49 protein-coding genes and 3 pseudogenes (1 of these 52 only partly in view) are annotated in these 57,495 nt (G+C 64.1%); 17 read left to right on the forward strand and 35 right to left on the reverse strand.

What is annotated here, in order from left to right; all coding sequences use genetic code 11:
• Window positions 1–221 precede the first annotated feature (221 nt).
• Window positions 222–1,652 carry an aldehyde dehydrogenase family protein gene (locus tag QCM77_RS29105; protein WP_279685903.1) on the reverse strand — a complete coding sequence of 477 codons (1,431 nt, stop codon included), beginning with the start codon at window positions 1,650–1,652 and terminating at the stop codon, window positions 222–224.
• A 289-nt stretch (window positions 1,653–1,941) separates the two neighbouring features.
• On the reverse strand, window positions 1,942–4,305 hold the full coding sequence (locus tag QCM77_RS29110) for a thiamine pyrophosphate-binding protein (protein ID WP_279685904.1): 2,364 nt from the start codon (window positions 4,303–4,305) through the stop codon (window positions 1,942–1,944).
• Window positions 4,306–4,438: 133 nt separating this feature from the next.
• Between QCM77_RS29110 and QCM77_RS29115 the strand changes: the two genes are divergently transcribed.
• Complete coding sequence (locus QCM77_RS29115; RefSeq protein ID WP_074122330.1) at window positions 4,439–4,900, forward strand: Lrp/AsnC family transcriptional regulator; 462 nt, start codon at window positions 4,439–4,441, stop codon at window positions 4,898–4,900.
• 89 nt (window positions 4,901–4,989) lie between these two features.
• Window positions 4,990–5,910, forward strand: coding sequence for a polyphosphate kinase 2 (gene ppk2, locus QCM77_RS29120; protein WP_279685907.1), 921 nt, complete (start codon window positions 4,990–4,992; stop codon window positions 5,908–5,910).
• Between the two features lie 169 nt (window positions 5,911–6,079).
• Here ppk2 and QCM77_RS29125 read toward each other — a convergent pair whose 3' ends face one another.
• From QCM77_RS29125 to QCM77_RS29175, 11 genes are all read right to left on the reverse strand, one after another.
• Window positions 6,080–7,159, reverse strand: coding sequence for a zinc-binding dehydrogenase (locus QCM77_RS29125; protein ID WP_279685909.1), 1,080 nt, complete (start codon window positions 7,157–7,159; stop codon window positions 6,080–6,082).
• Between the two features lie 60 nt (window positions 7,160–7,219).
• The gene (locus QCM77_RS29130; protein WP_279667151.1) at window positions 7,220–8,161 is read right to left on the reverse strand and encodes a DMT family transporter; all 942 of its coding nucleotides are present in this window, start codon (window positions 8,159–8,161) and stop codon (window positions 7,220–7,222) included.
• 186 nt (window positions 8,162–8,347) lie between these two features.
• A complete protein-coding gene (locus tag QCM77_RS29135) occupies window positions 8,348–9,187 on the reverse strand; it encodes an aldo/keto reductase (protein WP_279667097.1) in 840 nt (279 codons plus the stop codon).
• Between the two features lie 46 nt (window positions 9,188–9,233).
• On the reverse strand, window positions 9,234–10,136 hold the full coding sequence (locus QCM77_RS29140; protein WP_279667152.1) for an SMP-30/gluconolactonase/LRE family protein: 903 nt from the start codon (window positions 10,134–10,136) through the stop codon (window positions 9,234–9,236).
• Window positions 10,137–10,399: 263 nt separating this feature from the next.
• On the reverse strand, window positions 10,400–13,105 hold the full coding sequence (locus QCM77_RS29145) for a nitrate reductase (protein ID WP_279667098.1): 2,706 nt from the start codon (window positions 13,103–13,105) through the stop codon (window positions 10,400–10,402).
• A gap of 1 nt (window position 13,106) precedes the next feature.
• Window positions 13,107–14,324 (reverse strand): NAD(P)/FAD-dependent oxidoreductase, encoded by a 1,218-nt coding sequence (locus QCM77_RS29150; RefSeq protein WP_279667099.1) that lies wholly within the window; start codon window positions 14,322–14,324, stop codon window positions 13,107–13,109.
• Window positions 14,325–14,334: 10 nt separating this feature from the next.
• On the reverse strand, window positions 14,335–14,763 hold the full coding sequence (locus QCM77_RS29155) for a globin family protein (RefSeq protein ID WP_279667100.1): 429 nt from the start codon (window positions 14,761–14,763) through the stop codon (window positions 14,335–14,337).
• 174 nt (window positions 14,764–14,937) lie between these two features.
• The gene (locus tag QCM77_RS29160) at window positions 14,938–16,329 is read right to left on the reverse strand and encodes an MFS transporter (protein WP_279685910.1); all 1,392 of its coding nucleotides are present in this window, start codon (window positions 16,327–16,329) and stop codon (window positions 14,938–14,940) included.
• A 335-nt stretch (window positions 16,330–16,664) separates the two neighbouring features.
• Window positions 16,665–17,459 (reverse strand): ABC transporter ATP-binding protein, encoded by a 795-nt coding sequence (locus QCM77_RS29165; protein WP_211397035.1) that lies wholly within the window; start codon window positions 17,457–17,459, stop codon window positions 16,665–16,667.
• A gap of 11 nt (window positions 17,460–17,470) precedes the next feature.
• Window positions 17,471–18,367, reverse strand: coding sequence for a nitrate ABC transporter permease (gene ntrB, locus QCM77_RS29170; RefSeq protein WP_279667105.1), 897 nt, complete (start codon window positions 18,365–18,367; stop codon window positions 17,471–17,473).
• A 60-nt stretch (window positions 18,368–18,427) separates the two neighbouring features.
• Window positions 18,428–19,750, reverse strand: a complete 1,323-nt coding sequence (locus tag QCM77_RS29175; protein ID WP_279685912.1) for a CmpA/NrtA family ABC transporter substrate-binding protein — start codon at window positions 19,748–19,750, stop codon at window positions 18,428–18,430.
• A gap of 672 nt (window positions 19,751–20,422) precedes the next feature.
• On the opposite strand from QCM77_RS29175, the gene QCM77_RS29180 reads away from it, so the two are divergent.
• Complete coding sequence (locus QCM77_RS29180) at window positions 20,423–21,262, forward strand: formate/nitrite transporter family protein (RefSeq protein WP_279667109.1); 840 nt, start codon at window positions 20,423–20,425, stop codon at window positions 21,260–21,262.
• 60 nt (window positions 21,263–21,322) lie between these two features.
• Window positions 21,323–23,059: a bifunctional protein-serine/threonine kinase/phosphatase gene (locus QCM77_RS29185; RefSeq protein WP_279667153.1), complete on the forward strand. Its 1,737-nt coding sequence runs from the start codon at window positions 21,323–21,325 to the stop codon at window positions 23,057–23,059.
• A 23-nt stretch (window positions 23,060–23,082) separates the two neighbouring features.
• On the opposite strand, the gene QCM77_RS29190 is transcribed toward QCM77_RS29185, so the two are convergent.
• The gene (locus tag QCM77_RS29190) at window positions 23,083–23,757 is read right to left on the reverse strand and encodes an NAD(P)-dependent oxidoreductase (RefSeq protein ID WP_279667110.1); all 675 of its coding nucleotides are present in this window, start codon (window positions 23,755–23,757) and stop codon (window positions 23,083–23,085) included.
• Window positions 23,758–23,799: 42 nt separating this feature from the next.
• The gene (locus QCM77_RS29195) at window positions 23,800–24,669 is read right to left on the reverse strand and encodes an SDR family oxidoreductase (protein ID WP_279667111.1); all 870 of its coding nucleotides are present in this window, start codon (window positions 24,667–24,669) and stop codon (window positions 23,800–23,802) included.
• A 103-nt stretch (window positions 24,670–24,772) separates the two neighbouring features.
• On the opposite strand from QCM77_RS29195, the pseudogene QCM77_RS29200 reads away from it, so the two are divergent.
• Window positions 24,773–25,664: pseudogene (locus QCM77_RS29200) on the forward strand (LysR family transcriptional regulator).
• Window positions 25,665–25,693: 29 nt separating this feature from the next.
• On the opposite strand, the gene QCM77_RS29205 reads toward QCM77_RS29200, so the two are convergent.
• Window positions 25,694–26,611, reverse strand: a complete 918-nt coding sequence (locus tag QCM77_RS29205) for an intradiol ring-cleavage dioxygenase (RefSeq protein WP_279667113.1) — start codon at window positions 26,609–26,611, stop codon at window positions 25,694–25,696.
• 161 nt (window positions 26,612–26,772) lie between these two features.
• On the opposite strand from QCM77_RS29205, the gene QCM77_RS29210 reads away from it, so the two are divergent.
• Window positions 26,773–28,047 (forward strand): serine hydrolase domain-containing protein, encoded by a 1,275-nt coding sequence (locus QCM77_RS29210; protein WP_279667114.1) that lies wholly within the window; start codon window positions 26,773–26,775, stop codon window positions 28,045–28,047.
• A gap of 49 nt (window positions 28,048–28,096) precedes the next feature.
• On the opposite strand, the gene QCM77_RS29215 is transcribed toward QCM77_RS29210, so the two are convergent.
• The 4 genes from QCM77_RS29215 to QCM77_RS29230 all read right to left on the reverse strand — a co-directional run bounded on the left by QCM77_RS29215 (window position 28,097) and on the right by QCM77_RS29230 (window position 31,624).
• Window positions 28,097–29,416 (reverse strand): TRAP transporter large permease, encoded by a 1,320-nt coding sequence (locus tag QCM77_RS29215; protein ID WP_279667115.1) that lies wholly within the window; start codon window positions 29,414–29,416, stop codon window positions 28,097–28,099.
• Complete coding sequence (locus QCM77_RS29220; protein WP_279667116.1) at window positions 29,413–29,928, reverse strand: TRAP transporter small permease; 516 nt, start codon at window positions 29,926–29,928, stop codon at window positions 29,413–29,415. Before QCM77_RS29220 ends, QCM77_RS29215 begins: the two co-directional genes overlap by 4 nt.
• Before the next feature lie 84 nt (window positions 29,929–30,012).
• Entirely contained in the window at window positions 30,013–31,011 is a 999-nt protein-coding gene (locus tag QCM77_RS29225; RefSeq protein ID WP_279667117.1) for a TRAP transporter substrate-binding protein, read from the reverse strand.
• A 379-nt stretch (window positions 31,012–31,390) separates the two neighbouring features.
• Window positions 31,391–31,624 (reverse strand): hypothetical protein, encoded by a 234-nt coding sequence (locus tag QCM77_RS29230; protein WP_279667118.1) that lies wholly within the window; start codon window positions 31,622–31,624, stop codon window positions 31,391–31,393.
• 139 nt (window positions 31,625–31,763) lie between these two features.
• Between QCM77_RS29230 and QCM77_RS29235 the strand changes: the two genes are divergently transcribed.
• Both QCM77_RS29235 and QCM77_RS29240 read left to right on the forward strand, forming a co-directional pair.
• Window positions 31,764–32,108 (forward strand): DUF1236 domain-containing protein, encoded by a 345-nt coding sequence (locus tag QCM77_RS29235; protein WP_279667119.1) that lies wholly within the window; start codon window positions 31,764–31,766, stop codon window positions 32,106–32,108.
• Between the two features lie 314 nt (window positions 32,109–32,422).
• Window positions 32,423–32,661: pseudogene (locus QCM77_RS29240) on the forward strand (sensor histidine kinase); the annotation flags it as partial.
• 677 nt (window positions 32,662–33,338) lie between these two features.
• Here the strand turns inward: QCM77_RS29240 and QCM77_RS29245 are convergent.
• Entirely contained in the window at window positions 33,339–34,070 is a 732-nt protein-coding gene (locus tag QCM77_RS29245; protein ID WP_279667120.1) for a cytochrome c biogenesis CcdA family protein, read from the reverse strand.
• A 206-nt stretch (window positions 34,071–34,276) separates the two neighbouring features.
• On the reverse strand, window positions 34,277–34,543 hold the full coding sequence (locus tag QCM77_RS29250; RefSeq protein ID WP_279667121.1) for a hypothetical protein: 267 nt from the start codon (window positions 34,541–34,543) through the stop codon (window positions 34,277–34,279).
• 472 nt (window positions 34,544–35,015) lie between these two features.
• Between QCM77_RS29250 and QCM77_RS29255 the strand changes: the two genes are divergently transcribed.
• From QCM77_RS29255 to QCM77_RS29275, 5 genes are all read left to right on the forward strand, one after another.
• The gene (locus QCM77_RS29255; RefSeq protein ID WP_279667122.1) at window positions 35,016–36,062 is read left to right on the forward strand and encodes a LysR family transcriptional regulator; all 1,047 of its coding nucleotides are present in this window, start codon (window positions 35,016–35,018) and stop codon (window positions 36,060–36,062) included.
• A 29-nt stretch (window positions 36,063–36,091) separates the two neighbouring features.
• Entirely contained in the window at window positions 36,092–36,463 is a 372-nt protein-coding gene (locus tag QCM77_RS29260) for a helix-turn-helix domain-containing protein (RefSeq protein WP_247317264.1), read from the forward strand.
• A gap of 378 nt (window positions 36,464–36,841) precedes the next feature.
• A complete protein-coding gene (locus QCM77_RS29265) occupies window positions 36,842–38,191 on the forward strand; it encodes a L,D-transpeptidase family protein (RefSeq protein WP_279685913.1) in 1,350 nt (449 codons plus the stop codon).
• Window positions 38,192–38,305: 114 nt separating this feature from the next.
• On the forward strand, window positions 38,306–39,127 hold the full coding sequence (locus tag QCM77_RS29270) for an enoyl-CoA hydratase (protein ID WP_279685914.1): 822 nt from the start codon (window positions 38,306–38,308) through the stop codon (window positions 39,125–39,127).
• Between the two features lie 118 nt (window positions 39,128–39,245).
• A complete protein-coding gene (locus QCM77_RS29275; protein WP_279667125.1) occupies window positions 39,246–39,533 on the forward strand; it encodes a hypothetical protein in 288 nt (95 codons plus the stop codon).
• Between the two features lie 45 nt (window positions 39,534–39,578).
• Here the strand turns inward: QCM77_RS29275 and QCM77_RS29280 are convergent, their stop codons facing one another.
• The 3 genes from QCM77_RS29280 to QCM77_RS29290 form a co-directional block, all read right to left on the reverse strand.
• Window positions 39,579–40,658: an isocitrate/isopropylmalate dehydrogenase family protein gene (locus QCM77_RS29280; RefSeq protein ID WP_279685915.1), complete on the reverse strand. Its 1,080-nt coding sequence runs from the start codon at window positions 40,656–40,658 to the stop codon at window positions 39,579–39,581.
• A gap of 130 nt (window positions 40,659–40,788) precedes the next feature.
• A complete protein-coding gene (locus QCM77_RS29285; protein ID WP_279685916.1) occupies window positions 40,789–41,856 on the reverse strand; it encodes an alcohol dehydrogenase in 1,068 nt (355 codons plus the stop codon).
• 172 nt (window positions 41,857–42,028) lie between these two features.
• The gene (locus QCM77_RS29290; protein ID WP_279667128.1) at window positions 42,029–43,225 is read right to left on the reverse strand and encodes a CaiB/BaiF CoA transferase family protein; all 1,197 of its coding nucleotides are present in this window, start codon (window positions 43,223–43,225) and stop codon (window positions 42,029–42,031) included.
• A 194-nt stretch (window positions 43,226–43,419) separates the two neighbouring features.
• Here QCM77_RS29290 and glgA point away from each other — a divergent pair, with 194 nt between their 5' ends.
• Window positions 43,420–44,835, forward strand: a complete 1,416-nt coding sequence (gene glgA / locus QCM77_RS29295; protein ID WP_279667129.1) for a glycogen synthase GlgA — start codon at window positions 43,420–43,422, stop codon at window positions 44,833–44,835.
• 162 nt (window positions 44,836–44,997) lie between these two features.
• On the opposite strand, the gene QCM77_RS29300 is transcribed toward glgA, so the two are convergent.
• Both QCM77_RS29300 and QCM77_RS29305 read right to left on the reverse strand, forming a co-directional pair.
• A complete protein-coding gene (locus tag QCM77_RS29300) occupies window positions 44,998–45,942 on the reverse strand; it encodes an oxygenase MpaB family protein (RefSeq protein WP_279667130.1) in 945 nt (314 codons plus the stop codon).
• Window positions 45,943–46,035: 93 nt separating this feature from the next.
• The gene (locus tag QCM77_RS29305) at window positions 46,036–47,184 is read right to left on the reverse strand and encodes a patatin-like phospholipase family protein (protein ID WP_279667131.1); all 1,149 of its coding nucleotides are present in this window, start codon (window positions 47,182–47,184) and stop codon (window positions 46,036–46,038) included.
• Window positions 47,185–47,381: 197 nt separating this feature from the next.
• Here QCM77_RS29305 and QCM77_RS29310 point away from each other — a divergent pair, with 197 nt between their 5' ends.
• Window positions 47,382–48,269, forward strand: a complete 888-nt coding sequence (locus QCM77_RS29310) for a LysR family transcriptional regulator (protein WP_279667132.1) — start codon at window positions 47,382–47,384, stop codon at window positions 48,267–48,269.
• 56 nt (window positions 48,270–48,325) lie between these two features.
• Here QCM77_RS29310 and QCM77_RS29315 read toward each other — a convergent pair whose 3' ends face one another.
• The gene (locus QCM77_RS29315; RefSeq protein ID WP_279667133.1) at window positions 48,326–49,042 is read right to left on the reverse strand and encodes a peroxiredoxin-like family protein; all 717 of its coding nucleotides are present in this window, start codon (window positions 49,040–49,042) and stop codon (window positions 48,326–48,328) included.
• 80 nt (window positions 49,043–49,122) lie between these two features.
• Window positions 49,123–49,407: a hypothetical protein gene (locus QCM77_RS29320; RefSeq protein WP_279667134.1), complete on the reverse strand. Its 285-nt coding sequence runs from the start codon at window positions 49,405–49,407 to the stop codon at window positions 49,123–49,125.
• Between the two features lie 236 nt (window positions 49,408–49,643).
• Here QCM77_RS29320 and QCM77_RS29325 point away from each other — a divergent pair, with 236 nt between their 5' ends.
• Both QCM77_RS29325 and QCM77_RS29330 read left to right on the forward strand, forming a co-directional pair.
• Window positions 49,644–50,123, forward strand: a complete 480-nt coding sequence (locus QCM77_RS29325; RefSeq protein WP_279685918.1) for a cupin domain-containing protein — start codon at window positions 49,644–49,646, stop codon at window positions 50,121–50,123.
• A 105-nt stretch (window positions 50,124–50,228) separates the two neighbouring features.
• Window positions 50,229–51,431, forward strand: a complete 1,203-nt coding sequence (locus QCM77_RS29330; protein ID WP_279685919.1) for an MFS transporter — start codon at window positions 50,229–50,231, stop codon at window positions 51,429–51,431.
• On the opposite strand, the gene ccoS is transcribed toward QCM77_RS29330, so the two are convergent.
• The 6 genes and pseudogenes from ccoS to QCM77_RS29360 form a co-directional block, all read right to left on the reverse strand.
• A complete protein-coding gene (ccoS, locus tag QCM77_RS29335) occupies window positions 51,428–51,610 on the reverse strand; it encodes a cbb3-type cytochrome oxidase assembly protein CcoS (protein WP_279685921.1) in 183 nt (60 codons plus the stop codon). The two genes, QCM77_RS29330 and ccoS, sit on opposite strands and share 4 nt — an antisense overlap.
• Window positions 51,610–51,975 (reverse strand): annotated as a pseudogene (locus QCM77_RS29340) (copper-translocating P-type ATPase); the annotation flags it as partial. The pseudogene QCM77_RS29340 and the gene ccoS, both read right to left, overlap by 1 nt.
• The gene (locus QCM77_RS29345) at window positions 51,957–53,270 is read right to left on the reverse strand and encodes an MFS transporter (RefSeq protein WP_279667137.1); all 1,314 of its coding nucleotides are present in this window, start codon (window positions 53,268–53,270) and stop codon (window positions 51,957–51,959) included. The gene QCM77_RS29345 and the pseudogene QCM77_RS29340, both read right to left, overlap by 19 nt.
• A gap of 23 nt (window positions 53,271–53,293) precedes the next feature.
• Window positions 53,294–53,815 (reverse strand): PRC-barrel domain-containing protein, encoded by a 522-nt coding sequence (locus QCM77_RS29350; protein ID WP_279685923.1) that lies wholly within the window; start codon window positions 53,813–53,815, stop codon window positions 53,294–53,296.
• Window positions 53,816–53,837: 22 nt separating this feature from the next.
• Window positions 53,838–56,042, reverse strand: coding sequence for an amylo-alpha-1,6-glucosidase (locus QCM77_RS29355; RefSeq protein ID WP_279685925.1), 2,205 nt, complete (start codon window positions 56,040–56,042; stop codon window positions 53,838–53,840).
• Between the two features lie 56 nt (window positions 56,043–56,098).
• A protein-coding gene (locus QCM77_RS29360) for an ABC transporter ATP-binding protein (protein WP_279685926.1) crosses the window boundary here: on the reverse strand, window positions 56,099–57,495 show its 3' portion. 367 nt of this gene lie beyond the right edge of the window; 1,397 of the gene's 1,764 nt are visible here — the last part of the coding sequence; its start codon lies beyond the right edge, outside the window; the stop codon is at window positions 56,099–56,101.

Raw genomic sequence — 57,495 nt, forward strand, 5'->3', positions numbered from 1 at the left:
TCCGTTACACCATCAATGTGAGGGACGACCGCCAACCTTCCAGCCAAGCCGCGCGACGCGCGCCATCACATAGCGCCGTAGCTAGCGCGGCTTGGCTGATGAGGCGGGCCCGTTACCCCATCTACGATTCTTCGCACCATTGCGAGCGTTGCAATGACGAAACAAAAAAACGCCGGAGCGGTTTCCCGCTCCGGCGTCATGTTCGTTTCAGGCGACGAGGCTTACGCCGCGTTGAAGCCGGCGACGGCCTTCACCTCGAGGAAGTCCTCGAGGCCGTACTTGCCCCACTCGCGGCCGTTGCCCGACTGCTTGTAGCCGCCGAACGGCGCGCTGCGGTCGTTGGGCACGCCCTGGAGGTTGACGTTGCCGGCGCGGATCTGGCGGCCGACCCGCTTGGCGTTCTCGACCGTGTCGGCCGTAACATAGCCGGCGAGCCCATAGGGCGTGTCGTTGGCGATGTGCACGGCCTCGGCTTCGTCTTTGGCACCGATGATGGTGAGCACCGGCCCAAAGATTTCTTCGCGGGCGATCGTCATGTCGGGGGTGACGTCGGCGAAGATGGTCGGGCGGACATAGAAGCCCTTGTTGACGCCCTCGGGCAGGCCGGGGCCGCCGGACACGAGCGTTGCGCCCTCGTCGATGCCCTTCTTGATCAGCCCCTGGATCTTGTCCCACTGGCCGCGGTTGACCACGGGGCCGATGGTGGTGCCTTCGGCGCGCGGATCGCCGGCCTTGGTCTTGTCGGCCACAGCCTTCGCGATCGCGGCGACTTCCTTCATCTTCGACAGCGGCACGATCATGCGCGAGGGCGCGTTGCAGGACTGGCCGGAGTTGTTGAACATGTGCATCACGCCACCGGTCACCGCCTTCTGCAGGTCGGCGCCTTCGAGGATGACGTTCGGCGACTTGCCGCCGAGCTCCTGGCTGACGCGCTTCACGGTCGGGGCTGCGCGCTTGGCAACGTCGATGCCGGCGCGGGTCGAGCCGGTGAACGAGATCATGTCGATATCGGGGTGCTCGCTCATGGCGGCGCCGACCTCGGGGCCGAGGCCGTTGACAAGGTTGAACACGCCCTTCGGCACGCCGGCTTCATGCAGGATCTCGGCGAAGATCAGCGCCGAGGTCGGGGTGAACTCCGACGGCTTCAGGATCATGGTGCAGCCGGCGGCGAGCGCGGGCGCGACCTTGCAGGCGATCTGGTTGAGCGGCCAGTTCCAGGGCGTGATCATGCCGACCACGCCGACCGGCTCGCGCAGCACCATGGCGGTGCCGACCGGTTCCTCGAAATGATAGTTCTTGAGCACGTCGAGCGTGGTCATGAGGTGGCCGAGGCCGGCGCCGGCCTGGAGCTTCTCCGCCATCGGCAGCGGCGCACCCATCTCGTCGGAGACGGCGGCGCCGATCTCCTTGAGCCGGCCCTTGTAGATCTCGATGACTTTGGTGAGCAGCGCGACGCGCTCGTCACGGCTGGTCTGGGAGAATGTCACGAACGCGCGCTTGGCGGCGGCGACGGCCTTGTCGACGTCGGCCTTGGAGCCCAGCGCAATCTCGTACATCGCCTCTTCCGTCGCCGGATTGACCACGGCAGTGGACTTCTTGACGGCGGGATCGACCCAGGCGCCGTCGATGTAGAATTGCATGCGATTGACCATTGTGAACCTCTTCTTGGGGCTTGGAGGGGGCGTTTCGGCAGGCATCCTTGCACGAAAGCGCCAGCAATTGAACCCGCCATATGCGGGGCCAGCGTTGCGGCGAACGGGCGGAATATGGGGCGGGCCTTCACCCGAGGCAAGCGCCATGGGTCCCGGCTCAGCGTCGCGTCATTTCATGCCGCGCCGCGTCCGGGACACGAGATTTTACCGAGCCGAACCACTCTCGTGCCCCGGACGCAGCGCAGCGCTACTTCAGCGATGCGCTGCAGAGCCGGGCCCACGCGAGCGATTACACCGCCATCTTCCGATGCAGCACCGGCGCGCCGGTGGTGAGGCTTTCGGCCGCATCGATGATGGCGTTGGCGTCGATGCCGTGGTGGCGGTAGAGGTCGGAGATCGTACCGGTCTGGCCGAACTGCTCGACGCCGAGCGCCTCGAGGCGATGGCCGCGGACGCTGCCGAGCCAGCCAAGCGCCGCCGGATGGCCGTCGATCACGGTCACCATGCCGCAGTCGCGCGGCAGCGGCGCGAGCAGTTTTTCGATGTGGCTGAGATGCTGCACGCCTCTCCGATCACGGCGCAATTTCCGTGCGGCGGTCCAACCTGCATGGAGACGATCCGCCGAGGTGATCGCGAGCAGGCCGATGTCGCGGCGGCTCTCGCCGATGAAGCCGGTCGCCTCGATCGCTTCCGGCGCGACCGCGCCGGTATAGGCGATCACGACTTCGGCATTGGGGCCCGGCTTGCGCAGCCAATAGGCGCCGTCGGTGATGCCCTGTGCAAGCTCCGGCGTCATGATCCGCTGCGCCTGCTCGATGCTGCGCGTCGAGAGCCGCAAATAGATCGAGCCGCCCTCGCCCGGATCGCGCTGCATGTGGTTGAAGCCGAAAGCCATGATCACGGCGAGCTCGTCGACGAAGGCCGGCTCGAACGAGGCAAGGCCGTCCTGCGCCATGCCGATCAAAGGCGTTGCGATCGATTGATGCGCGCCGCCTTCGGGCGCGAGCGTGATGCCCGACGGCGTTGCCGCCACCATGAAGCGGGCGTCCTGGTAGCAGGCATAGTTCAGCGCATCGAGCCCGCGCTCGATGAAGGGATCGTAGAGCGTGCCGACCGGCAGCAGCCGCTCGCCGTTGATCTGGTGCGACAGGCCGAGCGCCGAAAGCATGATGAACAGATTCATCTCGGCGATGCCGAGTTCGAGATGCTGGCCTTTTGGCGAAAAGTCCCAGTTGAACGTGGAGGGAATTTTCTCGCTGCGGAATAAGTCCGCCTTCTCGCCGCGCGCGAACAGTCCGCGCCGGTTTACCCACGGACCGAGATTGGTCGAGACGGTGACGTCGGGCGATGTCGTGACGATGCGTCTTGCCAGCTCGCCGTCGCTGCGCGCGATCTCGTTCAGCACCAGACCAAAGCCCTGCTGGGTCGACATCTGCGGCGACGGCTTGAAGGCGAGCTGCGAGGGCACCTCGATAACAGGCGCAGTGAGCCGGCGGCCGTCCTGGTTGAAGGGCACGCGCGCGAGGAAGGCGTCGAGCTCGGCGGCGTCTTGCGCGAGACCCTCGTATCTGTCCCATTCGTGCCCAGGCCGGATGTTCTGGCTCTCGCGATATTTCTCCATCTGCGCGACCGTCATCAGGCCGGCGTGATTGTCTTTGTGGCCCTGGAACGGCAGGCCAACGCCCTTGATGGTGTAGGCGATGAAGCAGACCGGGCGATCGTGATCGATCTGTTCGAACGCCTCCAGCATGCTCGCCATGTCATGGCCGCCGAGGTTCGACATCAGCGCAAGCAGTTCGTCGTCGCTGCGCTTGTCGATCAGTTGCGTGATAGGTCCCTGATCGCCAATTTCATCATGCAAATGCTTGCGGAACGCCGCGCCGCCCTGAAAACACAGTGCGGCGTAGAGCGCGTTCGGGCAATTGTCGATCCAGCGCTTCAACGCCTCGCCGCCGGGCTCGGCAAAGGCCTCGCGCATCAGGCGGCCGTATTTCACGATCACCACGTCCCAGCCGAAATTGCGGAACATGGTCTCGAACTTTTCCCAGAGGCCTTCGCGGACGACGGCATCGAGCGACTGGCGGTTATAATCGACCACCCACCAGGTGTTGCGCAGGCCGTGCTTCCAGCCTTCGGCGAGCGCCTCGAAAATGTTGCCCTCGTCCATCTCGGCATCGCCGACCAGGGCAATCATCCGCCCTTCGCGGCGATCCTTCATCCAGCCATGCGCCTTGACGTAGTCCTGCACCAGCGAGGCGAACAGCGTCTGCGCGACGCCGAGGCCGACCGAGCCGGTGGAGAAATCGACGTCGTCGACGTCCTTGGTGCGGGAGGGATAGGACTGCGCGCCCTTGAAGCCGCGGAAATTCTCCAGCTTCTCGCGGGTCTGCCGGCCGAACAGGTACTGGATGGCGTGGAACACCGGGCTCGCATGCGGCTTCACCGCGACGCGATCCTCGGGCCGCAACACATAAAAATACAGCGCCGACATGATGGTGGCGAGCGAAGCCGACGAGGCCTGGTGGCCGCCGACCTTCAGGCCGTCCGAGCTGGTGCGGATGTGGTTGGCGTGATGGATCGTCCATGACGACAGCCACAGCGCCTTGCGGGCCAGCGCGGTCAATGTGTCGAGACGGGCGGTATCAACGGGCATGGCAATGCTCCCGGAAACAAGGCCTCGATCATACCCCTGCCGGCTGCGCCAAATTTCTCAATTTTTCGCGCCATACCCGCGGATATTGGGATACTTTACCAATGGATCGCCAACAAACAGGGGTTTTATCCCAATGCCAGAGCTCGACGCCATCGACCGAAAAATCCTCGCACTGCTCCAGACCGACAGCCGGCTGACCATGCAGGAACTCGCCGACAAGGTCGGGCTGTCGGTCTCGCCCTGCCATCGCCGGGTCAAACTCTTGGAGGAGCGCGGCGTCATCTCGCGCTACATCGCGACCGTCGACCAGAAGGCGTTAGGGCTGCATGTCAGCGTCTTCATCTCGATCAAGCTGGCGCGGCAGAAGGAGGAGGATCTCAACCGCTTCGCGCGCGCGATCTCGAAATGGGACGAGGTGCTGGAGTGCTATCTGATGACCGGCAACCGCGACTATCTGCTGCGCGTGGTCGCCGCCGATCTCGCCTCCTACGAAACCTTCCTGAAGACCAAGCTGACCCGGCTCGACGGCATCGCTTCGATCGAGTCCAGTTTTGCGCTCAGCCAGGTGAAATATTCGATCGCGCTGCCGGTGTGACGGCTGACCCGGCCGCCGCTGTCACATGGCCGCAATAAACCCCGCCGATGGTCACGGGCGACAGGCACCCCCGCCGAAAAGAGAGCCCCATGACCGCATCCGACCGCACCCCTGAAATGGCCAAACGCGAGCGCATCATCCGAGAAATGACCGACGATCTCGACGAAGAGCTGGAGATGGAGCTGGATGACAGCAGGCTCGACGAGCTGCTGGACGAGACCGACACGCTCCGCCCGACGGTCGATCGGAGGCTCTATTTCCGGGAGTTGCTGCGGCTCCAGGGCGAGCTGGTCAAGCTGCAGGACTGGGTGCAGAGCGAAAAGAAGAAGGTCGTGGTGCTGTTCGAGGGCCGCGATTCCGCCGGCAAGGGCGGCGTCATCAAGCGCATCACCCAGCGCCTCAATCCCCGCATCTGCCGCGTCGCGGCGCTCCCCGCCCCGAGCGAGCGCGAGCGCACGCAATGGTATTTCCAGCGCTACGTCGCGCATTTGCCGGCCGGCGGCGAGATGGTGCTGTTCGATCGCAGCTGGTACAACCGCGCCGGCGTCGAGCGCGTGATGGGCTTCTGCACCGATGAGCAGTACCAGGAATTCTTCCAGTCGGTGCCCGAATTCGAGCGGATGCTGATCCGCTCGGGCACCATCCTGATCAAATACTGGTTCTCGATCACGGACGACACGCAGCAGTTCCGCTTTACCATGCGCATCCGGGATCCGCTGAAGCAATGGAAACTGAGCCCGATGGACGTCGAGGCCCGCAGCCGCTGGGAAGCGTATACCAAGGCCAAGGAGACGATGCTGGAGCACACGCATCTGCCGGATTCGCCGTGGTGGATCGTCGATGCCGTCGACAAGAAGCGCGCACGGCTCAACTGCATCTCGCATCTTCTGAGCCAGATGCCCTACCAGGAAGTCGAGCGCGCGCCGGTGGTGCTGCCGCCGCGCGTCCGCAATCCGGACTATCACCGCGGGCCGATTCCGGCGGAGATGAACGTGCCTTCGAAATATTGACGAAGGGGTGCCGAAATGGGCGTGCTCGGCCTGCATGGTTCGAGACGCCCGCATTGCGGGCTCCTCACCATGAGGGATTGGCATTTCGTCGCAAATCAAATCCTCATCCTGAGGAGCCCGCAAAGCGGGCGTCTCGAAGGATGGCCACAAGGAGACTCCCGACCAGCGATCATCGCCACGGCTGCACGATGATCTTGGTGTGGGCTTCAGGGTTGGCGAGGTCGGCGAAGGCTTTTGCGACGCCGTCGATGCCGATCTCGGCCGTCACCATCGCTGCGGCATCTACCTGCCCTTCCGCGATCAGGCGCAGTGAGGCCGCGAATTCGTCCGGCGCGTAGCCGAGCACATACTGGACGTTGAGCTCCTTCATGATGCCGAGCATGGGCTCGCTTCTGTCGGTCTCCATGCAGACGCCGACGACGACGACCCTGGCATCGCGCGGCGCGCCCTCGAACACCTGCTGCAACAGACCGGGCACGCCGACGCATTCGAAGATGATCGCGGGCTTCAGCGCGGGCAGCATCGCCTGGAACGGCGGCCGCGCCGCCCTCTCCGCGTCCGACATCTGCGCGTGCTCGGCCCAGGTCGCGTAGGGCTGTGACACCCTAGGATCGACGACGATATCGGCGCCGAGTTTTGCCGCAAGCGCGCGCCGCGCCGGCGAATAGTCGGCGGCGATGATCGGATGCAGGCCCTTGATCCTGAGCGCGGCAATCACCGCGAGCCCGACCGGTCCGCAGCCGATCACGAGCGGCACCTCGCCGCCTCGAATGTTGGCCTTGGCTACAGCATGAACGCCGACCGCGAGCGGTTCGGTAAGGGCGGCATGTTCCGGCGCGAGACCATTGGGCACTTCGAGCAGCAGCCCCTCGCTGAGCAGCATCGCCTCGGCGTAGCCTCCGACATTGTCGTTGGAATAGCCGATGCCTTCGATGCCCTGCGGCGTCACGAGAGCCGGCAGCGAGCAGACGTGTGTGCCGGGCTTGAGCTTGCGCGTTGTGCCGGAACCGTAATCGACGATCTCGCAGCAGAACTCGTGGCCGAACACGACGTCGCGAGCGAGATCCATCGGCTTGCGCCCGGTCTTCCGCGCCATCTCCACCATGCGATGAGCGTGCTGGCGCGCGTGCAAATCGGAGCCGCAGATGCCGCAGGCGAGCGTCTTGACCAGCACCTGGCCGGGGCCCGGCTTCGGCTCGGCCATCCGGTCGACGACAATCTCACCGTTCCTGAAGATCGCAGCGCGCATCCGGCTCCTCCCTTGTTGTTGGAGCCATTGATAGCACGAAGCGGCGTGCGTGATATTGCGTCAGGCGTTCGGCGAACGCTCTTCCAGGATCAGGAGCTGGGCGCGGCGGATGCGCTCGCGATGGGCGATGTAGAGGCCGCTGGCGACGATGAAGGCCGCGCCGGCGATGGTCCAGACGTCGGGCAACTCGCCGAAGATGAAGAAGCCCAAAATGCTGACCCAGAGCAATTGCGTGTAGGAGAACGGCGCAAGCACCGAGGCATCGCCATAGCGATAGGCGAGTACGACGATCCACTGGCCCACTGTGGACGCGACGCCGATCACGATGCCGAGCCCGATCGCGGTCCAACCCGGCGTGACCCAGACGAACGGCACCATCACGGTGAGGATCGCAACACCGGTGAGCGCGGAATAGGCCATCGTGGTGACGACCGCTTCCCGCCCGCTGATCATGCGCGTCAGGATCAGCGCGGCGGCCCAGCAGAACGCCGAGATGATCGGGAAGACCGCGGCGACGTGAAACGCGCTCGAGCCCGGCCGCAGGATAATCAACACGCCCATCAAGCCGATCGCCGTCGCGATCCAGCGGCGCATGCCGACCTTCTCGCTCAGGAAGATGATCGACAGCGCAGTGACGAACAGCGGCGACACGAAGCCAGTGGCGGAGGCTTCCGCGATCGGCAGGAAGCCCAGGCCGGTGATGAAGAATAGCGAGGAGCCAAGCAGTGCGGCACCGCGCATCAGTTGCAAACCGAGCCGCTCGGTATGCATCGCATAGAGCGGCGAGCGCGGCAGCATCACCGGCGTGAACATCAGCGCGAACGTCACGAAGCGGATCCAGGTGATTTCGATCGAAGGCAGGCTCGTCGACAGATATTTCGCGGTGACGTCGGAGCAGCCGAGGAACACTGTCGACAACAGCACCAGCGCAATGCCCTTGAAGGGATGATCGACGCGCGCGGGTGCACGGCGGCCAACGTTCTTCTTCTCGGGCATGGGCACGGAAATACTGTCGAGCCTTGCGGCTGCGGCGGGCGGCGGTGTCACGGCTGGAACCTAGGAAAGGCGAATCGGGAATGGTCGTAAAAAACGATAATTGCGACGCTTTCACAACTTCTGAAAACAGGATGCCGATATGCGCTCACGTCCGCGTGCGTCAAGACTCCATTAATAATAGGCTTTTGTGCACTACAGCATAGGCAGGCCGCGCGGCTTCGGACCGCGCGGAAACGCCGCATCGAGCGCCGCAATCTCGTCTTTCGTCAGCACGAGATCGCCGGCCGCTGCATTTTCGCCGGCATGTTCCGCGGACGACGCCTTCGGAATCGCGAACACCGTAGTTGCACGGGTGAGGAAGCTCAGCGCGACCTGGCGCGGCGTCGCGCGACGCGCCTCCGCGATGCGCGCGAGCACGGAGCCGCCCTTGCTGTTGCTCGTAGGGAAATCGTCGTGGCCGAACGGCGAATAGGCGACCACGGCGACACCATGCTGTTCGCACCACGGGATCACCGCATGCTCGATCGCGCGTTCCCTCAGATGATAGAGCACCTGATTGCAGGCGATGCGGTCTTCGCCGGCAACGTCGAGCATCTCGTCGAGATCATCGGCGTCGAAATTGGATACGCCCCAGGACTTGATCTTGCCGGCCTTCACCAGATCCTCGAACGCGGCGACGGTGTCCTCCGGCGGATACGAGCCGCGCCAATGCAGCAGATAGCAATCGAGCCGATCCGTCTTCAGCCGCTTCAGCGAGCGCTCACAGGCGGTGATGGTTCCGCCGCGCGAGGCGTTGCTCGGCAGCACCTTTGACACCAGGAACACCTCGTCGCGTCGTCCCGTGATCGCATCGGCAATGACGAGCTCGGCATCGCCATACATCTCGGCGGTGTCGATGTGGGTCATGCCGAGATCAAGCCCGCGCTGAAGCGCCGCGATCGCACGCTTGCGATCGCCATGGTCGAGATACCAGGTGCCCTGCCCAATGACGGAGACGTTGGCGCCAGCCTGGCCGAAGGGATTCGATTTCATTGTCTTCTCCGATACCGATCTCTCGCTCAAACAACCACCACTGAGCTCAAGAGTTCAGTCCGCTGATATCCGCGACCAGCACGCTGCCCGTCGCCGATTCCGTAATGTAGAGACGATCCCTGCTTGCGCCACCGATCGCGACATTGGTGCAGTTCGGCCCCGCACACGACTTCATCCGCGCGATCAGCTCGCCGTTCGGCGCGAACACGAAGACATAGCCGAGCGAAGCGTGACCGACGAACAGGCGGCCCTTGGCATCCATGGTCATGCCGTCGGGCCCGCTGGTGCCGAACAGCGAGCAGAAGCGGCCGACCTTCGACACGCTGCCGTCCTGCATGAACGGCAGCCGCCACACTGCGTTGTCGCGCGTCATCGCGACGAACAGCACGGTCTCGGTTGGATCGAGCACCAGGCCATTCGGACTAATACCGGTGTCGATCAGGCAATCGAGCCGGCCGTTCGGCGTCAGGCGAAAAACACGACCGCTCGGATCGTGCAGGCCGGTCTGACCCTGATCGGTGAAATAGATGTCGCCGTTCGAGGCGAGATGCAGGTCATTGCAGCCGCGGAACGATTCCGAATTGCGCGCAGTCAGCACAGGCTTGATGCGGCCAGCCTTGGCGTCGAACTCCATGATGCCGTGCCTGTAGTCGGCGACCAGGATGCGGCCGTCGGCCGCGATCTTCAGCCCGTTCGGCCACCCCTCATATTCGATCGCCAGCGACCACTCGCCATCAGGCGCGATGCGGAAGATGCGGCCGAAGGGAATGTCGACGATGTAGAGATTGCCGTCCTTGTCGAACGACGGCCCTTCGATGAAGCTATCGGTCGGCACACCCGGCCGGTTGGCATCGGCCCAATCCGTCCGCACGCCCTTGCGGCGGAATTTGTCGGGCATCGCGGAAAAGAGCTTGGTCTCGATCGGGCGCGGCGGCGTTTCCAGGTACATCATGGTTGTTTTTGTTGTTGTTGATGGGAGAGCGCGGCAACATAGGGCACAATCGCGGGGACGTCGATTGGTGCGGGCGGCATAGCTGCGTACCAGCCCATACCGCACTCGTGTCCCGGACGCGCTGCAACGCCCTTTGCGTTGCTGCGCAGAGCCGGGACCCAGAAAAGCCACAACAAACGTTTGCCAGGTGGGCCCCGGCTCTGCTGCGCACCACTCCGTGCTGCGCAGCGTCCGGGGCACGAGACCCTCTCTTAAAACCCCTACCCCGCCGCGCCGGCGAGCTTGGCCTGCTTCGCCGGCGCCACCTCGGTCGTAGCTATCAGCCGCTTCAGCTCGGGGATGCAGGATCCGCAATTGGTGCCGGCCTTGAGCTTTGCGCCGATCTCGGCGGCCGTGCGCGCACCTGCGGCGATGGTGTCGCAGATGGTGCCGCGGCCGACGCCGAAGCAGGCGCAGACGACAGGGCCGGTCGAGGCGGCACCTTCGCTGGACTTTCCGGAGAGCAGCATGCGGCGCTGGTCGTCGGTGACATGGTCGGCCACGAACAGGCTCTTCACCACCTCCCAGTCGCCGGCATCATGCGCTGGGCCGACGAACAAGCAGGTTTCGATGCGGTCGCCCGCGAACGACGCGGCGCGGTAGACGCCGCCACCAAAGTCGCGATAGTCGGCGACGTCCTCGCCCGCGACGCTCTCGAGCCAGGCCGGCCAGCGCGACAGATCCGCATTGTCGGCGAAGAGATAGCCGAAGCCGCCGGCGACCGTAACACGGGTCCACATCAGGTTCGACGGCAGATCGAGCCGTTGTCGCGAGAGCGCAAACCCACGAAAGACGTATTCATACGGCACGATCGCGGCCGGTGTTGCCTTCGACTCCGGCTGCCCGGAGAACGGATCGGTGAACGGTGCGACCAGCGCACCGACGCGGCCGTGCGAGGCATTCATCGCGCTCCAGTGGATCGGCGCGAACAGCGTGCCGCGCTGCTGCCGCTCGCTGACGACCGCCTTCAGGATACACTGGCCGTAGTCGGTGGTGACGCGGGCATAGCCGTCATGGCCGATGTTGTATTTGTTGGCGTCATCGGGATGGACCTCGACGAACGGCTCGGGCAGATGCGCGCCGAGCCGCTGGCTGAGCCCCGTGCGCGTCATGGTGTGCCACTGGTCGCGGATGCGCCCGGTGTTGAGGCGCAGGGGCCGCGACGGTCCGGTCTCGCCACGCAGCGCCGGCACTTCCGGGGCAACGAAACGGCCCTTGCCGTCATTGGTGAAGAAGCCGCCCTGCGCGAAGAACCGTTCGCCGGGCGCCTCGCCTTCGCGCGCGGGCCACTGCACGGGCTTCAAGGCGTCGAAGGCCTCGTCGGACAGCGAGGTCAGCGCGCCGATGTCGAAGTCGCGGCTGCCATCGTTCTCGAACGCCGAGAGCGCGGCGTGCTCGCGAAAGATGTCGGCGGCCGATTTGTAGTTGAAGCTGTCGCCGAAGCCGAGACGCTTGGCGGTCTCGCTGAGGATCCACCAATCCGGCCGCGCCTCGCCCGGCGCCGGCAGGAACGAGCGCTGGCGCGAGATGCGGCGCTCGGAGTTGGTCACGGTGCCCGACTTCTCGCCCCAGGCGAGCGCGGGCAGAAGTACGTGCGGGCCGGCATCGACCGTGTCGTTGGAAAGCACGTTCTCGGAGACGACGAACAATTCGAGCTTCTTCAGCGCCTCGCGCACGAAATCCGCGTCGGGCAGCGACACCGCCGGATTGGTGCCCATCACCCACAGCGCCTTGACCTCGCCGCGGTTGATCGCTTCGAATAGCTGCACCGCCTTCAACCCCTCATGGGTGGCGATGCGCGGCGCCTTCCAGAACCGCCGCACGCAGTCGATGTCCGGCGGCGTGAAGTTCATATGCGCGGCGAGCTGGTTGGCGAGGCCGCCGACCTCGCGGCCACCCATCGCGTTGGGCTGGCCGGTAAGCGAGAACGGTGAGGCCCCTGGCTTGCCGATCCGCCCCGTGGCGAGATGGCAATTCAGGATCGCGTTGACCTTGTCAGTGCCCTGCGCCGACTGGTTGACGCCCTGCGAATACAGCGTGACGACGCGCTCGGTGTCACGGAACATCTTGAAGAAGGCGGCGACGTCCTGCTCGGAGAGGCCGGTCGCCAGTGCGGTCGCGGTGACGCTGCCGGCGATGCTGCGCGCGCGCGCCAATGCGTCGTCAAAGCCGGACGTGTTTTGCGCGATGTAGTCCTGATCCAGGGCACCATTGTCGGCGAGGTGAACGAACAGGCCGGAGAACAGCGCCGTGTCGGTGCCGGGCTTGAGGCCGAGGAACAGATCGACGTCGGTCGCGGTGTCGGTGCGGCGCGGATCGATCACGATCATGCGCGCGCCGCGCTCCTGCCGGTTCTTCAGCATGCGCTGGAACAGCACCGGATGGCACCAGGCGGCATTCGAGCCGACGAACACCAGCAGATCGGCCTGGTCGAGATCCTCGTAGCAGCCGGGCACGGTGTCTGCGCCGAAGGCGCGGCGGTGACCGGCGACCGAGGACGACATGCACAGCCGCGAATTGGTGTCGACATTCGCCGTGCCGACAAAGCCTTTCATCAGCTTGTTGGCGACGTAATAGTCCTCGGTGAGAAGCTGGCCGGAGAGATAGAACGCGACCGCGTCGGCGCCGTCGCGGGCGACGATGTGCTGCATGCGGTGGGCGACGTGGTCAATCGCATCGCTCCAGGCGACGCGTTCGAGCACGCCCTTGCAGCGGATCATCGGATAGAGCAGCCGGCTCTCGAGCCCGACGGTCTCGCCGAGCGCGGAGCCCTTGGAGCACAGCCGGCCGAAATTGGCAGGATGGTCGGAATCGCCCGCGATCGCCGCGCCGCCCTTGCCGTCTGGCGTCGCCAGCACGCCGCAGCCGACGCCGCAATAGGGACAGGTCGTCTTGGTGGCGCGGAGCGTGGGATCGATCGCGGTCATATCAGGCTGCTTTCGAGGGACGCGGGAGCGCGCGGCCGAACATCATGTCGGTGCGGATCGCCGCCACCTTGTCGCCGTTGCGGATCAGTTCGAGATACCAGAGCGCATCGACGGTATCGCCGATCAGCACGGCGCCGGTGAGCCGGCCGTCGGCGATGACGAGCTTCTTGTAGGTGCCGCGCCTGCGATCGGTGAGCACGAGGCTCTCGCTGCCCTCCCCGCCCATGAAATCGCCGGCGGAAAACACGCTGACGCCTGATACCTTCAGATTGGTCGAGACCACGCTGCCCTGATAGACCGCGGGACGGCCGGCGAGATGCCGCGCCAGCACGCGCGCCTGCTCGTAGGCAGGCTCGACGAGGCCGTAGCAGGTGCCGCGATGCTCGGCGCATTCGCCGAGCGCGTAGATATCGGGTGACGCCGTCTGCATCTCGTCGTTGACAACGATGCCGCGGTTGACTGCGATGCCGGCGTCCTTTGCGAGCGCAATGTTGGGCCTGATGCCTGCAGCGAAGATCACGGCGTCGGCCTCGATCCGGCTACCGTCAGCGAGCTCGACCCCTTCGACATGGCTCTCGCCATGGATGCGGACCGTGGAGGCATTGAGCAGGATGCGGATGCCCTTGCGCTCGACCAGCGTCTTGAGCAGGTCGGCCGCCGGCGCATCGAGCTGGCGCTCCATCAGCCGGTCCATCAGATGCAACAGCGTCACGGGCGCTCCGGCCTTGGCGAGGCCGTAAGCCGCTTCAAGTCCGAGCAGGCCGCCGCCGACCACGACGACGCGCTTCTTGGCGGCAGCGAGCGTCAGCAGCAGGTCGACGTCGCGGGTGTCGCGGAAGGTGTGCACGCCGGCGAGATCGGCGCCCGGCACGTTGAGCCGCAGCGGCGTCGAGCCGATGGCGAGCACGAGCTTGGAATATTCCATGCTCTCTTCACCTTCGATCTTGAGCTCGCGGCGGCCGGTGTCGATCTCGGTGACGCGATAGCCGTAGCGCACCGTGACACCGCGATGGCGCCACCAGTCGGCCGGCCGGAGCTCGATCTCGTGCGACCCGGTCTCTCCCGCGAGGACGGAGGAGAGCAGCACGCGGTTGTAAGCGAGCCGCGGCTCTTCGCCGATCACGGCGACCGCGTAGCGGCCGAGCGCGGTCTTGGCGAGTTCGTCGACCAGACGCGCGGCCGCCATACCGTTACCGACGATGACCAGCGGTTCACTCACAAGACATCTCCTATTCGGCAGCCTGCGACTGTGCGCCGTAGGCCTCGGAAATCATGTAGCCGGACAACACGCCGTAGGCGTCAGTCCAGGCGTTGGCGAGTTCGGGCGTCCAGGCTTCGCCAAGGCCCTTTTCCAGGGTCCACAGCAAGGTCGCGCCAACCACGGGATAATGCTCGGCCTTGGCGCCATAGGCGACGTGACGCTTCGCGAGCGCCGAGGCCGCGGGAAGAATCGAGTCCAGGTTCGACAGGCCACCGACAACGGCGGCGAGCATGCCCATCAGCTTCTTGCGCTGCTCGGTCATGTCCTCGGGAAACATCGCGCGCACGGATGGCGCCACCTCGAACAGGCGATCGTAGAACAGCACCGCGGCCTGCGCGGAAATCGGCGCGACCTTGGCAAAGCTCTGTTGGACGAGGGTGATCTGTTCTGGCGTCATGATGTTCTCCTGCCTGTTGGGTTTGCCTTGGTGCGCGCCATTGCGAACCAGGTTCATGGTCAAACTGTCGGGCAATGCTTCTCCCCGCGTACGGAGAGAAGCGAGATTCGTACCAACTCTCTATCTCGAACACGATCTTGCCGGAAAACCGCTACGCACTTTTCCGGATCATGCTCACACGCGCGCTCCGGCGAGGCTTGACGCGCCCTCACCCTGCGGGCTGCGACGCAGATAAAACCACCAGGTCAGCGCGAGACAGGAGGCGTAGAAGCCGAGATAGATCGCGAGCGCGAGCTGCGGCCCTCCGGTCAACGCGATCGACTTGCCGAACCCGGTCGGGATCAGATAGCCGCCGACGGCGCCGACCGCGCCGATGAAGCCAACCGCAGCACCGCTCTCGATGCTCGCCGTCTTCAAGGCGACCGCGCGCTCCGCATCGCCCTTGCCGCGCACCCTGAACAAATTCTGCTCGCGGAAGATCGACGGGATCATGCGGTAGGTCGAGCCGTTGCCGATGCCCGTCGTGACGAACAGGACCAGGAACATCGACAGGAAGCCGATGAAATCCTTATGCCCGACGAAGTAGAGCACGCCGACCGTTGCACCCGCCATCACAATGAAATTCCAGAACGTGATGACCGAGCCGCCGATCTTGTCGGCAAGCCAGCCGCCGAGCGGTCGCGACAGCGAGCCGACCAGCGGCCCCAGGAACGCGATCGCAATCGTGACTTGCGGGAACTGGGTCTTGATCAGCAGCGGAAATGCGGCCGAGTAGCCGATGAAGGAGCCGAACGTGCCGATATAGAGATAGGCCATGATCCAGGTGTGCTTGCGCTTGACCACCGCGAGCTGGTTCTTGATCGACGACTTGGCCGTGGTCAGGTTGTTCATGAAGAACACTGCGCCGAACACCGCGATCGCGATCGGCAGCACCCACATCAGGCCGGCATTCTGGAGGAAGATGCCGTCGACGGGCGTTGCCTGGAACAGGTTGATGACGGCGAGCGTCATCAGGATCGGGGTCAGGAGCTGCACGCTGGAGACGCCGATATTGCCGCCGGCCGCGTTCAAGCCCAGCGCCCACCCCTTCATCCGGTCAGGAAAGAAGAAGGAGATGTTGGTCATGCTGGACGCAAAATTGCCGCCGCCAAGGCCGGCGGTCGAGGCAATCAGCAGCATCAGCCAGAACGGCGTGTCGGGCTGGCTCACGAAATAGGCGAGCGAGAGCGTCGGAATGAACAGGATCGCCGCACTGAAGATGGTCCAGTTGCGACCGCCGAAGGTCGTCACCGCGAAGGTGTAGGGAAAGCGCATCAACGCGCCGATCAGCCCGGGCACCGCGACGAGCTGGAACAGCTGGTCGGTGGTGTAGTGGAAGCCCGCCTGCGGCAGCTTGGTGGTGACGATGCTCCAGATCAGCCAGACCGAGAAGCCGATATGCTCGGCCACGATCGACCAGATCAGGTTGCGTCGCGCGATAGTCTTGCCAGTCGCATTCCAGAACGCCTCATCTTCGGGGCGCCAGTCTGAAATCCAAGTGGAGTTCAGAGTTGGATTCTTCGTCATTGAGTATCCCTTCTAGGCTCACCGCTGCGTCGTTGCAGGCTCAGCCTCCAGGCAAGGAGGCGCGCGCCGAGGCCAAGCCCCGGTGGCGAGTTCACGATGCTGATTGATGATGTTGAGGGACGTCGTCGTTGGCGTCGCAGTTGGCAATTCAATTTCCGTGCCAACTGCGCGCATTCGGGAAATGCAGGGAAATTCAGAGGCTTATTCGAATGGCCCGAAATTTTTGCAGGGCTCCATTCGCACGCAAATTTTGCGATACGCTCAATCCTTGTGCGCCGCACAAGGATTGAGCTTGGTGTCTGTTATTTGTGCGGGCGCTTGTGTGAACGACGCATTTACGCGGCTTCGACGAAGCGATGACGCTCATAGAGGAATTCAAGCACGCGCTGCCGGCACTTCAAGTAAGTGGCATTGGTCGCGAGCTCGAGCCGCTTGCGCGGGCGCGCCAGCGGCACCTCCAGCACCTCGCCGATGCGCGCGCTCGGCCCGTTCGTCATCATGACGATGCGGTCGGACAGCAGCACGGCCTCGTCGACGTCGTGGGTAATCATCAAAATGGTGTTGCCGAGCTTCTGATGCAGCGCCATCACCGAGTCCTGCAAATGCGCGCGGGTCAGCGCGTCGAGCGCGCCGAAAGGCTCGTCGAGCAGCAACACTTTCGGCTCCATCGCGAGCGCGCGGGCAATGCCGACGCGCTGCTTCATGCCGCCGGAGATTTCCGAGGGCCGCTTGTCCTTGGCATGGGCCATCTGCACGAGGTTGAGATTGTGCATCACCCAGGCGTCGCGTTCGGCGCGCTTCTTGGTTTTGGCGAAGACCTTGTCGACGCCGAGCCTGACGTTCTCGTACACGGTCAGCCACGGCAACAGGCTATGGTTCTGGAACACCACCGCGCGATCCGGCCCCGGTGAGTTCACCTCGCGGTTCTCCAGGAGCACGCCACCGGTGGTGGCGACGGTCAGGCCTGCGATGATGTTGAGAAGGGTCGACTTGCCGCAACCGGAATGGCCGATGATCGAGACATATTCACCTTTCTCGATCGTCAGGTTGATATCCTTGAGCACCTCCGTCGAGGCAGCGCCGCGGGTAAAGATCTTGTCGATGTGGTCGAGCTTCAGATAAGCGGTCATGTGCTTCCCCTTTAGTTCAGCGCGGTGCCGCGGGTGACGATCTTGCCGACGCCCGCGATCAGGCGGTCGAGCACGAAGCCGATGATGCCGACATAGAACAGCGCCAGGATGATCTCGCTGATATGCGAGGAGTTCCAGGCGTCCCAGATGAAGAACCCGATGCCGACGCCGCCGATCAGCATTTCCGCGGCCACGATCGCGAGCCACGACAGGCCGATGCCGATGCGAAGCCCCGTGAAGATGTAGGGCGCGGCGGCCGGGATCATGATCTTGGCGAAGAACTCGAGCGGATTGAGCTGCACCACCGCCGCGACGTTGCGGTAATCCTGCGGGATGTTGCGGACGCCGACCGCGGTGTTGATGATGATCGGCCAGATCGAGGTGATGAAGATGACGAAGATCGCCGAGGGCTGGCCGTCGCGGAACGCCGCGAGCGACAGCGGCAGCCAGGCCAGCGGCGGGATGGTGCGCAAGACCTGGAACAGCGGATCGAGCCCTCGCATGGCCCAGACCGACTGGCCGACCAGGACGCCGAGCGCAATGCCGGCGATGGCGGAGAGCGAATAGCCGAGTGCGACGCGCTGGAGACTGGCGGAGAGATGCCAGAACAGACCCTTGTCGATGCCGCCATGATCGAAGAACGGATCGAGGATCAGTTCCTTGGTGTCCTTGAAGACTTTTGACGGCGGCGGCAGCGCCGAGCCGGCGCGACGGCAGACCAGCTCCCACACCAGAAGCAAGAGCGCGATCACGACCAGCGGGGGGATTACGCGCACGGCGGTCTCCCGCGCCATCCGCGCGTATGTCTCGCTCCGCGGCGGCCGCTTCGGTGTCATCGCGACGACCGGCGCGGCCATGCCAGCGGGCCTTGCGGTCTCAATGTCCATCTTCGTGGCAGGCATGTTCATCGCAATATCTCTCCGGCTTCAAAAGACGATGCGGCCGCCCGAAGGCGGCCGCTGGCTCCATCAGACTTCGACGCGCTTGATCGCGAGCGACTTCAGATAGGCGGCCGGATTTTCGGGATCGAACACCTTGCCATCGAAGAAGGTCTCCTTGCCGCGCGAAGGGGAGGCCGGGATGTCGGAGCTTGCGACGCCGAGCGTCTTGGCCGCGTCGCGCCACATGTCTTCGCGGTTGACCTTGGCAATGAGCGCCTTGGTATCGAAATTCACCTCGTACTTGCCCCAGCGGATGTCCTCGGTGAGGAACCAGAGGTCGTGGCTCTGGAAGGGATAGGAGGCGAAGTCGCGCCAATACTTCATGATGTGCGGCGAGTTCTCGACCATCTTGCCGGGAAGGCCATAGTCGAACTTGCCGGCGGTGCGGTCGAGCACGTCTTCGACCGGGCAGTTCATCCACTGCCGCTTGCCCATGATCGCGGCGAGCTCGGGCTTGTTCTCGGCCTTGTCGGACCACTGCTGCGCTTCCATCACCGCCATCAGCAAAGCCTTTGCCGCCTTTGGATATTTGTCGACGAAGGCGGCGCGCATGCCGAAGGATTTTTCCGGGTGCTTGTTCCAGAGCTCGCCGGTCGTGACCGCAGTGTAGCCGATATTCTGGTGGATCAGCTGCAGGTTCCAGGGCTCGCCGACACAGAAGCAGTCCATCGTGCCGACCTTCATGTTGGCCACCATCTGCGCCGGTGGCACCACGATGGTCTCGATGTCCTTGTCCGGATCAATGCCGCCAGCGGCGAGCCAGTAGCGGATCCAGAGGTCATGGGTGCCGCCGGGGAAGGTCATCGCGGCCTTCACGGCCTTGCCCGAGGCCTTCTTCTTCTCCAGCGCCGCCTTGAAGGGCGATGCATCAACGCCGAGCTTCAGGTCGGCATATTCGTTGGCGACGGAGATGCACTGGCTGTCGAGATTGAGCCGCGCCAGGATGTACATCGGGGTCGGCTGGTTGTTCTGCGTCACCTTGCCGGCCGAGATCAGATACGGCATCGGGGTCAGGATATGCGCACCGTCGATGCCGTTGCCTTCGGAGCCGAGCACGAGATTGTCGCGCGTGGTGCCCCAGGAGGCCTGCTTCTGCACGTCGGTGTCGGGCATTCCGTATTTGGCGAATAGGCCCTTGTCCTTGGCGACGAACAAGGGGCCGGCATCGCTCAACGCGATGAAGCCGAGCTTGGCGCCCTTGACCTCGGGGCCGGCGTCCTGCGCGAAGGCGCCGGCTGGGAAATTCAGTTTTGCGGCGGCGAGGAGGGCGGCGGTCGAGCCGGCAGCCTTCAACAATTGACGGCGGCTCAGGCCGGTCGTTTCCGAGGGCCGGCGGGTGCGCTTGGTCATAGGCGGTATCGTCCTTTGCGTCGTTGCAGAATGATTGCGTCAGTGCACACGAGCAGCCCGTCCGTCCGGCGACGCCTGAAGCAGCGCATGCGAACGCGCGACGGGGAGACCCCCGTCTGGTGGCGTCGGCAATTCGGATGAGAAGTCTCGCGGGACGGCTTCAATGGCGTCGGTCCGGAACTATTCAAGCTTCATGCCAAGCCAGCCATCGATAAAATCCCTATATATTCAATTTGTTACGGCTGCCGCGCCAGTCTGTCGCAGGCGCACTGCGCACGCCAAATTCGCGCCCTGCTTATTATTTGTGCGGCGCACAAACAATAAGCAGTCGCCTAAGCAAAGGGCCGCGAAGCTCGCAAAACTCAGAGCTGGGAGAGCGTCATCTATTTGATTTTGCTTGCTTTTTCAAATTCCTCTGTACGGCACGCAACTTGCATCTCCGTCTGGGTCAACGAAGACTGCGGCTTGCCGCACTGATGCAGGCGCTGGCGGCTGCATCCCGGAAGCTCAACTGCTTCGCGGCCCTTCTCGGCTCGGTCGTCGTGACGCGATTCCCAGGCTTCCCAAATCTTTCCAAGCCCTCGTGCGCGGCGAACAGCCCGCACGGCCAATGACGTTCAATCGCTCTCGCAGAAGGGCGAGATCTCTCTAACGAAGCAAAAGGAACCATTGATGTCGTATCTCGCGCCTTCGGAATTCGTCACCAAGATGGTGGATGCAGGCGAATCCAAGATCTTCATGTCCACCCGGGATACCATCATCCGGGCCTACATGGCCGGCGCCATCCTCGCGCTGGCAGCGTGGTTCGCCGTCACGATCAACGTGAACACGGGCCAGCCGCTGGTCGGAGCGCTGCTGTTTCCGGTCGGGTTCGTCATGCTGTACCTGCTGGGCTTCGACCTCTTGACGGGCGTGTTCGTGCTCTCGCCGCTCGCCCTGATCGACAAGCGTCCCGGCGTCACGCTTGGCGGCGTGCTGCGCAACTGGGGTCTCGTCTTCGTCGGCAATTTCGCTGGCGCCTTCACCGTGGCCTTCATGATGGCCTTCGTCACGACATTCGGCTTCACGCAAGACCCCGACAAGGTCGGTGCAGCCATCGGAAACATCGGCGAAGGCCGAACGCTCGGCTATGCCGCGCATGGCGCCGCCGGCATGGCGACGCTGTTCCTGCGCGGAATGCTTTGCAACTGGATGGTCTCGACCGGCGTCGTCGGCGCCATGATCTCGACCTCGGTCTCCGGCAAGGTCATCGCGATGTGGATGCCGATCCTGGTGTTCTTCTACATGGTGTTCGAGCATTCCGTGGTGAACATGTTCCTGTTCCCGTCGGGCCTGATGCTGCACGCGAAATTCTCGATCATGGATTATTTGATCTGGAACGAGATCCCGACCGTGCTCGGCAACCTCGTAGGCGGCCTCGCCTTCACCGGCATGACCCTCTACGCCACGCACGTCATGACCCTGCCGAAGCGCCAGGCCGGCAAGGCCACGCCGCCCCGCGTTGCGGCCTGATCGAATACGTCTCGACAGCGGAGCCTCGCCCGACCAGGGTGAGGCTCCCTTCGCCTGGTGATGACGATGTCCCGCGGACTCCTGATCTCGGTCGGCCAGCATTCCGACAAGGGTCGCAAACCCATCAACCAGGATTTTCACGGCGTCCTCGTTCCGGACGAGCCGATGCTCAGCCTGAAGGGGATTGCGGCCGTTCTCGCCGACGGCATCTCGAGCAGCACGGTGAGCCAGATCGCCAGCGAGTCGGCGGTCAAGAGCTTCCTGATGGACTATTACTGCACGTCGGAATCCTGGACGGTGAAGACCTCCGCCCGCCGCGTGCTGGATGCGACCAATTCCTGGCTGCACGCGCAGACGCGCAAGAGCCAATATGCCTATGACCGCGACAAGGGCTATGTCTGCACGCTGAGCGCCATGGTCATCAAGGCGACCACCGCGCACATCTTCCATGTCGGAGATTGCCGCGTCTACCGCGTGGCCGGCAAGGCGCTCGAGCAGCTAACCGACGATCACCGGATCATCGTGTCGTCGGAGCAGACCTATCTCGGCCGTGCGCTCGGCATCAATCCGCAGCTCGAGATCGACTACCAGAGTTTCGAGATCGAGGCCGGCGACACCTTCCTCCTGGCAACCGACGGCGCCTACGAATTCGTCGACCCGCGTTTCATCACGAGCGCGCTCAACGAGCATGCAGCCGAGCTCGACGGAGCGGCAAAGGCGATCGTCGAGGAAGCCTACCGGCGCGGCAGCGACGACAACATCACGGTCCAGATCCTCCGCATCGATGCGGTGCCGCAGCGCGAGCCGGCCGGCATCTTCAACCAGACCTCCCAGCTGCCGCTTCCCCCGCTGCCGGAGCCGCGGGCAATCTTCGACGGCTACAGGATCGTCCGGGAGATCCACGGCAGCAGCCGCAGTCATATCTACCTTGCCGTTGACGCAGTGACCGAGGAGCCGGTCGCGCTGAAGCTTCCGTCGATCGATTTGCGCGACAATGCCGCCTATCTGAAGCGATTCCTGATGGAGGAGTGGATCGCGCGCCGGATCGACAGCCCGCATGTGCTGAAGCCGCTGTCACAGTCGAGACGTCGCAGCTACCTCTACGTCGCGACCGAATTCATCGAAGGGCAGACCTTGCGGCAGTGGATGACGGACAATCCACGCCCCGATCTCGAAACCGTCCGCGGACTGGTCGAGCAGATCGCCGCGGGCCTGCGCGCCTTCCACCGCATGGAGATGCTGCATCAGGACCTCAGGCCCGACAACATCCTGATCGACAAGACCGGCACCGCGAAGATCATCGACTTTGGATCAGTCAGGGTGGCAGGCGTCGCGGAGGCCGCGCCGCAGGACGAGGCCGACGAAATTCTGGGAACGGTCCAGTACACGGCGCCGGAATATTTTCTTGGGCAAGGCGGCTCGCCGCGCTCCGACATGTTTTCGCTCGCCGTGATCTGCTACCAGATGCTGACGGGAAAGCTTCCCTACGGCACCCAAATCGCCAAGATCCGGCGCAAGGCGGACGTGAGGAGGCTCAAGTATCGCCCGGCCGACGACGACCGCAACGTGCCTGCGTGGGTCGATGGCGCACTCCGGCGCGCGCTCCATCCGGATCCCTACAAGCGGCACGAGGACCTCTCCGAATTCGTCTTCGAACTTCGTTCGCCCAATCCGGCCTATCTCGATACGCGGATCACGCCCCTGCTGGAGCGCAGCCCCCTGATGTTCTGGAAATTGACCACGGCGGCGCTCGCCTGCGTCGTCGTCGTCCTGCTTGCTCTGCTACACGCGCGCTGATCAAGGGTGTAGCCACGCAAGGCTCACCACGTGATGAGTGGAGAACGATGCAGCCAGGTATCGGCGCGCACCTGATCCAGCACGAATTTCGCAACGTCTTCGCGAGCTATGCTGCCGCCATGGAAGCCCGAAAGATCCGTCAGGGCCCGGACCGAGCTGCGGCCGGGCTTGTTGTTCAGGATCGAGGGGCGAACGAGGACCCAGTCCAGCCCGCTCTCTCTGACGATCGCTTCCTGCCGGTTCTTGTCGGCGTACACCTTCTTCAGGAGAAGCGGAAAGATCACATTGTCCGCGATAAAGCCGCCGTGCCCGGCACTGTCGCCGGCGCCCATTCCCGTGATGCAAACCAGCCGCGAGACCTGCTCGGCCTTCATCGCGCTCACGAGCGCGCGCGTCGCGGTCGAGAGAAGCGTCACCTCGCGGAACGGGCTTACCGGTGTACCCAGCGCACTGACGACGGCGTCACGGCCTTTGAGGGCTTCGCGCAAGACTGTTTCATCGCGGGCGTCTCCGACGATGAGCTTCGCCCCCGTGATGCCACTTGCCTTCTCGGCGGAACGCACCAGCACGGTGACGTCGTACCCTCGCGCCACCGCCCGGTTGACGATCAGGCGACCGGTGGCACCGGTCGCTCCAAGCACCAATATCTTCGTTGCGCCGTCCGGATCCGCCGGAACAGTGGCGGTTGAAGAGATCATGACAGGATTCCTCGTTGTCGTGATTGGGACCTGCCCGTGCCGTCAGGCAGAGGCCGCGATCTCGGAGACGAAGTCGCGATAGGAGCGCAGGGGACGGCCCAAGAGCGCGGTCAGGCGCGCGACGTCGCCGGCCTCGGGGATCATTCCCTCGGTGAGGAAACGCTCGCTCATCAGCCGCATATCGAAAGCCATCCAGCTCGGCATAAACTGCCTGAGGTTCTTCTCGAAGCCGGCGGTATCGTCGCCGGGATAGGCAATCGTGCGACCCAGCACCTCGGACCAGATTGCGGCGGCTTTCGCGCCGGTCAGCGTATCAGGGCCGACCAGATTGATGCGGTCGAGCGGAAGCGGCGCTGCGGCTCGCTCACGACGGATGAGCTCGAGGGCCGCGATCTCGCCGATGTCGCGCGCATCGATCATGGCAAGCCCCCTGCTCCCGATCGGCATCGGATAGATGCCGTATCCGGTCACCACGTCCTTGATCGTGGCATCGTTGTTCATGAAGTACGCCGGGCGCAGGATGGTGGCGTTGAAGCCCATCTGCTCGATCATCCGCTCGACGCCGAACTTGCCGGCAAAGTGCGGCACGTTGACGTAGCGATCACTGTGGATCACCGAGAGGTAGACGACCCGCTCGACGCCGGCCTCGCGAGCCAGGTTGAGCGCGATCAGCGCCTGGGTGAATTCATCTGCGACCACTGCGTTGAGCAGAAACAGGGTCGAGACGCCTGTGAACGCGTTGCGAAGGGAATCGACGTCGAGCAGGTCGCCACGCACGACGGTGACGCCTGCCGGGAAGTCTGCCTTTGCAGGGTCGCGGGCGAGCGCGCGGACATCGGCGCCGCGCTTGACGAGCTGTTCGACGACGTTGCGGCCGACGGAGCCGGTTGCGCCGGTAACGAGGATGGTCATGGGGATCACTCCGGGTTGGGGTCAGAAGACATCCGGAAATTAGTGATCCACAAATGAACCGATAGCCGCTATATTTGGACATACCGTCTCACTGGTGGAACGAATGGACCTGCTTGCCCTCGCCGATTTCAACCTTGTCGCCCGGCACGGCGGGTTCGGACGGGCCGCACGCGCCACCGGCCGCCCGAAAGCGACCCTGTCCCGCCGGGTGGCGGAGCTCGAGAGCAGCCTCGACTTGCGCCTGTTCGAACGTGGAGCGCGCCTTGAAGCTTACGCAGGAAGGACGGGCGCTTTATGAGCGGACGGGCGCGCTGCTGACGGAGCTCGACGAAACGGCGGCGGCGATCGCTTCGGGTGGGGACAGCCCGCGCGGCAGCTTGCGGATCAGTGCGCCGTTGCTGTTCTCGCAGACTGCGATGGGTAGGCTCGCAGCCAGGTTCGCACTCAGATATCCGGAGGTCCGTCTTGAGGTCACGACGGAAGATCGCTCCGTCGACATGGTGGAGGAAGGGTATGATCTGGTGATCCGGGTCAATCCCGATCCGGACGAAAACCTCGTCGGTCGGATCTTCCTACGCGATCGGCTGGTGGTCGTGGCGAGCCCGGATCTGAAACGACCGAGGGGCAATCTCGCTGTGCCGGCTGTCATGCGCGGAGCGGGCGACCGGAAAGCAACCTGGGACGTGACGGTGCCAAGCGGACAATCGCGCATCGCGGTCGATCCGGTCCTTCGCCTGTCATCGCTGGTCATGGTCCGCGATGCGGTCCGGGCGGGCGTCGGCGCCGCACGGCTCCCGGTGTCACTGGTCAGTAACGACCTCGCTGCCGGCACGCTGGTGCATTGGGGCGATATCGACGGACCAGAGATCGCGTTGTGGACGCTCTATCCATCGCGCCGGCTCTTGAGCGCGCGCGTATCCGCCTTCCTCGAGTTCATGAAGGAAGCCTTTCCGATGGGGACGCCTGACGAGCTGGCGGCCTTTATCGGGCAATGAGAAACGGCGCGCGCCCTAGTAGAGAGCGGTCAGGCCGGCTCCCCGGCCTTCACCCCGAGCGGTTTCGGCGCCATGCCGCCGCCCGGCTTGAGGTGGAATTCGTAGCTCATCAAATGCCACTGCCCGCTTGCCTTGGAGCCGTCGGGCATCGCCGGATCGTTGCGCGGCTCGACCTTGGCGATGAGGTCGTCCTTCACCCCAAACACCACGTCGGAATCGAGATATTTGTCGCCGTCCATGAAGACGTGGGTGATCAGCGGCTCGTAGCCCTTGGCATTGACCAGGAAGTGCACATGCGCCGGTCGCATCGGATGACGCTTGGTCTGCACGATCATCTCGCCGACCGGACCATCGGTCGGGATCGGGTAGCTGCACGGCAAGATGGTGCGGAAGAAAAAGCGGCCGTCGCTATCGGTGATGAAGCGCGCCCGTGCCGAGGCGCCGACCTCGTCATAGTTCGGCTTCTGTGAATCGTAGAAGCCGTCATCGTCGGCATGCCAGACGTCGACGGGGACATTCGCGAGCGGCTTGCCGTTGAGATCGGTGACGCGGCTCTGCACGAACATCCGTTCGCCGGTTTGATTGTTCGGAGAGATGTCGGTGCCGTGCGCCGTCAGCTTGTGCTCGCCGACATAGAACGGGCCGAGCACCGTGGTCTGGGTGGCGCCCTCGCGCTCGCGGTGGTTGACCGCGTCGACCAGCATGGAGACGCCGAGCACATCGGACAGGAGGATGAACTCCTGGCGGGTGTAGGTACATTTCTGGCCAGTGCGGGTCAGGAAATCGATGGCGTATTCCCATTCCTCGAAGGTGAGACCGGTCTTGCTCACGTAATCGTGCAGCGACTTCACCAATTCCTGGAGCAGGAATTTCGCGCGCGGGTTGGGCGTCTGGTCAAAGCTCCGGACGACGGCTTCGGTGAGTTCGGTCTCGTTGAACTGGGTCATGGTGCGTTTGCCTGCGTTTTCTCATTGGCCCGAGGGGCTGCTGGAGGCGTTCCAAGGTGGAGTCTACACCAGTCGGCCGGCCGGCGTTAAGCGCGACGCGCTTTGAATGGGGCCGCCATTTCGGCTATCAACCTTCCGAGAAAAGCTGCCCGGAGGAACTGATGCTCGCCCCCACCCCCGCCTCGCCCGAATCCGTCGGTATGTCCAAGGCCGCGCTCGACCGGGTCGATGCGCATCTGAAGAGCCGGTACATCGATGCCGGCCGCTTCCCGGGCACGCATCTCCTGGTCTATCGCCGTGGCAAGATCGCACACAGCTCGGTCCTGGGTTTTGCCGACGTCGAGCGCAAGCTGCCGGTCCAGAACGACACCATCTACCGCATCTATTCCATGACCAAGCCGCTCACCAGCGTCGCCTTCATGATGCTGGTCGAGCAAGGCCTCGTTGCGATCGATGAGCCCGTCGCCAAATACATTCCGGAATGGAAGGATCTCGGCGTGTTCGTCGCCGGCACCGCGCCTTCCTTCCTGACCCGGCCGCCGACCCGGCCGATGCTGATCGTGGACCTCCTGCGCCACACCTCCGGGCTGACTTACGGCTTCCAGCAGCGCTCCAATGTCGATGCCGCCTATCGCACTGAAAAGATCGGCGAGGTCGAGAAGTCAGGCACGCTCCAGACCATGATCGAGAGCCTGGCAAAAATCCCGCTGGAGTTCTCGCCGGGCGAGGCCTGGAACTACTCGGTCTCGACCGACGTGCTCGGCTACCTCATTGGCAAGATCTCCGGGATTCCTTTCGAGCAGTTCCTGAAACAACGGATCCTCGATCCGCTCGGCATGACGGACACCGACTTCCACGTGCCGGTTTCCAAGGCGCACCGGTTCGCCGCCTGCTACTCGGCCGATCCGGGCGGCGGCATGACCTTCCATGCTGGCCAGCGACGCGAGGGCCTGACGCTCCAGGACGATCCAACCAAGAGCTCGTTCCTGTCACCGCCCTCCTTCATCTCGGGCGGCGGCGGGCTGTGCTCGACGACGGCCGACTATCTCACCTTCTGCCGTGCGCTGCTCAACGGCGGCGAGCTCGGCGGTGTCAGGTTGATCGGGCCGAAGACGTTGGCGCTGATGACGGCCAACCACATTCCGGGCGGGCGCTCGCTGCCGGAAGTGTCGCGCTCCCTGTTCTCGGAGGCGACCTATAGCGGCATCGGCTTCGGCCTCGGCTTCGCCGTGACCATGCGCCCGGCGGAGACGCTGGTCGCCGGCAGCCCCGGTGAATACAATTGGGGCGGCGCGGCCACGACTTCGTTCTGGATCGATCCGGCCGAGGAACTGATTGCGATCTTCATGACGCAGGTGCTGCCGTCGAGCGCCTACCCGCTCCGGCGCGAGCTGCGCAGCATGGTCTACGCCGCGATCACCGAGAGCAATCTCTAGGCAAGATGGACCGATCCCGCGGCATCAGAGCCGCGGGATCACGCCCCGCTCATCTCAACATCTCCGGCACGATCAGGCGCGGCAGGAATAGCGAAACCTCGGGCCAGATGATCAGCGCCGCCAGCACCAGCAGCATCGGGATCAGCATGATGGCCGTGTCCTTGAGCGCATAGCGCAACCGTACCCCTGCGATCGAGCAGGCGATCATCAGACACAGGCCATAGGGCGGCGTCACCAACCCGAATGCCAGCGAGACGATCGAGATGATCGCAAACTGCACCGGATGAAGGTCGACCGATTTTGCCAGCGGCTCGAGAACGGTACCGACGATGATGATCGCCGGAATGGCGTCGAGGAAGCAGCCCACCACCAGAAAGCAGAACGCGATGAAGAAGCCGGCCCCGATCGCGCCCATGCCCCAGGTCGAGACGTTGGCCAGCAGTTCCTGCGGAATCTTGTAGTAGGCTAAGAGCCAGCCGAACGCACTTGCGGTGCCCACGCAGAACAGCGCGACCCCGGCTAGACGCCCGGTGTCGAGCAATGCCTTGTAGAGTTCGCGCGCGCCGGTTTCACGGTAGAAGAACGCCGACAGCGCCACGGAATAGAGCACCGCGACGCAGGCGGATTCGGTCGCGGTGAACCATCCGAGCAGGATGCCGCCGACGATGATGAACGGCGTCAGCAGCGCCGGTATCGAGCGCCAGATGGCGCAGCACATCTCCCTCCATGTGTCTTTCGGATAGGTCGGATAGCCGCGGCGCACGGCATAGACATGCACTGTTGCCATCTGCGCGCCGGCGATCAGCAACCCCGGCACGATGCCCGCGAGATACATCGCGGCGATCGAGGTCGAGATCAGTCCGCCCCACACGATCATCAGGATCGAGGGCGGGATGATGACGGCGAGCACGGCCGAGACCGCGGTGATGGCGATGGAGAACGAGAGGTCGTAACCCTCCTTGGTCTGGGCATCGATGAATATCTTGGACTGGCTCGCCGCGTCCGCGGTGGAGGAGCCGGAGATGCCGGCAAAGAACACCGACAGCACGACGTTGATCTGCGCCAGCGATCCCGGCCAGTGCCCGACCATCGAGCGGGACAGCGCGACCAGCCGGTCGGTGATGCCGCCGATGCTCATCAGATTCGCGGTGAGCAGGAAGAACGGCACCGCCAGCAGGATGAATGAATTGTAGGCGTTGAAGGTTTCCTGCGCGAGCATCATCAGCGACAGATGCGGCTCGATCAGCAGGATCGGTACGCAGGCAAGGCCAAGCGCGAAGGCGACCGGCACGCGGATGATGAGCAGGCCGACGAAAGTACCGAACAGGACCATGGCGGCCTGTCCGGCAGAAAGAACATTGCCGCTCATCGGTTTGCCCCAACCAGAATCCGTATCTCGTCGACAATCTGCTCACCGGCAAACACGATCCACGTCGCGCCGGCAACCGGCCAGGCGACGTGGATCAGCCAAAGCGGCAGATCGGCCAGCTCCGAAGTTCTGTTCCAGGCAAAGCGGGTGAACTCGATGCCGGCGGATACGAACACCAGCGCCAGCGCCAGCACGCCGAGCCGCGCCAGAATCCGCACCATGGCTTCGCTTCGGCGTGACAGGTCAGGCCAGACGTCGACTTCAAAATGCTGCGACTCTCTTATGCCGACCATGGCGCCGATCATGATCGTCCAGATAAACAGGAACCGCGCCATTTCCTCGGTCCAGATGTAGGACGGAATCAAAGGCGTGTAGCGCGAGATGATCTGCAACGTGACCGGAATGACCAGAATGCCGACGCAGGCGGCAAGCAGGATTTCCAGCAGTTTGGCATAGGCCGCCGTTGCTCGGCGCCATAGCGACGGGTTCGGTGGCATCGATATCTCGGTCATCACGACTCCGGGGGATCACAATCACGGAATCGGGCAAGCCGTCTGGCTTGCCCCGACTCCCTGTCGCGTGGGCAGCGACAATTCTCAGACGATGTTGATCTTCTCGAAAATGCCTTCCGCGCCGATCTCCTTGGCGTAGGTGGCCATCACGGGGTCGGCGAGTTTCTTCATGGCATCTCGTTCCTCGAACGGGACCCGCTTGAGCTTGCCGGCCTTCTCCAGCGTGTCGAGCTTGACGACCTCCTCGCTCGACTCCAGTTGTCGGCCGTAGTCGCCGGCCTCCTTGCCGGCCTTCATGATCGCGTCCTGCAAATCCTTGGGCAAGGTCTTCAGCGTCTTGACCGAGAAGCAGATCGGTCGGATCGACACGGCGTGCTGGGTCAGGTTGAGATGCGGGGCCACTTCGTAGAACTTCATCGCCTCGACGCCGGCCGCCTCATTCTCGCCGGCCGATATCACGCCGTTCTGTATCGCGTTGTAGATTTCGTTATAGGCGATCACCGTCGGGCTCATGCCGACGGCCGCAAAGGTCTTCGACCAGATCGGCGCGCCTTGTACGCGCACCTTGAGGCCCTTGAGGTCGGCGAGATTCTTGAGCGGCTTGTTGGCGAAGATGTTGCGGATGCCACCGCCGGAATAGCCGATCAGAACGACCTCGGCCTTGGCCGCGACTTCGTCGGCGATTGGCGCCAGGATATTGGCTTCAACGACCTTGTTCATGTGCTCGATGCCCTTGAACACGAAGGGCGCATCGATGAACGGGGCCGCCTTGGCGAAGGTCGACATGTGGGCCGGCGAAACGATGCCGTAATCGACGGCTTTGCCCTGCGACATGTACTCGAAATACTGTTTTTCGAGGCCGAGCGAAGAGTTCCTGTGCAGCGTGAAGTTGATGGGCTTGCCGTAATACTTTTTCACCAGCTCTTCGAACCGGAGCAGTGCCCGATTGAAGGCGTGGTCGTCGTTGAACTGGACCGCGCCGTTCAGCGTGACGGGCGCCTGCGCCCTGAGGATCGACGGCATTCCAATCGCAGCCGCCGCGGTGGTCGCACCGAGCCCAGCGAGAAATGATCTTCGCTTCATCGTCTCCCCTCCCTTTGATGCTCCGGCCCTGTAGCCGGGCCGTGAGCGCAGCCGGCATGCGGCTTGCGAGAGGGAAGCGTATGAAAAACGTCGACGGGACGGAAGTCATTTCGCGTGCGCTGGAGGTACTCTTCGTCGCAGGACCACTCCCGCACGCCCTGCTGCACTGCAACTCACGCCTGGCGCGCGACCAAGCCGCATCGGCGGCCCCCCATTTTCCCAGCGGACGGACGACTTGCGGACCTCTGGGCTGCACCCAGAGATCCGCTAGCCTTCCACCGAAGGCCTAGTGCATATGGCCAATCAAATAGATGCCGCCACCGATCACCAACACGGCCGGGACGGCCCACAAAATTAATACTGGCATTGTCGTCCCTCCTCAGTTTGATGTGCACACCTTGACGGTCTTCATGCCGCTCTCAGCCTCGGTGCGCGATTTGTAGATCGTGCCCGAGGGGCTGACGACGGTCATGGACGAATCCATCGGCTTCTTGTCGACGATCGTGCACTTCTTGGTCTTGACGTCCTGCACGACGTAGAACTCGTCGGCCGCGAACGCCGGCAGGGACAATGCGGCAACCATCAACGCCGCAGTCGCAAGCTTCATCTTCATTTACTTCCTCCTCCAGTTGCCGGGCGTCTCAGTCCGGTCGATCCGCTAACGGGAAAAAATGGCAATTTGTTCCTAACCTCGGGGAACGCCGCCTGCGGTGGGATGTTGGTGCGGCGCTTAGCCTTACGAGGAGGACAATATGAAGAAGCTATTCCTGCTATCCGCGGCGGCCATCCTGATTTCGACCGGCGCTTTCGCACAATCCACCGTTGTGACCACGACCGGAACCGGTCACGCGGCAGCGGTTCAGATCGAGCCGGAGTACCGAACCAGGATCAAATCCTACGTCACCGAGCATCGCATCCGTCCGGTGACGACGAAGGAAAAGATCATCGTCGGCGCGACGGTGCCAAGCGACGTCGAGCTCGAGGCCGTTCCGACCGATTGGGGTCCTTCGCTCACCAAATATCGCTACATCTATTCCGGCGATCGCGTGATGTTGGTGGATCCCGGCTCACGCACGGTCGTTCAGGAAATCGACTGATCAAGGCGTGACTTAGCGCGACCGTCCTGGAGGCGGCCGCGCTCGCGGAGTTCACCGCATGACATCGCATCGCGAGGCCCGGATCGCCGGGCTCAGCCTGGCGGCTGTCTACGCCCTGTGTCTGCTGCTGACCGCCATCAGCATGAGCTAAGGCGCAGGGGCCCCCGGCTGCGCTGCAACATCTCATCTCTGCAACATCTCATCTCTGAACGGCTCGTCGGACGCGAAAATCGTGGCGCAGCGCAAGTCCCACCCGTATGGTCTCCCGAAAATCATAATTCGGCGCCGCTGCGCTGGAACCGGGACGCCCGCGTTTGTCAAAGCTCTCCCTGCCGGTCCGGCTCGCTCTTCTGGTCACCGGAACGATGTTGCCGCTGATCGTCTTCGCTGCGCAATGACGACTTCCAGATCTTCCGCCGCATCGCGCTCGGCTTCGTCGACCAATACGGCAAGGGCGGCCTCGTGCTGATCTCCGATCGCAGCGGTCGGTTGTTGTTTTCCTCCCGCAACGGAGGACACCGCGAGCCTGCCGCCGCGCGGTCATCTCGATATGAAGATCACCAAGGTGCGCACGCACATTCTCGAGGCAAAACTCTCGCAGCCCTTCGCTCATTCGGTCGAAGGGCGACATTGAGGCTGACGGGGCTCCACGGGCTTAAGAGCGAATTCTGCAATCGCTACTTCGCTTCAAACTTCCCATTGCGGCCAACCACAACCGAAGATAGTTCTTGGCGGAGTTTCCCGGAGGAACGATGGCGAGACAGAAGCTATTTCTCGATCACAGCAGCGTTAAGCTCTACAGGGGCCTGAAGGGTAACGTAGAACAACGTTTTCGCGTACACGAAGAAGCAGAACAATCAGATTGAGGGCGGCATGACTGGTTCGACATACGTCGCCTCCCAAACAAGTATCGCACCGGATTAGACATCGAGCCTAGTTATTCCAGCGCTTTTACTACAACTGCGGTCGACCACGCTGAGTACGAGCGCATCGACCGCATGCAGCGAGAGGCGCACAAAGAGGCGCTTCGCCGCGCAATTGACGATGATTATGATTTTGATGCCGCGACGCGTGACAACTACGGTCAACTTTTCCGCAGGCTAGGACGATGGTGGCGGAAAGATTTGGCGCCGAAGCTTTATAGTGAGAGACGGCCGCCATGGGTCAAACGATGACGACAAAGACCCTTCCACTCTATGGCCCCGGATGCCCATCATCAGTCCGCATGCCCTAACCGATCGTCTGCAACGCCGGGAACGTCTCCAGCAGCCAGATGCTCACATTCGAGACCGCGCCGGTGAGAAAGCCGATGCCGGTGATCACCATCAAGACGCCCATGGCGCGCTCGACATTGACGAGGTGCCCTTTCATCCGCGCGAACAGTTTTGAGAACTGCTCGATCATCAGGGCCGCGATCAGGAAGGGGATGCCGAGGCCGGCGGAATAGACCGCGAGCAGGCCGGCGCCCTTCGTCACCGTCGCTTCGGCCGCGGCGACCGAGAGGATCGCGGCGAGGATCGGGCCGATGCAGGGCGTCCAGCCAAACGCGAAGGCGAGCCCCATCACATAAGCGCCCCAGAGGCCGACGGGCTTGGGCGCAGTCAAGCGTCCCTCGCGCATCAACAGGCCGATGCGTGTCAGGCCGAGGAAGTGCAGGCCCATGACGATGATGACGATGCCGGCGAGGATCGAGAGCTCGGCCGACCATGCACGGATCAGCCCGCCGATCAGCGAGGCGCTGGCGCCGAGCGCCACGAACACCGTCGAGAAGCCGAGCACGAACAGCAGCGCCGCCATCATGATCGCGCGCTTGGAGGCGGATGCCGGCTCGTCGCTCTCGACATGCTCGATCGTGGCGCCCGTCAGATAGATCAGATAGGGCGGAACCAGCGGCAGGACGCAAGGGGACAGGAAGCTGACGAGGCCGGCAATCAGCGCCGCCGGGATCGAAACATTTTGCATGATGCAGTCGGAGCCATCTCAGGCGCCAGCGCGGCGCGCGGGGAATGTGCGCGGCCCGGAGCCGAACCGGCTCTGGTGTAGCCGATGGCTGAAAATGCGCAACAGAGGCGCACAAAACCGGGGCTCCTCCCGATGCCGTCCGTGATCACAGATACGGCATCGGGACGCGCACAAATCTCGCCAAAAAGCGAGACTAGGCGGCGCGGCTATTTCACCACGCGGAGCAGCGGACGCCGGGGCTGGTCCTGCGTCTGCTTGGAAGGGGGCTGCGGTTCGCTTGCGGCGCTCCGCAGCATTTCGTCGCACAGCGCCTTGAGATCGGCACCGTCGATTCCTTTGAGTTTCATCCGCACGTCGAGGATGACAATGGACAGCAGCTCGGCCGACTCACGGCTGTTGCTCTCATTGAGGACCTTGCGGCAATCCTCAAGCGTTTCCAGCACCGACTGCAACTGTTCGTCTGAATGCGACACCGGCGTTCTTTCCGTTAATTCGGCCTGTGAGACGTATGTGCGACGATCCCCGCGGCCCCCATGGAGCACCGACGATAGCACGAGGCCGCTGCGCCCCTGAATATGATTTCCGTGTGCTTCTGCGTTGAAACCGCGGTTCCGGCGAACATCGCGCCGCTGCGCCGGCTGTCGTCAAATCGCTCAGTCGTCCAACGCTTGGCGTGCTGCAATCGATCCATCGCGGAAGGCGACACCGGCTCTCGCGCAAGAATTTCGGACAGCGCCGACACTCCCACAGCCATGTCAGGGCTCGCAACGGAACTCACGCCACACCCTCATACGGGCGATAGTCTGCCCGATTCCCAGCCCCTGGCAGCACTCCAATACCACCAGCAACACGGTAAGGGTGACGTTCAAAACTCGTCATTCCCCAACCCGCCGTGGTTGTGGTTTGCGCCATATTCTGCCAGTTTAGCGACCCGAAAGGACTTGTATGCACTCCTTGGCGGAAAGGGGCGTTCCACTGGAAGAACGCCCAAAAACAAATATCAGCGGCCTCTCGGATTGGGATGCGGCGCGCATTTTCCTGGAAGTCGTCCGATGCGGCAGTTTCCGCTCGGCGGCTGAACGGCTGTCGCTGTCGATCAATGTCGTCCGCCGGCGCATCGACGATTTCGAACGCCAGACCGGCACCACCCTGTTCACCCGGGACGTTCACGGCACGCATCTCACCGACGAAGGCGCGCTGGTGGTCTCCGCCGTCGAGCGGATGGAAGCGGCTGCGTTCGACGTGCTGCGCACCAGCGATTCGACGGCGAACGTCCTGTCCGGCGAAGTCCGCGTCGCCGTGACCGAGGGATTGGGGACGTTCTGGCTCGCCCCGCGGCTGGTCGAATTCCAGCAGGCCTATCCGAAGATCCTGGTCGACCTGCATTGCGCGATGCGCTCGGCCGATGTCTCCCGCCACGAGGCCGACGTCGCCATCCATCTGTCACGGCCTTCGGCGCTCGACGTCAAGCTGGTGCGGCTCGGCCGCATGCATCTGATGTTCTGGGCCTCCGAGAAATACATTGCAAAACATGGCGCGCCGCGCTCGGCGATGGAATTGATCAAGCACCGCCTGGTGCTGCAATTCGCCGACCAGCTCGCCGCCAAGGAAACTTTCGAGAGCTTCTTCCCCGGCGTTTCGGAACGTGACCTTCTGGTCATGAAGACCAACGTCTCAAGCGCCAACTACTGGGCGGTCGCGAATGGCGCCGGAATCGGCGTATTCCCGAGCTACGCCATTGCGCTTGGCGGGAAGTTGATTCCACTGGAGGTCGAGCTGAACAGACCGCTGGATATCTGGTTGTCCTACCATGCAGGTAGCGGCCGGATACCGAGAGTGCGGCACATGATTGACTGGCTGATCGAAGCCTTCAATCCAGCGCGATTCCCGTGGTTTAAGGAAGAGTTCGTGCACCCGCATGAATTCAAGGACGAGTATATGGGCGAACCCCTGACCCAGCTCTTCGGGGGGTTTTCAACCGAAGAACGATGAGAAAAAAAATGAAGACAGCGGCGAAAAGAATGAAGCAGCGCAGTGCCGGCAAGCCGGACATTGAGCTGGGCAAGCGAATCCGTCTGCGGCGCGTCGAGATGAAGATCTCGCAGGCCGAGCTGGGCGATAAGCTCGGCGTCAGCTTCCAGCAGGTCCAGAAATACGAGAAGGGCGTCAATCGCGTCGGCGCGGCTCGGCTTCAGCAGATCGCTACCTCCCTCGATGTGCCCGTGACCTTCTTCTATGACGGCGACAACAAGGCGCGCGAAGTCGAGAGCCTGCTCTTCCTGGACTCCGCCTTCAGCCTCCGCCTGCTGCGCGCCTACAGCAAGATTAAGGACCAGACGGTGCAGCGTCAGCTCGTCTCGCTGATGGAATCGATCGCAGCGAACGAGGCCTGAGCCGATCGGCGTTCGCGCCTTTCCGGCCGATGTTCAATCCGCCGCGTCACGGGGGCGCGGCCGGATTGGACGAGACCCGGATGAGACATATCCGGGCCCCGCGCTTGCGCGCGATCTTTCTCGGGGCGGCATGACCGCCGCTTTTTGTTGACGTTTTTGCCGCCGTTGCCCGCGGTTTTCGCGAACCCATTCCGACCCTGTCGCGACCCAATCCAGAGACCGCGCGTCCGACGCGCGGGGCTCGCGATGCGCCGTGCTTAAGGGAGCCGCAACCGGGAGGCACTAGCCTGCCGCCGATCTCTCGAATCAGCACGACGACCGGGAATTGCCAATGCGAGCGCCCGTCCGGGCCTCGCTCTCATGGGGAAGATGGGACACATGTCGAAACGCCATGCGATGATCATTGCCGTCGGCGTGCTCGCGAGCGCCTCTGCGCTTGCACAGACCGAGACCATTGGACAGGCCGGGCCCAAGCCGGCGACCGCGGCCGGCACGGTACCGGCCACCGCCAATCCGGCCCATGCAGCCGCACCGAAAACTGCCACGCCGGCGTCGGCTTCAACGGCAGACAGCCGCTCGGCCGCAGCACTCGCGCTGACGCACGAGCCGACCTACGACGAAGGCTCCGCCCAGCGCATCAGGGATGCGGCGCTCAGCTATTCCGATCTCGCGGTGCGCGGCGGCTGGCCGACCATTCCCACCGACGCCAAATTCGCGCCGGGCGCGCCGGGCGCCGATGACGATCTCTTGCGCAAGCGGCTGATCGTCTCCGGCGATCTTTCCGCCGACAAGGCGAGCGGCGCCTTCGACCAGGATCTCGCGGACGCCGTGAAACGCTTCCAGGTCCGCCATGGCCTCGCGCCGACCGCAACGGTGACGCCGCGCACAATCGCGGCGATGAACGTGCCGGTGCAGAAGCGCATCCGGCAGCTGGAGGCTTCGCTCCAGCGGCTCGAGAACATGAATTTCGGCTTCGGCCAGCGCTATGTCGTGGTCAACATCCCCGCGGCCTTCGCCGAAGCGGTCGAGAACGACGTCGTGGTACGGCGCTATCGCGTGATCGTCGGCAAGACCGAAAAGCCCTCGCCGACGCTGACGGCCCAGATCAGCAGCGTCGTCCTCAATCCGACCTGGACGGTGCCCTCCTCGATCGCCAGGACCGAGATCTCCGCGCATATGCGCAAGGATCCGACCTACCTGTCGCGCATGCACATGGAGGTGCTCGACGTCCACGACAATCCGATCGATCCACATTCGGTCGACTGGTCGGGCACGCACACGCCGAATTTCACCGTGCGCCAGCAAAACGGTACGTTCAACGCGCTCGGCGCGGTCAAGATCGACATGCCGAATTCCTATTCGGTCTACATGCACGATACCAACCAGCGCAACCTGTTCAGTGACGACTATCGCTTCGATTCTCATGGCTGCTCGCGCGTGGACAATGTGCGCGATCTCGCCGCCTGGCTCTTGAAGGACCAGCCGAAATGGAGCCGCGCCGCGATCGATGCGGAAATCACCACCGGCCAGCATCTCGAAGTCGCCATGGCCAGGAAAGTGCCGGTGGCATGGATCTATCTCACGGCATGGATGACCAAGGACCAGACCGTCCAGTTCCGCGACGACGTCTATAACCAGGACGAGCAGCTCTTGGAGGCAACCGCCGAAGAGGCGGCGTTCTTCAGCAATGCCGGCAGCCATCCGCTGACCGCGCACATGACGAGATAGATCGCGCCATGCAATCGCGGGACGGGCGGATGCAAAGCCGCATCCCCTGCCGCGGTTGACCCCGGCCCTGCCCCGGCCGCACATTGCGCCTCGCCAATGATCAGCGAGCGCGTGATGCCCGACATGTCCAGCACGACCGAAACACCCTACGCCGACGGCAAGATCCTCAAGCACACAGCCAGTGGCGTCGGTGTGATCACCTTCAACAATCCCGACAAACGCAACGCGATGTCGCTGGAGATGTGGGAGGGATTTGGCGAGGCGCTGGCAAGCCTGCGCGACGACGATGCCGTGCGCGTCGTGATCCTGCGCGGCGCCGGCGGCAAGGCCTTCGTGTCGGGCGCCGACATCAGCCAGTTCGAGAAGACGCGCCATAACGCCGCCGCTTCCGAGGAATATGGCAAGCGCAGCGCTGCCCAGCGCGCGCTGCTCGCCGACTACCCCAAGCCGACGATTGCGAGCATCCAGGGCTTTTGCCTCGGCGGCGGCATGCAGGTCGCGATGCTCACCGACATCCGCATCGCCTCCCATGGCAGCCAGTTCGGCATTCCCGCGGCGAAACTCGGCATCGCCTACGGTTATGATGGATTGAAGCACCTGGTGTCGCTGGTCGGACCGTCCTGGGCGCGCCTGCTGATGTACACGGGCATGCGCATCGATTCCAGCGAAGCGCTGCGTATCGGGCTGATCGAGCGCGTATTCCCCGACGATCAGCTCTGGGGCGAGACCATGGCGATTGCCGAGACGATCTCGCAGAACGCACCGCTTGCGATCAAGGCCGCCAAGACCACCATCGCGCAAGTGCTGAAGGACGAAAGCGGGCGCGATATGGACGCGATCAAGGCGATCGGCACGGCCTGCATGGATAGTGCGGATTTCCGCGAGGGCCGGCAGGCCTTCATGGAAAAGCGCAAGCCGCAGTTCCAGGGCAAATGACGTGAACGCGCGAAGCTGAATTTTCATTCAGGAAGATTAAATTCCCCGGCCGCTTGCGCTGTGGTAGCAACCAATTGATCTGCTGCAAGTTCTTCCGCCACCAACGAGGGAGATTGCGATGAAACTCAAGTTTGTCGTTCTCGGTCTGGCTGCGCTCGGCAGCGCTGCGCTGGCGTCGGGACAAGCGATCGCAGCGATGCCGAACGGCATCCCGCAGGCCGATCGCGTCGCAAACGGTCCGGCCGCGAATATCGATCAGGTGCGTATGGTCTGCAATGCCTGGGGCCGCTGCTGGTGGCGTCCGAACTATTATGGCGCCTATGGCTACTATGGCGGCCCGCGACGCTTCTATGGTTACGGCCCGCGTCCGTGGGGCTGGGGCCATCGCCGCTGGCACCGCTGGTGAATAACGAAGGGGCCCACCGGGGCCCTTTTTCTTCTCAATGTATTGCTAAAGGGCCGCGAGCACCGCCTTCGTGATGTCGGCCGTGCCGTTGCTGCCGCCGAACTCCATCGGCTTGATGCCGCCGGCATAGATCTGATCCACGGCGCGCTCGATTTGCTCGCCAGCTTCCGCCGCGCCCTCGACACCGTGCTTGTCAGCCAGCCAGTCCAGCATCATTGCGGCAGACAGGATCATGCCGGTGGGATTGGCCTTGCCCTGCCCCATGATGTCGGGCGCGGTGCCGTGGCAGGGTTGGAACACCGCGTATTTGTCGCCGATGTCGGCTGACGGTGCCATGCCGAGGCCGCCGATCAGGCTCGCGGTGATGTCGGACACGATGTCGCCGAACATGTTCTCCATCACCATCACGTCGAAATCCCAGGGCCGTTTCACCAGCATCGCCGAGCAGGCATCGACATAGAGCCGATCGGTCTTCACCTGCGGATGGCGCTTTTCGATCTCGTCGAAGATGCCACGAAAGAACGCAAAAGCCTTGAACACATTCGCCTTGTCGACGCAGGTCAGCATCCCCGGCTTGCCGCGCGCTTTGCGCCGCTCGGCCAGGCGAAACGAGAACTCGAACAGGCGCTCGGAGGTTTTGCGCGTGATCACCAGCGTCTCGCGCGCGTCCTCATGGGTGACGACGCCCTTGCCCATCGAGGCGAACAGGCCTTCGGTGGACTCCCTGATCACGACGAGATCGATGCCGCGCTGCTCAGCGCCGACGATCGGGCTCGGCACGCCCGGAATGAGCCGCGCGGGCCGCACGCCGGCATAGAGATCGAAGATGACGCGCAGCTCGATCTGCGGCGCGATTTCGGTGTTGTCAGGATAGCGCACCGACGGCAGGCCGCAGGCGCCGAGCAGGATCGCATCCGCCTCCTCGCACAGCTTGATGGTGGTATCAGGCATCGACTTGCCGCTGGCGATATAATTATTTGCACCCGCCGGCGCCTCGGTGAAGCGGAAGCTCAGGCCGGATTTCGTCTCGATCTTGCGCAGGACTTCGATGGCCGGTGCCATGACTTCGGGACCGATACCGTCACCGGCGAGTACGGCAATGTGGAAGGCGTTGTTTGCGGACATGGGGATTTCCTGCGCGAAGAGAAGAGAGGCTCGTGATGGTGAGGAGCCCTTGCGACGAAGCAATCCGGAAATACATCCGCGGAGGCAGTCTGGATTGCTTCGCTCGCAATGACGAGGGAGAGAGCCGCGATTACGGCGTCAGCACCGTGCGACCGACGACTGCGCCCTGCTGCAATTGCACCAGCGCGTCATTGGCCTTGGCGAGCGGCTGCCGCGTCACCGGAATCGGCGGCACCTTCTTCGTTCGCACGAGGTCGAGCAATTCCTGCGTCTCGCGCAGGTTTCCGACATAGCTGCCCTGGATCGTCACCGCCTTGATCGGGATCAGCGGCAGCGCCCAGGTCGCACCGCCGCCGAACAGGCCGACGAGGACGAGCTTGCCGCCCTTGGCGAGGCAGTCGAAGCCGAGTTGCGTGGTGGCGGCGTTGCCGACGAGATCGATCACGGCGCGGATCGGCCCGCCCGCTTTCTTGGCGAGTTGCTCGAGCGCATCCGGCGCCGTGGGATCGACGGTGGCGAGCGCGCCGGCCCTCTCCGCCGCCTCGCGCTTTTTCGCGTCGATGTCCAGCATGATCGCGCCCTTGCCGCCCATCGCCTTGAGCAGCGATAGCGCCATCAGGCCGAGGCCGCCGGCGCCGAACATCACGATCGGGGTGTCGAAATGCTGCTCGACCTTCTTCAGCGCGCTGTAGGTGGTGACGCCCGAGCAGGCATAGGGCGCGGCCGACGCCGGGTCGAGCCCTCTAAGGTTGAGCAGATAGCGCGGATGCGGCACCAGCATGTGATCGGCATAGCCGCCGTCGCAATAGACGCCGAGCGAGCGCGGCGTCGCGCACATGTTCTCGTCGCCGGCAAGACAAACAGCGCATTTGCCGCAGCCGATCCAGGGATAGACCAGGCCGACGTCGCCGAGCTTGAGATCACCCTGGTCGGTCGGCTTCACGTCGGGGCCAAAGGCGGCGATCTCGCCGACCGTCTCGTGGCCCATGGTCAGCGGCAGGTTGATGCCGCGGTCCTTCAGCGATAGCGGCTTGCGGCCATGGCCGAGATCGTAGCCGCCTTCCCAGATGTGGAGATCGCTATGGCAGACGCCGGCCGCCTTCACCTTGATCAGCACCTGCGTGCCGGACGGCTGCGGCGTTGCCTCGTCGAACTCCTGCAGCGGCGCCTTGAAATCGGCGACCTTGAAACTCTTCATCGGCGTCCTCCCGGATACTTTTCTTGTCGCCGCCACCATGGCATGGGTGGCAGGACGAGACAAACTCGGACCTGTCTAGTTTAGGCTGGCGGATGATGGCAAGCCGACCACGCGCAAAGCCCCATTGCTTGCCGCACGATGCTGTCCGTCAGACTTGCCGTCAGACTTGCCGTCAGACTTGCGCGGCTGTTTTGCCTGACGGAATTGGCGCACCGTCGGGGAGCCCGATCTCCGCGCGCAGCCGGTCCGTGTGCTCGCCAAGCACAGCCATCGTCTTGGCCGGCGCCGTGTCGGAACCGGACATCCGGAACGGCAGATTGAGGACCTGGAACGAGCCGCCTTCGTCCTCCACAGACGAGAGCGCCCGCCGGTGCGCGAGCTGGGGATCGGCCAGCGCCTCGGACACGCTGCGATAGGCCGAGGCCGGCACGCCGGCCGCGCCAAGTGCGACGAGGCACGCCTCGGTCGAGAGCTGCCGCGACCAGGCTTCGACGCCGTCCATCATGTCGGCCCAATGGTCGCGGCGGGCGGCGTAGGTGGAGAAGCGTGCATCGGAGATCCATTCGGGGCGGCCGATCACTCCCATCAGCCCCTGAAACGTCTTCTCGCTGGCAACCGTGATCATGACATAACCGCTCGCCGTCTCGGTCGGCCCGAACATCGGGCGCGGCGGCGGCTTCACGGTGAACTGCGAGTTCTGCAACTCGATCACCGTCAGCGTCAGCATCGATTCCAGCATGGAGACGTCGATGTGCTGGCCGAGCCCAGTCACCGTGCGCTGGTAGAGCGCCGACGCAATCGCGCCAAAACCGTAGGTGCCGGTGACGACGTCGGCATGGTAGATCCCGCAATAATCCGGGCGGCTGCGGCCTGGCTGGTAGGCGAGATGCGCCATGTCGTAGCCGGAGGCCGCGTGGATCACCGGCGCGTAGGCCGGCAGCTCGGCCGACGGGCCGCTCTGGCCGTAGCCGGAGATCGAGCAGTAGATCAGCTTCGGGTTGACGGTGCGTATTCTGTCATAATCGAGCCGTAGCCGGTGCATCACGCCGGGGCGAAAATTCTCGACCAGAATGTCGGCAGTCGCGGCCAGCCGCCGGATCGCCTCCTTGCCGTCCTCGGACTTGAGGTCGAGCACGACGCTCTTCTTGCCGACATTGAGCTGGCCGAACACGGTGCTGCAGCCCTTGCGCAGCGGCGGCCGGGTCCGCATCGTCTCGCCGCCGTCGGTCTCGATCTTGATGACCTCGGCGCCCATGTCGGCGAGCATCCGCGCACAATGGGGACCGGCGATGGTGGTCGAAAAATCCAGGACCCTGAGGCCGGCGAAGGCCTTTGTCGTCGTCCCCTCATGCTTATCTGATAGCTGCATGCCTGCTTGCGTCCTCAAGTCACTTAGGAACTATCGAAGTTCTCTGTTATTGGTGCGCTGACCCTAGAGGGCGGCGGCTCAGTAGGAAAGTCTTTACCGAACGGACGCGTCGCGCCGGCGGGCTCGAGAATTCCGTGGGCAACTGGACCCGTTCTTGCATAGCAGCAAACGGGATCGGATGAGGGCAATCGTTCTTGAGGGTCTTGTTCGTTACAACAGAGATGGACGACTTCGTCCGCGTCGGCGGACTTGGAGCCGTTTCCGCGGCCCTTCCGAGAGCGCTACGTCCTTTCGCCGATATCCGGGTCATGCTGCCGGGATATCGCGACATCATCGAACAACTCACGCATATCCAGGTCGTTGGCCGCTGTCCGGCGTTCGCGGAGATGCCGGCCTGCTCGCTCGGCCGGGCCGCGACCAAGGACGGCCTACCGGTCTATGTGCTGTTGTGCTCGCAACTCTACGACCGGCCGGGTAATCCCTATGGCGACGAGTCCGGGCGCGACTGGCCGGACAACGACATCCGCTTCGCGCGCTTCGCCTCGGCCGCCGCTGAGCTTGCCATGGGCAAGCTGGACAAGAATTGGGCAGCAGACCTGATCCATGCCAACGACTGGCAGGCTTCGCTCGTGCCGGCCTATCTCGCCTGGCGCGGCTCCAAGCTGCCGTCGATCCTGACCATTCACAACCTCGCCTATCAGGGCCTCTTCCCGAAGGACTCGCTGCGGCGGATCGGCGTACCCGAAAGCTCCTTCCACATCGACGGCGTCGAGTTCTACGACCAGCTCTCCTTCCTCAAGGCCGGGCTGGTCTACGCCTCCCACCTCACCACCGTCAGTGGGACGTATGCGCGCGAGATCACCACCGATGAATTCGGCTGCGGCCTCGAAGGCCTGCTTCGAGCCCGCTCCGACGCGGCCGAGTTGACAGGCATCCTCAACGGCATCGACGAGAGCTGGGACCCGCGTTCCTGCGCCCAGCTTGCCCAGCAGTTCGGCGCCGGCGACTGGATCGGCAAGAAGGCCAATGCGGACTATGTGCGCAAGCAGTTCGGGCTTGCGGTGTCGCGCGGCCCGATGTTCGGCATCGTCGCCCGGCTCGTGCACCAGAAGGGTATCGACCTCGTGCTGTCGGCGGCCGACGAGATCGTCGATGCCGGCGGGCAGATCGTGGTCACCGGCTCCGGCGAGCCGGCGCTCGAGCAGGCGCTGATCGACGCGCATCGCCGCCGTCCCGACGCCATCGGGGTTACGATCGGCTTCAACGACGCCCAGGCGCGGCGCATCTTCGCCGGCAGCGATTTCACATTGATGCCGTCGCGCTTTGAGCCCTGCGGGCTGAGCCAGATGTACGCCCAGCGCTTCGGCTCGCTGCCGATCGGCCACCAGACCGGCGGCCTTGCCGAGACCATCACCGACGGCGAAACCGGCTTCCTGTTCTCAAAACCCTCGCACGAATCCCTTCTCGGCGGCGTTCGCCGGGCGTTCGAGGCGTTCATGGCGCAGGACCAGCTCGACACCATGCGCCGCAGCGCGATGGGACGGTCGTTCTCCTGGACCATCTCGGCCGGCAGCTACAACGCACTGTACCGGAAGCTGGCGTCGGCGTGAGGCGCGCGATCTCTCGTGCCCCAGACGCAGCGCAGCGTCTCTTCGACGGTGCGCTGCAGAGCCGCGGCCCATGTCGCACAGGAATTCATGGCCCCCGGGTCCCGGCTCTGCGCCGCAACGCTCACGCGTTGCAGCTTGTCCGGGACACGCGGGAGACGCTTCTTAGCGGCGGTGATCCATCTGCGGCCGCCCGATCCAGACCCTGTTGAGGCATCGGGTCATCCAGTCCGGCTGCAGCTCGCCGCGCAGCCGCGCCTGCGCTTCCTGGTAGGGACCGACATAGCGCAATCGATCCGGCAGTTTCGGATAGACGCGCCGTATCCACCGGAGCGCGTTGTCGGCCGACCTGATGTTGCGCTCGTCGAGCTCGAGACCAAAGCCCGCGCGCAACGGCTCCGGCAGCAGGCTGGCCGTGAGTGAGCGATACCATCGCGGTACCCGCAACCACGGACGGGCGCCGCCAAAAATCTGCCTCGCAATCTCGCGCGCGGCCGGACTGACGGTCAGCGTGTCCGACTGTGTCATTGCCGCGGTGTAGGCCGCAAAGCCCGACCAGTCCGCGGGCAGATCGTCCGCCGTCAATCCGAACAAGGCGCCGAACGCCCGGCTCTCGGTCCAGTAGCGTTCGCGTTCCTCCGCTGAGAGCGGCGGCAAAACCAGATCATGCGCCATCAGCGCGGTCTCGACCAGCGTGGCATGAACCCAGCGCAGCGACGGAATGTCGTTGGCACAGTAGCGCGAGCCTGCCGCGAACGGACCCACGGTCTCGGGCATCTCGCCGATGATCATGCTGTGGCGCCGGTGCAGTTGCCGCGACGACAACAGCGCGCGGTCGAGCGAGCCGAACACCATGGAAAAGACGATGTCGAAGGTGCGGTGAAATCGCCCGATCGGATCGGCCAAGGTCCGCGAATGCTCGGCGATGGCGACCGCGACCCAGGGATGCGCCAGTTGCAGCAACAGCGCACGACCGGCGCCGAGAAAGATGACGGCCTCCCGGTCGATTTGCCAGGTCACCGACGACGGGCCGAACACGCCCGGAACCGGTCCCGCTGCGTTGGCACGGACCTGGTCGAGGGCCGCCGCCAGATCTTTCTCAACGACCAATTGCGGGCCTCGCGACGAAGACGTCACGACAATAGCCCAGACCGCGCGCCCGTGACATCGTCACCGCCCGAAAACAAATGACGGACGACGCCCTCACTCCGCCGCAATCGGCATCTCGTCCATATGCTCGTGCAGGACCACACCGGCGAGCGGATCGAACTCGCCGATCCACGGTTTTCGCGCGAGCACCGACCTCGTGTGAGCATAGCCGGCATGCCAGCGCCGCGTGATCCCTGACGGACTGAAGTCGATATCCTTGGTATGGGTCTCGCGGTCGAGCTGCGGCGCCAGCAGCCGCACGACGTGCATACGGGTCGGACAGCCGTAGCTCATCAGCTCCCTCACCGCGGCATCGCCGCGCTCGCTCTCAGGCAGTCGTTCAGCAAGCTGGTTGATGACATGGCGCAGGCGATGGGCCTGCTGCTGGCGTTCGATCTGGCTCGCGATCCGACTCGAATACATCACATCCTTGTGCCGGTTCAGCACCTCCGCCATCGTGGTCGGCTCGGCGCCGACGGGATTCCACAGATGCACCGAGAAGATCAGCGAATCCCTGCGTGGATTGTCGTCGAACACCGCTTCCGTCGGCGTGTTCGAGAGGATGCCCCCGTCCCAATAGAGTTCGCCATCGATGCGCACCGCCGGGAATGCCGGCGGCAATGCACCCGAGGCCATCACGTGCTTCACCGTCAGCTCGCCGTCGCGGCTGTCGAAATAGCGCATCTGGCTGGTGCCGACATGAGCCGCACCGACCGTCAGGCGCGGCGCGCAGCGATTGGCCAGGTCGAAATCGACGAGCTCGCGCAGCGTCTCCTCCAGAGGCGCAGTGGAATAGAATCCGGCGTGATCGGCGCCCAGCGGATAGGAATCCCCGGCATGCGCCAGCGGATTGGGTCGGAAGAAGCCTGGAATGCCGTGGGTCACGGCCGACCAATAGGCCAGCTTCTCGTTGAAGCCGGGAAACGTGCTGCGCCAGTCCCAGACCGGCTTCTGCTCCATCCGCTTCCAGAACTCCCTCAAGCGCGCAAGCCGATGCTCCGGCGCATTACCCGCAATAAGGCTGGCATTGATGGCACCGATCGAGGTGCCGATGATCCAGTCCGGCTCGATGCCGGCCTCGTGCAGCGCCTGGTAGACGCCGGCCTGGTACGAGCCGAGCGCGCCGCCGCCCTGAAGCACGAGCACGACCTGACCCGGCAGGTCCATGCTCTTTCGGCGTCCGTTGTCCTGCATGCCGTTCATGTCTCTCTCCTGTCGAGCCGATGGTTATCATTCGTCAGGCGTAAGGCCATTGTTACGTCCTGCCGTTCTCCGCGATTGTCGGGCCCTTTGGAAATGCCGGCTGGCTTCCGAAACCATAGGCACGCGCTATTGCGGCCAGGATATCATTCCCGGCGCCGATCGGTTAGATTTCCGCCGATCTTGCCGGGAGCCGATCCATGGAAATGCACCAGGTCCGCTATTTCCTCGCGGTCGCGCAGCTCTTGAATTTCACGCGCGCGGCCGAGGAGTGCAACGTCACGCAGCCCTCGCTGACACGCGCGATCAAGCAGCTCGAAGCCGAGCTGGGCGGCGACCTGTTCCGGCGCGAGCGCCCGGCAGCTCAACTGACCGAGCTAGGCCAGCGCATGCATCCGCTGCTGAAGCAGTGCTATGACGCCGCCACCGGCGCACGTACACTCGCTTCCTCGTTCAAAAGCGGAGAGATCGGCGCGCTGCGCGTCGCGCTGACCCATTCGATCGATCTGGCGCTGCTCATTCCGTATCTCAACGAGATCAAACGGCAGTTCAACCGGCTCGAGTTTCGCTTCCTGCGCGGCTCGAGCCGCGAGGTCGCGGAATTCCTGAAGAAGGGCGAAGCCGAGCTCGGCATCGCCGCCGAGATCGACGAGGACTGGGACCGGCTCGACGTCTGGCCACTCTTTACAGAGGGTTTCGAGCTCGTCGTCAGCGACCGACATCGGCTGGCCGGCCGCAGCTCGATCGAATTGGACGATCTGGACGCAGAGCAACTGCTGAGCCGGACGTTCTGCGAACATTTTGGCCGCATCACCGCGAGCCTGCGCGAGCACGGCATCGACGTCGCACATGGCCACGAAGTCTCCAGCGAGCGCGATCTGATCGAGCTCGTCGAAGCCGACATCGGCATCGCCATGGTGCCACACACTTCCTCCGTGCCGGAGAGATTGACGCGCGCTGCGGTCACAGGGCTGGATGCCCGCCGCACCGTCAGCCTCTATGGGGTGGCCGGCCGGCAACGCACGGCGGTGGCCAATGCCGTGATGCGGATGCTGCGCGGCGCGGACTGGCGGTCGGTTGCGGGGTAGTGCACCCAACATTAGCCGGCTGCCCCCTCTCCCCTTGTGGGCCTGTTGCGCGAAGCTCAGTTCTCCCGGCTCTCGCCTTCCAGCGCGTCGAGCAGATCATCGATCTCCATGCGTTTGCGGAAATCGGGGTCGACGAACCGTGCCTTCACGATGCCATCGCGTCCGACCACGAACACGGCCGGGATCGGCAGCATCCAGCCGTCATTGCCATGGAATTTCGCCATGTCCTGATAGGACAGCAGATGCTGGATCTCGGCGCCGAGCCAGATCGCGAGATTCAGCGACAGTGCATAGCCGTTGTCGAGATCGGTCAGGATCGGAAACGGTGCTCCGGAATCCGATTTGAGCTGCTCGGTGTATTCCTGCGTCTCCGGCATGATCGCCACGATCCGCGCGCCCATCGCCTCGATGCGATCCTGCGCCTGCACCACGGCACGGACATTCAGCCGGCAATAGGGGCACCAATGACCGCGGAAGAACATCACCGCGACCGGCCCGCGCTCCAGCAGCGCAGTCAGCGAGACGAGGCGTCCGCTATCATCCGGCAGCATGAACGGCGGCATCGGATCTCCCGGGCGCGGCGCGGTCTCGCCGCCGCCATTGCCGCCCAATCGCGCCACCAGGCGATCGACCGCCTCGCCATAGGCCGGGAAGACCTCACGGCTGGCATCGGCATAGGCGCGGAGCTGTTCGTTCAGCGTGCCTTCCATATCGCGACAGCGCTGGAAGGCGAGCTTGAGCCGCTCGGCATCGGCTGGCGAGAGAGAGGTCATCTTGCGCTCCGGCGTTCGGGGGACGAATATTAGGTTCGCGGTCCGGCCGCCCGCAAGGGGCGGCCGTCATGCATACGTGATCAGTTCACGTAGAAATTGCCGGTGGGATCGAGCCGCCCCGAGGTGGAGTACAGCGACCCGTTGTCCATGAAGAAGACGGTGCTGTCGGGCACCTTCTTGGCGTGCTTCATCATGGCCTCGTGGTTCTTCTCGGCCGGGGCCATGGCCATCGCCGACATCTTGCCGGGTCCGCCATAGACATAGGCCATGCCGGCCTTGAAGTCCCAGGCGGCCTCCGAGAAGGCCGATGTGGCGATCACCGCAAATGCGGCGACGGCGATCAGGGTCTTGGACACTTTCGTCATGGAATGCTCCTCCGGATTGACGTGAACGCCCGTCAACCGGGCGCGCCGCCATCGAACGCCGGATATTCTCGAAGCGGAAATGCCGATGCCCAATCGGTTCGATAGCCGCCGCGCATCAACATAGCGCAGGGCTATCGCATCGAGAGCCAGCCGGCATTTCAGGATAGACGCGTTCTGGACGAAGTTCCTGTCATAGCCGGCGACCAACGAGGTCGAGGCCAACACAGGAGCCCCCCATGTCCAGGCACCACACATTATCGCGCGTAGTTTTGACGGGCGTTGCCGTTCTCGGCACGCTTATGTTTGCAACGCCGGTCTTCGCCGGCGAATGCCCGGCCGACAAGATCAGGCCGAATGCGCAGCAGATGGTCGACTACAAGCCGGTCGGCGTCACCGACACCACCCTCGGTGCAATCGACCTCGGCAAGCAGCCGGCGCGTATCGAGGGCCGCGAGCTGCGCTTCCGCAAGCTGACCATCGAGCCCGGCGGCATCGTGCCCTGGCACAGCCACGACGACCGCCCTGCCCTCATCTTCGTACAGCAGGGCGAGATCGTCGAATACGCCTCCAATTGCGTCGATCCGATCCTGCATAGGGCCGGCGACATCCGTCCCGAAGTATTCGGTACCTCGCACTGGTGGAAGAACCTCGGCAAGGAAACCGTCATTCTCTATGTCGGCGACGTCCGCAAGGATCCCAACGACCATCACATGTGATGAGCGCACTCCACCTCAGCGCACTCGTTACCGGACGCGGCGGCCGGAATCCCCCATGCCATCAGGCATGCCGGGCGCCGCATCCATCACGGGAGACCCGACGCCATGACTGATCTTTCCGCGCCCATCAAGCCGAGTGCGATGACAATGGATGAGCATTCCCCGCGGCTCATACTTCGCTCTCTCGTCATCGGCTTGACCGCCTTCCTGACCGTCGTCGACCTCTTCGCGACACAGGCGATCCTGCCCTCACTGACGCGCCACTACGGCGTCACGCCCGCAGCGATGAGCTTTGCCGTCAACGCCAGCACGTTCGGCATGGCCGTCGCGGGGCTCGTCGTCGGCTTCTTCAGCCCGCAGATCAACCGGCGGACCGGCATTCTGCTCAGCCTGGCGCTGCTGGCGATACCGACCAGCCTGCTGGCGTCAGCGCCAAACCTTGCCGTCTTCACCGCCTTGCGGATCGCTCAGGGCGCGTGCATGGCGTCCGCCTTCGCTCTCACCCTCGCTTATCTCGGCGAGCAATGCAGCGCCATGGACGCCGGCGGCGCCTTTGCCGCCTACATCACCGGCAATGTCGCGAGCAACCTCGTCGGCCGACTGATCTCGGCGGCGGTCGCCGACGGCCTTGGCCTTGCCTGGAATTTCTATGTCTTCGCAGCGCTCAACCTCGCCGGCGCGGCGCTGGTCTATTTCACCATCCAGCGCGTGCAGCCGATGCGAGCAATGATGCCTGCGGCATCGCCGCTCTCCGCCACCATCGCGCATTGGAGCAATCCGCGGTTGCGTGCCGCCTTCGGCATCGGCTTCTGCATCCTGTTCGCCTTCATCGGCACTTTCACTTTCGTCAATTTCGTTCTGGTGCGGCCGCCGCTGTCGCTGGGCATGATGGATCTTGGGCTGGTCTATTTCATCTTCCTGCCGTCGGTCGTCACGACCTTGCTGGCCGGCAGGGTGGCGTCCCGGTTCGGCGCGCGGACGACGATCTGGGGCGCGCTTGCAGTTGCGGGAATTGGCTTGCCGTTGATGCTGGCGCCGCACTTGGGTGGAGTGCTCACCGGCATGGCTCTGGTCGGCGTCGGCACCTTTTTCGCGCAAGCCGCCGCAACCGCCTTCGTCGGGCAGACTGCGGCCGACAACCGCGGCGTCGCCAGCGGAACCTATCTTGCCTGCTATTTCTGCGGCGGACTGGTCGGCACTGCTGTGCTCGGGCGTCTGTTCGACAGCTTTGGCTGGCATGCATGCGTGGCCGGTGTCGGCATGGCTCTCGCGATCGCGGCCCTGCTCACGTTCAACTTGGAGCGCTAGCGCTTGGCCGGCGCCATGTCTGTCTCAGGTCTCTGCGGCGGCTCGTCGTCGGCAATGGCACGCCAGGCGGCGCCGTCGAGATCGTCGTACTGGCCGCTCCGGAGCGACCAGAGGAAGGCAACGAGGCCTGTGAGGCCGAGCATCAGCGCCAGCGGCACCAGGATAACCAGGATTTCCATCACAAAATCTCCCGCGAGGCGCTGCGCGCCCGCAGCGAATTCAGCATCACCAGGATCGAGGATCCGCTCATGGCGGCAGCCGCGATCAGGGGCGTCACGACGCCGCTGATCGCAACGGGCACGGCGAGGACGTTGTAGCCGATCGCGAGCCAGAGGTTTTGCCGCATCAGGTGCAGCGCCTTGCGCGAAGCGTCGATGGCGGCAACGACCGGGGCCAGCGGCCGGCCGAGGAAGACGAGATCGGCGGTCGCCTGGCTCAAATGCGCGGCCGAGATCGGCGACATCGAGACGTGCGCCGCCGCCAGCGACGGCGCATCGTTCATGCCGTCGCCGACCATCAGGATCTTCAGCCGGCCATTTCTTTTGCGGCGATCATGCCCGTACGCCGCGTCTCCGGCATCACGAAAAGAATAAGCAGGAGCCCCGTCGCGGCGACGCCGGACAGTCCGATGAACGCCGTGGCATTGCCGAACTTGTCGCTGATATAGCCGCCGAGTGCCGTGCTCAGCGACGCGCCGATGCCCGTTGCCGTGCCGACGATGCCCTGCGCGAGGTTGAAATGCCCGCTGCCAAAGGCGACGTCGGCCACGATCAGCGGGATCATCACCGCGAACACCGCCGCAGTGAGGCCGTCGAACACCTGCACCAGCACCAGCAGGTACGGATCGCGGACCGTTGCGAACAGCAGACCGCGAATCGTCAGCGCCACGAATCCAATCAGCAGCAGCGGCCGGCGGCCCCACGCTTGCGCCTTGCGCCCGACCGTCGGCGACAGCAGCGCCACGATTGCCTGTGGCACGACGATGCAAAAGGCGACGAGCACCGTCGCCCACTGGCTCGATCGCGCCGTCACCGCGCTCGCCATCAATGGCATCATCGAGGCGTTCGCCAGCTGCAACAAGAGCACGCTGAGTGCAAAGACAATGAGCGGCCGCTGCCGGATCAGGTGCCAGATATTGGTGTCGCCGCGATCCTCCGCCTCACGCGGCATTTCGCCGTGACAGCGCGCGATGTCGACCTCATGCTCGCGGATGCGCGAGAGCGCGATCAGGGTCGGGATCGCGAGCAGGAAGGTGACCAGGAACACCGAGCGGCTTGACAGGAGATAGCCGGCCGTGCCCATTACGGCAGCCGCAACGCCGTTGCCAAGCGAAGCAAAGCGGGCGTTGCGGCCGAGACGTTCGCCGATCGCGAGCGGGCCGACCAGACCAAGGCTGATCGCCGCGATCGCCGGACCGAGCACGCAGCTCGCTGCCGCGTGCAAGGTGGCCGCAGCCACCACCACGGGGAAGATCGGCATCGCGGCATAGGCGAGCGCGCAGCAGCCGATGGTGACGATGGCAAGGGCTGCGACCAGCCGCTCGGATTTCGCGGCATCGATGATGGCGCCGCCCGGCATCTGGCCGATCAGGGCAACGATGCCCCCGATCGACAGCACGAGGCCGATCTCGACCTGGGTCCATTTCTGGGTCGTCAGATAGACCGCGATGAAGGGGCCGAACCCGGTCTGCACGTCGGCGAGGAAGAAGATGAACCAGTCGAGACCGCGCAGACTCTGGCGCGACGGCGCCGGAATGCCCGCAGGCGATGGCGCCGAAACGTTGTCCTGCTCGACGCCGCCCTCGCGATCCGCATGGTTCGGCTTCCTCGACAACAGCACCGGCCGCCATCCCTCCCCGCGCCTCACTGAACAGCTTGCAGCGGCTGCAGGCTGCCGGACGCGCCAAGCACAACCATCGGCATGTCCTCCTTGTATTCCGGCGCGGCCGCGACCTGCGCCTTGGTCAATTCCAGCGTGATGCTGTCCTTCTTGTTGACAATCTTGCCGAACCGCATCGCGTTCCAGTCCACCACGATCTTGCGGCTGCCGACGCCAAGGAAGCCGCCGAAATCGATCACGGCAGCGCGCACGTGGCCGCTCCGATCGACGATGACGTCGACGATGCGGCCCATGCCCTCGTTCGCCGCGCTGAGCACGTCACGGCCAAGCACACCGTGCGCATCGCTCGCGCCGATGATCGTGACCGACGGCGGTGGCGCGGCATCCTTTGGCGTGACGGGTACCGCTGACGCCGGCGGTTGCGCCGTCGGCGGCGCATTCGCTTCAGTTGAGGGCGGGGGCAACTCCTCCGCAGCTCGTGATACGGCGACCGTCAATCCCGCGACGATCGCGACGCCTAGGCCCAACCATCCGGCGGTACGCATGCACCCTCCTCCCGGCGCGCCGCTAGCGCGCCAGCACGATCGAGACCTGGATCTGGCCACGCGTGCGCAACACCTCCAGCGCCACGTCGTCGCCATGGCGGCTGACGCGCAGGTCCACGCTGGACTCGCCCAGGCGCAGGTCGCGCAAGATCACCTCGTGCAGGAACGCCGGCAGACGCGGATTGCGCAGCCGGATCTCGCCGCGCGCGACATCGAACTCGATGCCCAGCGCCGCCTCCAATAGCGTGAACGCCGTTGCGCTGGCCCAGGCCTGCGGCGCGCAGGCGACCGGATAGAGCGTCGGGCCGCGCCGCTTTTCGCGCCTGAAACCGCAGAACAATTCGGGCAACCGGCGCAGGTCCATGTAGGTTGCGGCATCGAACAGTCCCTTGAAGACATGCGCGACCGAATGCTTGAGCCCGTAGCGCGCGAGCCCGAGCGCGATCAGCGCGTTGTCATGCGGCCAGATCGACCCGTCATGATAGGACATCGGGTTGTAGCGCACCTCGCCTTGCGCGACGGTGCGGATGCCCCAGCCCGAGAAAAAGTGCGGCCCCATCAGATCGGCGGCGACGAGACGGGCGCGATCTTCGCGGATCATGCCGCTGAACAGCACCTGACCGGCATTCGAGGTCCGCACCTTGCAGGGTCGCTTCTTGCCGTCGAGCGCGAGCGCATAGGTGCCGAGCTCCTCGCACCAGAACGCGGCCTCGAAGCGCTCGGCCAGCGCCTTGGCCTCGGCCTCGAGCTTTTTGGCGAGATCAGGCTTGCCCAGCCGGAGCGCGCAGCGCGCGGCGAGCCGCTTAGCGGCAAAGACGTAACCTTGCACCTCGGCCAGCGCGAGATTGCCTTCCGCAAGCTGGCCATCGGCATGGAAGATCGCGTCGTAGGAATCCTTCCAGCCCTGGTTGGCGAGGCCCTTTTCGGTGGCGCGCTGGTATTCGACGAAGCCGTCCCTGTCGGGGTCGCCGGGGCCGTCGATCCAGGCCAGCCCCGCCTCGATGGCCGGCCACAGCTCGACCAGCGTCGTCTCGTCGCCGGTGCGCTCGAAATAGCTTCCGGCGAGCAGGACGAACAGCGCGGTCGAATCGACGCTACCGTAATATTGCGCGAACGGCACCTCGCGCAGCGCCGCCATCTCGCCGCCGCGCATCTCATGCAGGATCTTGCCGGGCGCTGCGTCGTTCAACGGATCGACCGCCTCGGCCTGGAAATGGGCGAGCCGCCTGAGCACGCCCTTGGCGATCCGCGGATCGACCCACAGCATCTGCAGCGCGGTGATCAGTCCGTCGCGGCCGAACGTCGTCGAGTACCAGGGAATCCCCGCATAGGGATAGCGGCCCTGCGGGGTCTCCGTCATCAGCATGTTGAGGTCAGCCATGGCCTGGCACAGCACCTCGTTGAAGATGTTGTTGGAGGTCTCGATGCTGGCGGCCCCCATCGTCGATTGCCGCATCTCGCGGCGATGGGCAAGCAGGCCTCTGAAAAAGCGCGCCGGCTTCTCCGCGATCGGCCGATTGCAGGACACGGCCACGAACAACGATTTTGCTTCATGCGGGTCGAGTTCGAGCTGCCAGGTCGCGACATTCACCGACAGCTTCGTCGGGCGCGGGTCGAAATGCAGGCCGGTGGTGCGCTCGGCGTCATCTAGACCGCGGTAGTCGAACAGTACGTCGGTCGGGCCTAACAGCCGGCTCGAGCCGATGCCGCGGCGCGGGCGCCGCTCGCCGCGGACTTCGAACAGATCGGCGAAATCATTGTCGAACAACAGCGTCAGCTCGAAGCTGGCCGGCCGGTCGCCGTGGTTCTGGACGCCGATGCGCTGATAGGCGGTGCCGCGCCACAGGAAGATCGTGCGCACGATATGCAGCAGGTCCTTTTGCAGCACGAGGCTGCCCTGCCGGTAGATGTCCGGATTGGTGAGATCGACGGTCAGCGCCGAGTTGTCATCGCGCAGGTTCGAGCCGAGCAGCAGCGGCTGGAGATCGTCGAGCACGAGCTCGAGCCTCGCAAGGTAGCGCGTGTCGTGATGGAACAGGCCGTCCGGCCCGCCAGCCGAAGCGCCAATGTCGCCATGGCTGTCGAGCACGATGAAGGTATCGTCGTGCTTGAGCGAGCGCCGCGGGCGCGCCGACGGTCCCGTCATCGGAATATAGAAAGGCTGCTCCGCGACCTGGTCCAAGGTCCGCGTCACGGAGACGAATTGGGTAACGGCTTCAGCCGACATCAGCAGCTCCCCTGCGCTTGTTTCGACACGCCACCGACTCGAACGCGACTGCTGGTTTATGCGGCGGCTTGCGCGAGCCGGCTCATTTCCTGCGTGACCAGCTCACGATAGGGACCGTGGCCTTGCATCAGACGCTCGGGTGACCCGTCCTCGATGATCTTACCACCCCTCAACACGACCACGCGGTCGAAATTGCGCAGGGTGGCTAGGCGATGCGCGATCGCGATCACGGTGCGGCCGCGCATCAGGCGCGACAGCGCCTCTCGGATCGCCTCTTCGGATTCGCTGTCGAGCGCGGCGGTGGCTTCGTCGAGCAGCAGGATCGGCGCGTCCTTCAGGAAGGCGCGCGCAATCGCGATGCGCTGGCGCTGGCCGCCGGACATCTTGACGCCGCGGTCGCCGACCATGGTGTCGAGCCCTTCCGGCAGGCTTTCGACGAAATCGCAGCGCGCCGCGATCGCCGCACGCAGCACCTCGTCGTCGGTCGCGTTCGGGCGGCCATAGCGGATGTTCTCGCGGATCGAGCGGTGGAACAGGGAGATGTCCTGCGGAACGACCGAGATTGCCTCACGCAGGCTCAGCTGGGTCACCTTGGAAATGTCCTGGCCGTCGATGGTGATGCTGCCCTCGTCGGTATCGTAGAAGCGCTGGAGCAGCGTGAACAGCGTCGACTTGCCGCCGCCGGACTGACCGACCAGGCCGACGCGCTGGCCGGGCTGCAGGCGCAGGCTGAAGCGCTCGAAGATCTTCTCGCCGCCGGGATAGCCGAAGGTGACGTTGTTGTACGCGATCGCGGCGCCGCTCTTCACCAACGGCCCGGCCTCGGGGTGGTCGCGCAATTCATGCGGCACCAGCAGCGTGGCGATCGCCTCGGTCAGCCGCGCGACGTGCTGGGTGACGTCGACCAGCGCCACCGCGAGATCGCGTGTCGCATTGAGAATGGAGAGACCGAGGGTACAGACCAGCACGACGTCGCCGGTGGTTGCCGCGCCATCCTGCCAAAGCATGATCGCCCAGGCCATCAGGGCGATCGTGAGCACGACAGTGATGCCGGCATGGATAAGCCGCAGCTTCTCCAGATAGCGCAGGCTGCGGCCGCGCGCAGTGAGCTCCCGGTTCACCGTTGCGTCGAACCGCTCGTGCTCATGCCCGATGCCGCAGAAGGCGCGCACCAGCGGCATGTTGCTGATGACATCGATCATCTCGCCGTCGACCACGGCGGCCTTGTCGGCGAAGTCGTCATGCAGCGGCTTTCCGGCGGCGGCCAGACGGAACATCGCAAGCACCATTCCGCCGGCGATTACGGTCAGGCCGAGCGCCATATAGGGACTGACGGTTCCAATCAGCGCGATTGCCGCAACTGTGGCGATGCAGGGCGGCAACACATTCCAGACGAACATGTTCTCGACGGTGAACACCGCGTTCGACGTCGCCGTGATGCGGCTCGTCAGCA

It is taken from the genome of Bradyrhizobium nivariense, from assembly GCF_029846695.2.
In the GTDB taxonomy this organism is placed as follows: Bacteria; Pseudomonadota; Alphaproteobacteria; order Rhizobiales; family Xanthobacteraceae; genus Bradyrhizobium.

Coding starts and splice junctions, on each gene's coding strand:
- QCM77_RS29350 (WP_279685923.1), bottom strand. CDS start 53,815: ATGCGTACCGCCGGATGGTTGGGCCTAGGCGTCGCGATCGTCGCGGGA.
- QCM77_RS29190 (WP_279667110.1), bottom strand. CDS start 23,757: ATGATCTCTTCAACCGCCACTGTTCCGGCGGATCCGGACGGCGCAACG.
- QCM77_RS29325 (WP_279685918.1), top strand. CDS start 49,644: ATGTCCAGGCACCACACATTATCGCGCGTAGTTTTGACGGGCGTTGCC.
- QCM77_RS29230 (WP_279667118.1), bottom strand. CDS start 31,624: ATGAAGATGAAGCTTGCGACTGCGGCGTTGATGGTTGCCGCATTGTCC.
- QCM77_RS29115 (WP_074122330.1), top strand. CDS start 4,439: ATGCCAGAGCTCGACGCCATCGACCGAAAAATCCTCGCACTGCTCCAG.
- QCM77_RS29185 (WP_279667153.1), top strand. CDS start 21,323: ATGACGATGTCCCGCGGACTCCTGATCTCGGTCGGCCAGCATTCCGAC.
- QCM77_RS29135 (WP_279667097.1), bottom strand. CDS start 9,187: ATGAAATCGAATCCCTTCGGCCAGGCTGGCGCCAACGTCTCCGTCATT.
- QCM77_RS29215 (WP_279667115.1), bottom strand. CDS start 29,416: ATGAGCGGCAATGTTCTTTCTGCCGGACAGGCCGCCATGGTCCTGTTC.
- QCM77_RS29330 (WP_279685919.1), top strand. CDS start 50,229: ATGACTGATCTTTCCGCGCCCATCAAGCCGAGTGCGATGACAATGGAT.
- QCM77_RS29105 (WP_279685903.1), bottom strand. CDS start 1,652: ATGGTCAATCGCATGCAATTCTACATCGACGGCGCCTGGGTCGATCCC.
- QCM77_RS29315 (WP_279667133.1), bottom strand. CDS start 49,042: ATGACCTCTCTCTCGCCAGCCGATGCCGAGCGGCTCAAGCTCGCCTTC.
- QCM77_RS29180 (WP_279667109.1), top strand. CDS start 20,423: ATGTCGTATCTCGCGCCTTCGGAATTCGTCACCAAGATGGTGGATGCA.
- QCM77_RS29165 (WP_211397035.1), bottom strand. CDS start 17,459: ATGACCGCTTATCTGAAGCTCGACCACATCGACAAGATCTTTACCCGC.
- QCM77_RS29305 (WP_279667131.1), bottom strand. CDS start 47,184: ATGAACGGCATGCAGGACAACGGACGCCGAAAGAGCATGGACCTGCCG.
- QCM77_RS29255 (WP_279667122.1), top strand. CDS start 35,016: ATGCACTCCTTGGCGGAAAGGGGCGTTCCACTGGAAGAACGCCCAAAA.
- ppk2 (WP_279685907.1), top strand. CDS start 4,990: ATGACCGCATCCGACCGCACCCCTGAAATGGCCAAACGCGAGCGCATC.
- ntrB (WP_279667105.1), bottom strand. CDS start 18,367: ATGAACATGCCTGCCACGAAGATGGACATTGAGACCGCAAGGCCCGCT.
- ccoS (WP_279685921.1), bottom strand. CDS start 51,610: ATGGAAATCCTGGTTATCCTGGTGCCGCTGGCGCTGATGCTCGGCCTC.
- QCM77_RS29275 (WP_279667125.1), top strand. CDS start 39,246: ATGAAACTCAAGTTTGTCGTTCTCGGTCTGGCTGCGCTCGGCAGCGCT.
- QCM77_RS29270 (WP_279685914.1), top strand. CDS start 38,306: ATGCCCGACATGTCCAGCACGACCGAAACACCCTACGCCGACGGCAAG.
- QCM77_RS29225 (WP_279667117.1), bottom strand. CDS start 31,011: ATGAAGCGAAGATCATTTCTCGCTGGGCTCGGTGCGACCACCGCGGCG.
- QCM77_RS29285 (WP_279685916.1), bottom strand. CDS start 41,856: ATGAAGAGTTTCAAGGTCGCCGATTTCAAGGCGCCGCTGCAGGAGTTC.
- QCM77_RS29290 (WP_279667128.1), bottom strand. CDS start 43,225: ATGCAGCTATCAGATAAGCATGAGGGGACGACGACAAAGGCCTTCGCC.
- QCM77_RS29125 (WP_279685909.1), bottom strand. CDS start 7,159: ATGCGCGCTGCGATCTTCAGGAACGGTGAGATTGTCGTCGACCGGATG.
- QCM77_RS29195 (WP_279667111.1), bottom strand. CDS start 24,669: ATGACCATCCTCGTTACCGGCGCAACCGGCTCCGTCGGCCGCAACGTC.
- QCM77_RS29210 (WP_279667114.1), top strand. CDS start 26,773: ATGCTCGCCCCCACCCCCGCCTCGCCCGAATCCGTCGGTATGTCCAAG.
- QCM77_RS29320 (WP_279667134.1), bottom strand. CDS start 49,407: ATGACGAAAGTGTCCAAGACCCTGATCGCCGTCGCCGCATTTGCGGTG.
- QCM77_RS29280 (WP_279685915.1), bottom strand. CDS start 40,658: ATGTCCGCAAACAACGCCTTCCACATTGCCGTACTCGCCGGTGACGGT.
- QCM77_RS29245 (WP_279667120.1), bottom strand. CDS start 34,070: ATGCAAAATGTTTCGATCCCGGCGGCGCTGATTGCCGGCCTCGTCAGC.
- QCM77_RS29220 (WP_279667116.1), bottom strand. CDS start 29,928: ATGACCGAGATATCGATGCCACCGAACCCGTCGCTATGGCGCCGAGCA.
- QCM77_RS29155 (WP_279667100.1), bottom strand. CDS start 14,763: ATGACGCCAGAACAGATCACCCTCGTCCAACAGAGCTTTGCCAAGGTC.
- QCM77_RS29310 (WP_279667132.1), top strand. CDS start 47,382: ATGGAAATGCACCAGGTCCGCTATTTCCTCGCGGTCGCGCAGCTCTTG.
- QCM77_RS29140 (WP_279667152.1), bottom strand. CDS start 10,136: ATGTACCTGGAAACGCCGCCGCGCCCGATCGAGACCAAGCTCTTTTCC.
- QCM77_RS29355 (WP_279685925.1), bottom strand. CDS start 56,042: ATGTCGGCTGAAGCCGTTACCCAATTCGTCTCCGTGACGCGGACCTTG.
- QCM77_RS29205 (WP_279667113.1), bottom strand. CDS start 26,611: ATGACCCAGTTCAACGAGACCGAACTCACCGAAGCCGTCGTCCGGAGC.
- QCM77_RS29260 (WP_247317264.1), top strand. CDS start 36,092: ATGAAGCAGCGCAGTGCCGGCAAGCCGGACATTGAGCTGGGCAAGCGA.
- QCM77_RS29235 (WP_279667119.1), top strand. CDS start 31,764: ATGAAGAAGCTATTCCTGCTATCCGCGGCGGCCATCCTGATTTCGACC.
- QCM77_RS29145 (WP_279667098.1), bottom strand. CDS start 13,105: ATGACCGCGATCGATCCCACGCTCCGCGCCACCAAGACGACCTGTCCC.
- QCM77_RS29175 (WP_279685912.1), bottom strand. CDS start 19,750: ATGACCAAGCGCACCCGCCGGCCCTCGGAAACGACCGGCCTGAGCCGC.
- QCM77_RS29160 (WP_279685910.1), bottom strand. CDS start 16,329: ATGACGAAGAATCCAACTCTGAACTCCACTTGGATTTCAGACTGGCGC.
- QCM77_RS29110 (WP_279685904.1), bottom strand. CDS start 4,305: ATGCCCGTTGATACCGCCCGTCTCGACACATTGACCGCGCTGGCCCGC.
- QCM77_RS29265 (WP_279685913.1), top strand. CDS start 36,842: ATGTCGAAACGCCATGCGATGATCATTGCCGTCGGCGTGCTCGCGAGC.